The organism is Fructobacillus pseudoficulneus (assembly GCF_900108455.1).
GTDB lineage: Bacteria > Bacillota > Bacilli > Lactobacillales > Lactobacillaceae > Fructobacillus > Fructobacillus pseudoficulneus.
In genome coordinates this window covers 112,614-165,996 of the sequence record NZ_FNWS01000003.1, presented here as the reverse complement: position 1 = coordinate 165,996, position 53,383 = coordinate 112,614, and the positions used below count along the sequence as shown (strand labels likewise).

General features: G+C 42.1%; 53 protein-coding genes, 3 tRNA genes and 1 pseudogene (1 of these 57 running past the window's edge). 45 read left to right on the top strand and 12 right to left on the bottom strand.

Annotated elements, in window-relative coordinates:
• Window positions 1-275: IS30 family transposase (locus BLW39_RS04330; protein WP_143404252.1), on the top strand; the 275-nt coding region annotated here is incomplete at its 5' end.
• Between the two features lie 57 nt (window positions 276-332).
• Here BLW39_RS04330 and BLW39_RS04325 read toward each other — a convergent pair.
• Window positions 333-1,247 (bottom strand): helix-turn-helix domain-containing protein, encoded by a 915-nt coding sequence (locus tag BLW39_RS04325; protein ID WP_059378247.1) that lies wholly within the window; start codon window positions 1,245-1,247, stop codon window positions 333-335.
• 78 nt (window positions 1,248-1,325) lie between these two features.
• On the opposite strand from BLW39_RS04325, the gene BLW39_RS04320 reads away from it, so the two are divergent.
• The 8 genes from BLW39_RS04320 (at window position 1,326) to BLW39_RS04285 (ending at window position 8,326) form a co-directional block, all read left to right on the top strand.
• The gene (locus BLW39_RS04320; RefSeq protein WP_059378249.1) at window positions 1,326-2,531 is read left to right on the top strand and encodes an MFS transporter; all 1,206 of its coding nucleotides are present in this window, start codon (window positions 1,326-1,328) and stop codon (window positions 2,529-2,531) included.
• 101 nt (window positions 2,532-2,632) lie between these two features.
• Window positions 2,633-2,917, top strand: a complete 285-nt coding sequence (locus BLW39_RS04315; RefSeq protein ID WP_074717777.1) for an ArsR/SmtB family transcription factor — start codon at window positions 2,633-2,635, stop codon at window positions 2,915-2,917.
• 70 nt (window positions 2,918-2,987) lie between these two features.
• Window positions 2,988-4,448 (top strand): MFS transporter, encoded by a 1,461-nt coding sequence (locus BLW39_RS04310; RefSeq protein ID WP_059378251.1) that lies wholly within the window; start codon window positions 2,988-2,990, stop codon window positions 4,446-4,448.
• A gap of 332 nt (window positions 4,449-4,780) precedes the next feature.
• A complete protein-coding gene (locus tag BLW39_RS04305; protein ID WP_059378253.1) occupies window positions 4,781-5,524 on the top strand; it encodes a hypothetical protein in 744 nt (247 codons plus the stop codon).
• Between the two features lie 9 nt (window positions 5,525-5,533).
• The gene (locus BLW39_RS04300; RefSeq protein WP_059378255.1) at window positions 5,534-6,196 is read left to right on the top strand and encodes an ATP-binding cassette domain-containing protein; all 663 of its coding nucleotides are present in this window, start codon (window positions 5,534-5,536) and stop codon (window positions 6,194-6,196) included.
• Between the two features lie 79 nt (window positions 6,197-6,275).
• Window positions 6,276-6,578 carry a hypothetical protein gene (locus BLW39_RS04295; RefSeq protein WP_059378257.1) on the top strand — a complete coding sequence of 101 codons (303 nt, stop codon included), beginning with the start codon at window positions 6,276-6,278 and terminating at the stop codon, window positions 6,576-6,578.
• 44 nt (window positions 6,579-6,622) lie between these two features.
• Window positions 6,623-7,117: a GNAT family N-acetyltransferase gene (locus BLW39_RS04290; RefSeq protein ID WP_059378258.1), complete on the top strand. Its 495-nt coding sequence runs from the start codon at window positions 6,623-6,625 to the stop codon at window positions 7,115-7,117.
• Window positions 7,118-7,435: 318 nt separating this feature from the next.
• The gene (locus tag BLW39_RS04285; RefSeq protein ID WP_074717771.1) at window positions 7,436-8,326 is read left to right on the top strand and encodes a DMT family transporter; all 891 of its coding nucleotides are present in this window, start codon (window positions 7,436-7,438) and stop codon (window positions 8,324-8,326) included.
• 620 nt (window positions 8,327-8,946) lie between these two features.
• Here the strand turns inward: BLW39_RS04285 and BLW39_RS04280 are convergent.
• The 3 genes from BLW39_RS04280 to BLW39_RS04270 all read right to left on the bottom strand — a co-directional run bounded on the left by BLW39_RS04280 (window position 8,947) and on the right by BLW39_RS04270 (window position 10,486).
• On the bottom strand, window positions 8,947-9,438 hold the full coding sequence (locus tag BLW39_RS04280; protein WP_059378265.1) for a GNAT family N-acetyltransferase: 492 nt from the start codon (window positions 9,436-9,438) through the stop codon (window positions 8,947-8,949).
• 26 nt (window positions 9,439-9,464) lie between these two features.
• Window positions 9,465-10,004 carry a GNAT family N-acetyltransferase gene (locus BLW39_RS04275; RefSeq protein WP_059378267.1) on the bottom strand — a complete coding sequence of 180 codons (540 nt, stop codon included), beginning with the start codon at window positions 10,002-10,004 and terminating at the stop codon, window positions 9,465-9,467.
• 89 nt (window positions 10,005-10,093) lie between these two features.
• Window positions 10,094-10,486: a bleomycin resistance protein gene (locus BLW39_RS04270; RefSeq protein WP_059378269.1), complete on the bottom strand. Its 393-nt coding sequence runs from the start codon at window positions 10,484-10,486 to the stop codon at window positions 10,094-10,096.
• A gap of 474 nt (window positions 10,487-10,960) precedes the next feature.
• Between BLW39_RS04270 and BLW39_RS04265 the strand changes: the two are divergent.
• The 13 genes and pseudogenes from BLW39_RS04265 to BLW39_RS04205 form a co-directional block, all read left to right on the top strand.
• Window positions 10,961-11,644, top strand: a pseudogene (locus BLW39_RS04265) (DNA/RNA non-specific endonuclease); the annotation flags it as partial.
• A 305-nt stretch (window positions 11,645-11,949) separates the two neighbouring features.
• Window positions 11,950-12,390 (top strand): hypothetical protein, encoded by a 441-nt coding sequence (locus BLW39_RS04260; protein WP_242975638.1) that lies wholly within the window; start codon window positions 11,950-11,952, stop codon window positions 12,388-12,390.
• Between the two features lie 91 nt (window positions 12,391-12,481).
• Window positions 12,482-13,180 (top strand): hypothetical protein, encoded by a 699-nt coding sequence (locus tag BLW39_RS04255; RefSeq protein ID WP_059378277.1) that lies wholly within the window; start codon window positions 12,482-12,484, stop codon window positions 13,178-13,180.
• Between the two features lie 199 nt (window positions 13,181-13,379).
• The gene (locus BLW39_RS04250) at window positions 13,380-14,117 is read left to right on the top strand and encodes an amino acid ABC transporter ATP-binding protein (protein ID WP_059378279.1); all 738 of its coding nucleotides are present in this window, start codon (window positions 13,380-13,382) and stop codon (window positions 14,115-14,117) included.
• Window positions 14,118-14,141: 24 nt separating this feature from the next.
• Window positions 14,142-15,011, top strand: a complete 870-nt coding sequence (locus tag BLW39_RS04245) for a transporter substrate-binding domain-containing protein (RefSeq protein WP_059378280.1) — start codon at window positions 14,142-14,144, stop codon at window positions 15,009-15,011.
• The gene (locus BLW39_RS04240) at window positions 15,008-15,649 is read left to right on the top strand and encodes an amino acid ABC transporter permease (protein WP_059378282.1); all 642 of its coding nucleotides are present in this window, start codon (window positions 15,008-15,010) and stop codon (window positions 15,647-15,649) included. Before BLW39_RS04245 ends, BLW39_RS04240 begins: the two co-directional genes overlap by 4 nt.
• Window positions 15,650-15,661: 12 nt before the next feature.
• Window positions 15,662-16,315 (top strand): amino acid ABC transporter permease, encoded by a 654-nt coding sequence (locus BLW39_RS04235; RefSeq protein ID WP_059378284.1) that lies wholly within the window; start codon window positions 15,662-15,664, stop codon window positions 16,313-16,315.
• A 210-nt stretch (window positions 16,316-16,525) separates the two neighbouring features.
• A complete protein-coding gene (locus BLW39_RS04230) occupies window positions 16,526-17,263 on the top strand; it encodes an amino acid ABC transporter ATP-binding protein (RefSeq protein WP_059378286.1) in 738 nt (245 codons plus the stop codon).
• Between the two features lie 43 nt (window positions 17,264-17,306).
• The gene (locus tag BLW39_RS04225) at window positions 17,307-18,176 is read left to right on the top strand and encodes a transporter substrate-binding domain-containing protein (protein WP_059378288.1); all 870 of its coding nucleotides are present in this window, start codon (window positions 17,307-17,309) and stop codon (window positions 18,174-18,176) included.
• On the top strand, window positions 18,173-18,814 hold the full coding sequence (locus tag BLW39_RS04220; protein ID WP_059378290.1) for an amino acid ABC transporter permease: 642 nt from the start codon (window positions 18,173-18,175) through the stop codon (window positions 18,812-18,814). The genes BLW39_RS04225 and BLW39_RS04220 overlap by 4 nt, the downstream gene beginning before the upstream one ends.
• A 10-nt stretch (window positions 18,815-18,824) precedes the next feature.
• Complete coding sequence (locus BLW39_RS04215) at window positions 18,825-19,478, top strand: amino acid ABC transporter permease (RefSeq protein WP_059378292.1); 654 nt, start codon at window positions 18,825-18,827, stop codon at window positions 19,476-19,478.
• 26 nt (window positions 19,479-19,504) lie between these two features.
• A complete protein-coding gene (locus BLW39_RS04210; protein WP_059378294.1) occupies window positions 19,505-19,732 on the top strand; it encodes a hypothetical protein in 228 nt (75 codons plus the stop codon).
• Window positions 19,733-20,187: 455 nt separating this feature from the next.
• Window positions 20,188-22,239, top strand: coding sequence for a KUP/HAK/KT family potassium transporter (locus BLW39_RS04205; RefSeq protein WP_059378295.1), 2,052 nt, complete (start codon window positions 20,188-20,190; stop codon window positions 22,237-22,239).
• A 50-nt stretch (window positions 22,240-22,289) separates the two neighbouring features.
• Here BLW39_RS04205 and mmuM read toward each other — a convergent pair whose 3' ends face one another.
• The 4 genes from mmuM to BLW39_RS04185 all read right to left on the bottom strand — a co-directional run bounded on the left by mmuM (window position 22,290) and on the right by BLW39_RS04185 (window position 27,457).
• Entirely contained in the window at window positions 22,290-23,204 is a 915-nt protein-coding gene (gene mmuM, locus BLW39_RS04200) for a homocysteine S-methyltransferase (RefSeq protein WP_059378297.1), read from the bottom strand.
• Window positions 23,158-24,549: an amino acid permease gene (locus tag BLW39_RS04195; protein ID WP_074717768.1), complete on the bottom strand. Its 1,392-nt coding sequence runs from the start codon at window positions 24,547-24,549 to the stop codon at window positions 23,158-23,160. Before BLW39_RS04195 ends, mmuM begins: the two co-directional genes overlap by 47 nt.
• A 107-nt stretch (window positions 24,550-24,656) precedes the next feature.
• Window positions 24,657-26,297: a peptide ABC transporter substrate-binding protein gene (locus tag BLW39_RS04190; protein WP_059378301.1), complete on the bottom strand. Its 1,641-nt coding sequence runs from the start codon at window positions 26,295-26,297 to the stop codon at window positions 24,657-24,659.
• A gap of 29 nt (window positions 26,298-26,326) precedes the next feature.
• Window positions 26,327-27,457, bottom strand: coding sequence for a 5-methyltetrahydropteroyltriglutamate--homocysteine S-methyltransferase (locus BLW39_RS04185; RefSeq protein WP_059378303.1), 1,131 nt, complete (start codon window positions 27,455-27,457; stop codon window positions 26,327-26,329).
• 495 nt (window positions 27,458-27,952) lie between these two features.
• Between BLW39_RS04185 and BLW39_RS04180 the strand changes: the two genes are divergently transcribed.
• The 22 genes from BLW39_RS04180 to BLW39_RS04075 all read left to right on the top strand — a co-directional run bounded on the left by BLW39_RS04180 (window position 27,953) and on the right by BLW39_RS04075 (window position 49,301).
• A complete protein-coding gene (locus BLW39_RS04180; RefSeq protein WP_059378305.1) occupies window positions 27,953-28,498 on the top strand; it encodes an NADPH-dependent FMN reductase in 546 nt (181 codons plus the stop codon).
• A 6-nt stretch (window positions 28,499-28,504) separates the two neighbouring features.
• Window positions 28,505-28,834 carry a CHY zinc finger protein gene (locus BLW39_RS04175; protein ID WP_342021924.1) on the top strand — a complete coding sequence of 110 codons (330 nt, stop codon included), beginning with the start codon at window positions 28,505-28,507 and terminating at the stop codon, window positions 28,832-28,834.
• An 85-nt stretch (window positions 28,835-28,919) separates the two neighbouring features.
• A complete protein-coding gene (locus BLW39_RS04170; RefSeq protein WP_059378627.1) occupies window positions 28,920-29,846 on the top strand; it encodes an L-lactate dehydrogenase in 927 nt (308 codons plus the stop codon).
• A gap of 100 nt (window positions 29,847-29,946) precedes the next feature.
• A tRNA-Asn gene (locus tag BLW39_RS04165) sits at window positions 29,947-30,019 on the top strand.
• 239 nt (window positions 30,020-30,258) lie between these two features.
• Window positions 30,259-30,331, top strand: a tRNA-Asn gene (locus tag BLW39_RS04160).
• 272 nt (window positions 30,332-30,603) lie between these two features.
• Window positions 30,604-31,872, top strand: a complete 1,269-nt coding sequence (locus BLW39_RS04155; protein WP_059378307.1) for a NupC/NupG family nucleoside CNT transporter — start codon at window positions 30,604-30,606, stop codon at window positions 31,870-31,872.
• A 269-nt stretch (window positions 31,873-32,141) separates the two neighbouring features.
• Entirely contained in the window at window positions 32,142-32,597 is a 456-nt protein-coding gene (locus tag BLW39_RS04150) for a hypothetical protein (RefSeq protein ID WP_059378310.1), read from the top strand.
• A gap of 309 nt (window positions 32,598-32,906) precedes the next feature.
• Entirely contained in the window at window positions 32,907-35,588 is a 2,682-nt protein-coding gene (locus BLW39_RS04145; protein ID WP_059378312.1) for a valine--tRNA ligase, read from the top strand.
• 145 nt (window positions 35,589-35,733) lie between these two features.
• Complete coding sequence (locus BLW39_RS04140; protein WP_059378313.1) at window positions 35,734-36,708, top strand: beta-ketoacyl-ACP synthase III; 975 nt, start codon at window positions 35,734-35,736, stop codon at window positions 36,706-36,708.
• 153 nt (window positions 36,709-36,861) lie between these two features.
• Entirely contained in the window at window positions 36,862-37,575 is a 714-nt protein-coding gene (locus BLW39_RS04135; RefSeq protein ID WP_059378315.1) for a CAP domain-containing protein, read from the top strand.
• Between the two features lie 204 nt (window positions 37,576-37,779).
• Window positions 37,780-38,955: an LCP family glycopolymer transferase gene (locus BLW39_RS04130; RefSeq protein ID WP_059378317.1), complete on the top strand. Its 1,176-nt coding sequence runs from the start codon at window positions 37,780-37,782 to the stop codon at window positions 38,953-38,955.
• 110 nt (window positions 38,956-39,065) lie between these two features.
• Window positions 39,066-39,983: a Ppx/GppA phosphatase family protein gene (locus BLW39_RS04125; protein WP_059378319.1), complete on the top strand. Its 918-nt coding sequence runs from the start codon at window positions 39,066-39,068 to the stop codon at window positions 39,981-39,983.
• Between the two features lie 3 nt (window positions 39,984-39,986).
• Window positions 39,987-41,219 (top strand): hypothetical protein, encoded by a 1,233-nt coding sequence (locus tag BLW39_RS04120; RefSeq protein WP_059378321.1) that lies wholly within the window; start codon window positions 39,987-39,989, stop codon window positions 41,217-41,219.
• The gene (locus BLW39_RS04115; RefSeq protein ID WP_059378323.1) at window positions 41,203-42,174 is read left to right on the top strand and encodes a hypothetical protein; all 972 of its coding nucleotides are present in this window, start codon (window positions 41,203-41,205) and stop codon (window positions 42,172-42,174) included. Before BLW39_RS04120 ends, BLW39_RS04115 begins: the two co-directional genes overlap by 17 nt.
• A 45-nt stretch (window positions 42,175-42,219) precedes the next feature.
• Window positions 42,220-42,927 carry an NAD-dependent protein deacylase gene (locus BLW39_RS04110; protein WP_059378324.1) on the top strand — a complete coding sequence of 236 codons (708 nt, stop codon included), beginning with the start codon at window positions 42,220-42,222 and terminating at the stop codon, window positions 42,925-42,927.
• An 85-nt stretch (window positions 42,928-43,012) separates the two neighbouring features.
• Window positions 43,013-44,020, top strand: a complete 1,008-nt coding sequence (locus tag BLW39_RS04105) for a cation diffusion facilitator family transporter (RefSeq protein WP_082138836.1) — start codon at window positions 43,013-43,015, stop codon at window positions 44,018-44,020.
• A 349-nt stretch (window positions 44,021-44,369) separates the two neighbouring features.
• Window positions 44,370-45,758, top strand: coding sequence for an Nramp family divalent metal transporter (locus BLW39_RS04100; RefSeq protein ID WP_059378630.1), 1,389 nt, complete (start codon window positions 44,370-44,372; stop codon window positions 45,756-45,758).
• A 449-nt stretch (window positions 45,759-46,207) separates the two neighbouring features.
• Window positions 46,208-47,581: an Nramp family divalent metal transporter gene (locus BLW39_RS04095; protein WP_059378325.1), complete on the top strand. Its 1,374-nt coding sequence runs from the start codon at window positions 46,208-46,210 to the stop codon at window positions 47,579-47,581.
• Window positions 47,582-47,605: 24 nt separating this feature from the next.
• Entirely contained in the window at window positions 47,606-48,067 is a 462-nt protein-coding gene (locus BLW39_RS04090; protein WP_059378326.1) for a universal stress protein, read from the top strand.
• A 113-nt stretch (window positions 48,068-48,180) separates the two neighbouring features.
• Window positions 48,181-48,798, top strand: a complete 618-nt coding sequence (locus BLW39_RS04085) for a cadmium resistance transporter (RefSeq protein ID WP_059378327.1) — start codon at window positions 48,181-48,183, stop codon at window positions 48,796-48,798.
• Between the two features lie 7 nt (window positions 48,799-48,805).
• Window positions 48,806-49,141 (top strand): ArsR/SmtB family transcription factor, encoded by a 336-nt coding sequence (locus BLW39_RS04080; protein ID WP_059378328.1) that lies wholly within the window; start codon window positions 48,806-48,808, stop codon window positions 49,139-49,141.
• A 76-nt stretch (window positions 49,142-49,217) separates the two neighbouring features.
• Window positions 49,218-49,301, top strand: a tRNA-Leu gene (locus tag BLW39_RS04075).
• A gap of 89 nt (window positions 49,302-49,390) precedes the next feature.
• Here BLW39_RS04075 and BLW39_RS04070 read toward each other — a convergent pair.
• From BLW39_RS04070 to BLW39_RS04055, 4 genes are read right to left on the bottom strand one after another with little or no spacing between them, the layout of a single operon-like run.
• Complete coding sequence (locus tag BLW39_RS04070) at window positions 49,391-50,305, bottom strand: DNA/RNA non-specific endonuclease (RefSeq protein ID WP_059378329.1); 915 nt, start codon at window positions 50,303-50,305, stop codon at window positions 49,391-49,393.
• Window positions 50,305-51,039, bottom strand: a complete 735-nt coding sequence (locus tag BLW39_RS04065) for an amino acid ABC transporter ATP-binding protein (protein ID WP_059378331.1) — start codon at window positions 51,037-51,039, stop codon at window positions 50,305-50,307. The genes BLW39_RS04070 and BLW39_RS04065 overlap by 1 nt, the downstream gene beginning before the upstream one ends.
• Window positions 51,036-51,734, bottom strand: coding sequence for an amino acid ABC transporter permease (locus BLW39_RS04060; protein ID WP_059378332.1), 699 nt, complete (start codon window positions 51,732-51,734; stop codon window positions 51,036-51,038). Before BLW39_RS04060 ends, BLW39_RS04065 begins: the two co-directional genes overlap by 4 nt.
• A gap of 28 nt (window positions 51,735-51,762) precedes the next feature.
• Window positions 51,763-52,554: a transporter substrate-binding domain-containing protein gene (locus BLW39_RS04055; RefSeq protein ID WP_059378334.1), complete on the bottom strand. Its 792-nt coding sequence runs from the start codon at window positions 52,552-52,554 to the stop codon at window positions 51,763-51,765.
• Window positions 52,555-52,986: 432 nt separating this feature from the next.
• Here BLW39_RS04055 and metG point away from each other — a divergent pair, with 432 nt between their 5' ends.
• A protein-coding gene (metG, locus tag BLW39_RS04050) for a methionine--tRNA ligase (RefSeq protein ID WP_059378337.1) crosses the window boundary here: on the top strand, window positions 52,987-53,383 show its start. It continues 1,646 nt past the right edge of the window; the window shows 397 of its 2,043 coding nt (coding positions 1-397); its start codon is at window positions 52,987-52,989; the stop codon falls past the right edge of the window.

Below are 53,383 nucleotides of genomic sequence, written 5' to 3'. Positions count from 1 at the left end.
TTGATCACGGTCGAGAGTTTGCAAAATATGATGACATAGAAGAACAGCTAGGCATACCGATGTATTTTGCACACCCATATTCACCAGAAGAACGTGGTAGTAATGAAGTGCTAAATCGATATGTCCGTCGTTTTATCCCAAAAGAACGCAAAATTGAAACCATCAGTCAGAAAGAATTAGATCAAATTAATCATTGGATTAATGCCAGGCCAATGAAAACGCTCAACTGGCAATCACCACGAAAAGTCTTTCAGAAACATGCGGTGTTCGGATGATTCTTGCAATCTGCCATATTTATTTATTGAATCAAAAGAAATCGTGTACTACTTAAATCAATTAAATGTATTTAATTGATTTAAGTCTACATTTTTAAAGTTGAAAACACTCTCTAATTCATCTTTACTTAAAAATTTTGATAAATAATTTTTTTCATTCAGCGCAAATCGAGAATTATCATGTATTAAAAAAGTAATGACATTGGACTTTTTAATAAGCATTAATCCGCTTTCCTTATTGCCACCAACGTATAAAGTCAGTCCTTTTAAATTTAATAATCGTGCTCGATGGTAATAGTCTCTTTCCTGATTTTGAAAGTAAGAGGCTAGATTATCCAAGAGCTGTTGGGCAACAACCGCATTTTGCTGTTCAAGCATATGTAAGATCATATTATTATAAATATAAAATAGCATTGAGAAACTGTCATATCGAAAGAGGTCGTATAATATGGCCTTTTTTTGTAGTTCTAGGAACAGATTTAACATGAATTTTTCTTCGAGAAAAGGGATTGCATGCCCAAAGAGGTAAAGTTCAAAGAACGTCCAGTTGGTGATGCTTTGAAAATAATTTTGTAGAGTATTAATTTCATCTTCAGTAATAGTGGCTTTACCAAGCGTCGTCAACATCATTTTAATTTGGATTACTTGTAGCTTGGAAAATTTATCAGACTTATTTTGCCAACGCCGTAGGTGAGCATTTAAAGAATCAATATCGGATGATTGATAGGCTCTTTGTAGAGAAGGGAGAAAATCATTTAGATAGTTATTTGATTTTTGATAAGAGAATTCAAACTCTGAAAGTTGAACATTAATTCTATCCAGCAACTCTAGTAAGTGCATGAAGGAAATATCGGTTAATCCTCTTTCAAACTTAGACAAAAAAGTATATGAAACAATGCCACTGCTTGCTTCTTTTAAAGTAATATTTTTCCCTTTTCTAAAGGTCTTAAAAACTTCACCAATTTCAGCCATAATTTTACCTATATGCACATTTCATCTTTTTCTGATATGCGTATTCTATCATTAGGGCATACTTTTAGAAAGAGGTTGATGAATGTGCTTAGTTTTCAGAAAAAAGGTTTTCACCTATTATGGTTGAGCTTCTTAGTTTCTGCTTTAGGTGACTGGATGTATCGTCTTGCCTTACCAATCATTGTTTTGTCAAAAACTGGTTCTGCTTACCATGCTGCGACGGCTTTTGGGATATCGTTTATACCTTGGGTTGTATTCTCATTGATAGGGGGCACATTGGCTGATAACTTTTCCAAACGAAAGATATTAGTTGTTGGCAATATTTGTGCCTCAATATTTAGCATTTTTTTGTTATTTATTTTGAGTGTAAAAAACATTAATTTTACGTTGTTATACCTAGCCGTATTTTTGCTAGCTTCTGTTGATCCATTAATTCACCCAAGCTTTCAGAGTATTATTCCAGAAATTATAAAACGAGATGATTACGTGAAAGCGAATGCGCTGATTCAGACAATTGATAATACACTAACCATTTTGGGTCCGTTAGCTGGTGGAAGTGTTGTCATGTTAATGGGAGGAATCAATGCGCTTTGTTTTGATGTCTTTTCTTTTATCCTTTCAGCGGGCATTTTATATGCCTTACCTAAAAGCAGAAAACCACGCACGCGCAAAATCACGCTTACCTTCCTTAAAAATGACATTTTAGAAGGAGCCAAATATAGCTTTCATCAAAAGGTGATTTTTAGTGGGTCTTTGATGTTCTTCATAACCAATTTTGCTCTTAATATGTTTGAAGCAAACTATATTTTTTATATGACGAAGGCATTAGGATATCCACTGATAGATGCAACCATTGCCTTATCGATTGGTGGAATTGGCGCATTAATAGCTGGACCAGTCAGCTCATTAATTGTTGAGCGATTTCGAGCTGGGATGCTACTATCCATCAGCACAGTGTTAGCAGGGCTAAGTACACTTTTATTGTTGATTAATACCAATTACCTTTATATTGGTGTTATTTTAGTATTGGTTAGTTTCTTTGGCACAATCAATGTCATCACTTATTTCACGCTCCGGCAACGTACCGTTCCGAGTGAACAATTAGGTCGAGTTGTTGCTGTTACTAGAATGGTTTCTTATGCTTCCATTCCAATTGGATCTTGGTTTGGTGGCTTACTGTTAAATCAAGGTATTTCGATGGCTTGGGTCATTTTAATAGCAGGAGTAGTAAGAACGGGTGCTGGAATAGGGGCAGGTATGTCACCGCTGGCTCATGAAAGATAACATGTATCCTGCAACATTTAAAATTTAAAGAACTTGGAAAAATATAATTAAGAACAATAAAAAAATTAGTCGTGCAGTATTTTTAGATGTACAATTGTTTTATGACAATAGAAATAGAAGACCAAAATAGAGCAGAAATTTTTCAAACATTATCTGATCCAAATCGCTTAAAAATAATACGAATTTTATATCATAGCTCTCGAGAATTAACTTGCGGAGAAGTAGGGGAGAAGCTATCGATTAGTAAATCGACCGTTTCCTATCATTTTAAAGAATTAAGGTCAGTACAGTTAACGAAAACCAGAAGGGAGGCGCAAAGCAAGTATCTGTCTTTAAATATGGATACATTTAATAAGTATTTGCCTGGATTTTTAGATTCATTGTAATATGAATCTTTTTATTTTCATTCTTATTTCTATTGTTATCGAACCACAGTATAAATAAAAAGGAGAAAAAATGTTTCAATACGATTTTTTTAGGAAAAAAATAATTTTAGTAGCTATTTTAATTGCTACTTTTATGACATCAGTTGAAACTACCATCATTACAACTGCTTTACCATCGATCGTTACTAGCTTAAACGGTTTAGCGTTCGAAAGTTGGATTTTCGCTGTGTATTTGCTGACCGCATCTCTGAGTACGCCGATATATGGAAAACTAGCTGATAGAGTAGGAAGAAAGCCGGTTTTTGTTACTGGACTTGTTTTGTTTACCTTTAGTTCCTTCCTCTGCGGCTTGTCTCCCAATATATTCTTTTTAATCGCATTTCGATCTCTTCAAGGATTAGGTGCAGGAGCAATCATGCCAATTACCTTCACGATGATTGCTGATTTGTTTACATATGACGAAAGATCGAAAATTTTAGGTTTAAATAATACTGCATGGGGAATTTCAGCTTTAACAGGACCAATTATTGGGGGATATTTAGTTGAACAACTTAGTTGGCACTGGGTATTTTTTGTAAATATTCCGTTAGGTCTTTTATCTCTAGTAATTATTCTTTTTTATTATGATGAAAACGCTAAACAAATGGTGAAAACATCCCTAGATTGGAAGGGAATGTGGACCTTAAGTTGTCTATTAGTATCAGCTTTGCTTCTACTGCAGCTTGTTTCAAATCAAAATGCTAATATAATTGCGATTACTTTACTATTCCTTGTAGTAGTTTTCTCGGCAGGTCTATTTGTAAAAATTGAACCAAAAGCAAAAGATCCTATCATACCAATTCATTTTTTCAAAAATCAATTGTTTTTGATTCAAATTTTTACCGCTTTATTACTTAGTGCTGTTCAGATTGGTTTTCAAACGTATTTTCCTATGTGGCTACAAACTGTGTATCATGTAGCGCCTTCCGTTGCGGGTTTGGCAGTTACTCCTAGTCCAATTTTCTGGTTATTTTCCTCTTTCTCAGTAGGTTATTTAATTAAAAGATGGGCTCCTAAATGGATTGCAATTCCTTTAATCACCATTTTAATGATTAGTTATTTGCCTTTAACATTAATTAATAACCATGCACCAATAGCTATTTTTTATATTATTTCTGCTATTACTGGAACGGTACTTGGAATTGTCATAACGATGAATACACTTATCTCACAGCATGTTGTTGATGAAAAGGACGTGGGTTCAGCATCGTCAATGTTAACCCTAGGAAGAACCCTAGGACAAACATTTGCTACTGGACTTTTTGGTTTGATTTTTAATTTTACTATTTCTAAACATCAGTTTGAGTTTCCAAAAGCAAACATTGTTAAATTAATGAATCAGCTCATAAGTCAGAATCAGCCGGAAGAATCAAAAAAGTTAATTCAAATTTTTTTAACTTCAATGCATAATATTTTTATTTTCACCGCTTTCCTCTTTATATGCTTGTTGATATTAAATATCATGGATCGTCAAAACAAATTAATAAAATAAAGGATTAATCAACACGAGGAAGCCAAATATAGTTTTCATCAAAAGGTGATTTTTAGTGGATCTTTGATGTTCTTTATAATAAATTTTTCTCTCAATATATTTGAAGTAAACTATATTTTTTATATGACTAAGCCATTGGGATACCCACTGATAGATGCGACAATTGCTTTATCTTTTGGTGGCGTTGGCTCACCAAAAATAATTTGTTTATTCCAAATAGGTATAAAAAATGTTTTTTATAACGATTATAAGGTGTTTTACTGATAGAGACTATGTGATATTATGATGATAATAAAATTAAATAATTATCATAATGGTGCGGGAGAAATATTATGAAGAAAATAAGGGCATTAATTGCCTTTCAAATCAAAGTTGCTTTAGATAATAAAATCGACTTCCTTTATACATTCATTATGCCTCTGGCTTATTTATTAGTGAACTTTTTTTCCAGCACATCAAAGCATATTCATACAGCTAACCAGTTATCAATATTATTGCCGTTTGTAGGTTATATGGTCATTACTGGCGTTATAAATGGTTGGGTTATGAATACTTTGATGAGTCGTGAAAAAAATTTTTTAAAAACTTTTACATCTATTGTAGGTAATAAATTTTATATTTTCACGGCGAATTTTTTTGTTAATTTAGTTTCGAATGTGGTGCAAATTTCTTTGGTTGTTGTTATTTTCCAGATGATCACAAATTCATTCAATTTTTCGGTTCTTTTATTGTTGATCATTACAGCAATTCTTATGGATATTTTAGTTTCGCTTGCGTCAACAATTATCTTAGTTAGCCGTATGAAACTTTCAAGTATTCCGATGATTTTAACAACTTACATTATCGTTGGTTTAGTTCTATCAGGAATTCAAACCAATAACCTTTTATTTCGGGTTTTGTTAAACTCTGTAAGCATGTATACGTTAACGTCTGATTTAGGTGGATTATTGTACCACATCAGTGACGCTTCCTTATTTAATATTACATCTGTACTATTACCATCAATTCTAATTGTTTTGGTTGGTACTACCTTAATGAAAAAGGTACCAGTTTCTTCAATTCATACGGGAGCATAAGAGGTAATTATGAAAGTTGAAAAAAGCGATATTTTTGTAGGGGAAAGATTACTAGTAAAAGAGGCGTCTTTTAACATTGAACCAAAAATGTTAAACCTTTTAATTGGAAATAACGGTGTTGGTAAAACTGTTATTTTGGATAAAATATCTGACCTAGATAATAATCGTCCAAAAGAGTTTATAGATTTTCCAAATAAAAAAGATATTATTTATCAAACACAGGGTGCTGGATTCATTGATGAAGTAACTGTAGCAACAACTTTAAAATTGTTCGGCGAAATGGCTGGTGTTGATTTGGTACATGATAGTAGCTTGCCAGAAATGATTTCTAGAAATTTAAATGCTCGGTTTGGTAATTTATCTGGTGGTGAGAAGCGTTTTATTATTATTTGGTCGTCACTACAAATTCCACGAAAGTTGTATCTATTTGATGAACCTTTTGCGAATTTAGATCCTTATCATGTTGAACAATTAATGACATTGTTTTATGACGAACTAGAAAAAGGCAAAACAATTTTGTTAACAACACATCAATTTGAAGGGCTAGTTCCCGAAAAAACTCATATCACACACATTGCTAATCAAGCTATTGATTTTGATGGAACAATGAATGACTTTATGACACATCATGGCGCAAATCTACAAAGCGTGTTAAAAGAAATTGCTTCTTGATTAGCGTCAATACGAGTATTCAGAAATGAAATAGGCTATCTTCAACATTTGTCATTACTAATTAAAAAAGGAAAATACAATGGAGCTAGCTATACGGATATTACTTGCCATCTATGCTTTGCTGATGATATTAGCAACTTGGCAAGATAAAACAACTACGTTAAAACAATTGAACTACTTAACAAATGTAGCAGCTGGCTTATTACTTATTAGCACTTTCTTGACTTGGTTGCAATTTGTCATTGTATCTATTTTTTCATTAGTTGCTTTCCAAGTTTTAGCCATCATTCGAGGACTGCAATTAAAGAATTTTCATTGGCAGCATCATTTGATTCGTTTGATTGTAACAGTGATTTTTATCGTTCTTTTATTTTATATTTAAAATGGTTAGGATAATTTAATCGATTAAACGTAGAGGGGATAAGTATGAAAAGTAGAGAATTGGCATTAACCGATGAAGTGGTTTACAAGAATTATAAAAATTCTTGGAAGGAAAAGATGGTGCCGACATCTTCATTTACTAATCAAACTTTTCCCGACTTTGTTCAAAAGCTAAAAGATGACAAGGTAAATAAGGATGGTAAGTTCGTTCCGGCAGAAACCCTTTTTTTATTTGTTAATGATGTAATCGTTGGTAGTGTTCAAATTAGATACGATTTAACTGAAAATCTAATGATTGAAGGCGGTCATATTGGTTACGGAGTTAGTCCGGATTTTAGAGGACTAGGGTATGGTAATCAATTACTCGAACTAGGTCTTGAAAAATTAAGGCAAAAGGGTATTCACCAAGCTGTATTGACTTGTAATAGTTCTAATGAAAATTCCAAAAAAATCATTTTAAAAAAACATGGTATTTTAGATGCTAGATACAGCATTGAAGACAAGATAAAAGAACGTTATCTAATCAATATAACTAGTTAAGGCGCTAATGTGAATTTGCGAAAGTAAAAAAATCAGTCTCTGATTATTCAGGATTTAAAGAGAATTGTTAATAAACAACAGAAAAAGCTTATGAGATTATATCGTAAGCTTTTTTATTTTTATTATTGAAATTGCCGTTACTAGAATGGTTTCTTATGTTTCCATTCCAATTAGATTTTGGTTTGGCGGTTTACTGTTAAATCAAGGTATTTCGATGCCTCGACTCATGAAAAATAATTTGTTTTCCTTAAAAAATGCTTTTTTGTTAAGATGAATATATTCGAATACTTTTGAGAAGTTAAATTATTGGGGTATAAAATGATTAAAACTGAGAAGTCGGTCAAGACAGCAACTGTTAATAAAGGAATTTGGCTTAATTTAAGTTCTGTTGTAGTTATGTCATTAACTCCTGTCTTGAATAAGTTTTCTATGTCTACTTTGACTCCTTTACAAGCTAGTTTTTTAAATGCTCTTTTCTCAGCCATTATTACCTACTCCGTTATCAAGTTAAAAAGACAGGCAATTCCAAATTTATTTAAAAATAAATTGGTCATACTTTTAGGGATAACAAATGCAATTAGCATTTTACTTCAATATGTTAGTGTCTCTTTATTGGATCCTGTAAGTGTTGGGTTATTTGGCCGATTTTATATTATATTTGCCCTATTATTGTCTATTATCATAATGCACGAAAAGGTTTCTAAAGCGGACTTAATGCCTATAATTTTTACGCTTATTGGTACTATTCTAATTACTAATTTTCATGGCTCTCTTAATAGTTATTTTGGCATAATATCAGCAATTTCTTATACATTTTTCTTTGCTTTAACAAATATGTTGGCCAAGAAGAATATTGAAAACGTTGAAACCAATATTTTGCTGTTTTACAATCAGTCCATTTCTTCATTAATACTGGGAATATCATTATTAGCCTCGAACCAGATAATATTCAACTTTAAGTCAGGAGTTATATCGATATTTGGTTCTGCCTTTATGAGTGGGTTTCTTGGTCTATATTTATTCTATGAAGGGTTAAAATACATTTCTTTCAGAAATGCGAATTTGATACGGGCTCTGAATTCAGTCTTTGTTTTTCTTTTTTCAATCCCTTTTTTTAAGGTTCCAATGACACTTAATTTTATTTTAGGTGGAGCATTCATTATTATTTCAATCATATGGCTAGGCTTAACTTCAAGAAAAGATGCGTAATCAAATTTATTAGACGAAATTGACAGTAAAATGAAGTTCGTAATTCTTTTTTACAAAGGAAAAGGCAGGCTTCAGTTTTTGGAATCTGCCTTTTTGGTTGTTTATTTTGAGTCTCATATCTAGTCTAGTAAGGGAACGATTAAGTTGTTATTATTAGGAATAAGCATATTAAAAAATTTCATGGATTATGCAAAGTAAAAGCCCACAACCCGATAAGTATCAGGATTGTGGGCGCTTTGTGAGATTAAGTTTTGTGAATTTAGCTAAAAGGAATTGGTACCGCTCTTAGAAAGCTGTTAGAGTGCCATTCTCTGATTGTGAAAAATTCATTTCTGAGAATCTTTCTGAGAGCGTTGGGCTTTGGCATTAATGCTGGCTAATATTGCTGTAAAAATCCAAACAAGAACGCTTAAAAGTTCATATTTATTATGAGTATGAATGCTAATAAATATATTTGCGACCGTTACTAATACAATGACCGTCAAAACCAAAGTATGATGCTTACGAAATGTATCTAACAAATGTTTTCCCCTTTCTTGGATTTATTCTTAATTATATCAAAAAGGCCACTATCTGTATAAACAGTAGTGGGCCTTTTTATTATGAAATTATAATAGCAATTAAAGCCGTTTAGTCATGTTATACCAGGTTTCACCAGCATGCTGAGAATCGGAAATGCCATCAACTTGATAACCGTTTCTTTGATAAAAAGGAACCAGGTTTTCTAAACAAGTTAGAGTGATTAACTGACGACCTTGTTGCTTAGCAACTACAGCTAACTCTTGCAATAGTTGCCCTGCAATGCCCATTTTCTGTTTGTTTGGTGACACTACTAAACTAAGCACTGTTTGATAGGGTGCCTCAGCTAAATTTGGAACCGAAGTTTCAAATAGCTCGTCTGAAATAAACCGGTCCTTTGATGCTGGGCCAACAATATAACCTGCGGGTTCATTTTGTTCATCATAAGCCACAATAAAGGTATCCGGGATAACTTTTATTCTTTCTAACATACTTTCTCTAGTGGCGGCTTCAGCCTCAGAAAAACCTGAATTTTCAATATTCATAATTTTATCTAAATCTTTTTCATTGGGTTTACCAAATGTAATGGCCATATTAAATCTCCTTGACTTTCATTTTTTTATTGCCGACTAGCGAACCAGTCTTCTTGGAAAATAGCATAGTGATCAGAGTCGACCCATTTGCCATCATAAAAAACTTCGTTTTTTGACGTTCCTTCTTTGATGAAGCCGACCTTGGTATAGGCTTTTACTGCAGCTGTATTGAAGGGAAAAACCGATAGCTTGATTTTATGCATGTTTAGGTTGTTAAAACCATAATCCAATATCAAAGATAGTGTTTCTTGGCCGTAGCCCTTCGAGCGGTCTTCTTCTTTTGGAAAGCCGATGCCGAGCTCACAGGAGTGGTTGCGCACACTAATGTTTGTTAAGCTAACAAAGCCAATGAGGCTATCATCGACGACTTTGCGGACAGTAAACTCAACATTTTCGTTGTCATTGGCTGAATTGCGAAAAATCTTTTCCCAATTTTCTGCTGAAAATGGGTGAATGACATCATCTGATAGCAAATTAATAAAGGCATCATCCCATTGCCAGTCGGCAAAGTCTTTACCGTCGCCTTCATGGTAATGAGATAGTTTGACATTTTTTCCAATAAACATAATTTCCTCTTTTCTTTTTGTTTGCTGAACCGGCAAATTCTGTTGGACGGTTCGACATGCATTGCAGTAGCGGCCATCAGTCGTTGGTTTTAATCTGTAAATCGCAACAAATAGCCGTTTGGGTCTTGAATGAGAAATTCTTTTTGCACGATTAAACCGTCAGCACCTTCGTATCGACTGATGGTGATCTCGCGAAACAACGGGACTTCTTTGCTAACGATTTCCTGATAGAAGGAATCAATGGCTGAAATTTCAAATGACAAATTGATCCCGCGGCCTAGAGGATAGGTTAGTTCAGCGGTGTTCCAGCCACTATCGTGAATTTCTTCTAACATCACCTGGTTACCATCTTTACTTAAAAAGACGAAATGCTCCTCTAATCGCTCATATTCCACTTTGAATTTGAGAACGTCCAGATAAAATTGCTTCGATTGTTCAAGATTGAAAACAGGTAGTTCCGGGATTGTTTTGTTGAATTTCATCATTTTTCTCTTTTCGTTGATTATAGCATTTGTGGGAATAAGGCTGATCAATCTTCTCGAACCTGTCAGCTGTGTGATACAAATTTGTTGGTGTTATTTATATAGAAGAAAGTTGCAAACTGCCTCTGTAAATGAGAATAAAATACTGTAAAATAGAAAAAGTATTGGAAGTGTGAGAGAAAGCCAAACATAGGCTGTTTGGTTTGTGGGGGAGAAGAGATGAATGATTTTTTTGTACTGCTATTCTTAGCAGCACTCATTTGGCTAGTGATTGACTGGCGACGTAGTCACAAGGCCGGATTAAAGTTACAAAAGCGCGGTAAATGGTTACTGGTAGCAGTGATTGCTTTGTTGGTATTGGTTGGGATGACTGCCCCAGCTGATAGTGATAGTAAGCAGCAACCAAAGAAGGAAACGCCAAAGGCGAAAACTTCTGCTAAGAGCAGCAGTCAAAAGAAGGCTGAGACTTCTTCAAGTTCTAGTCAGAAAAAGCAAGATGACGGTAGTTCACCAAAGGCAAATCAAGGACAGACTAATCCGGCAATTCTAGCCTTTACTGGTCAACGCCAAATGGTGATGGGTGACCTCGATAGTCTGGGTCGGGCTACTTATTCGCATATTCAATTGCAAGATAAGGATGAACCCAAGGTTAAACGGGCACCACAGCTAAAGTACAATCCGGTGGGTTGGCATAACTATAAATTCTACTATGGGGATGGTAGCCAACAAGCTTGGTTGATGAACCGGGGTCATTTGGTTGGTTATCAATTTAGTGGGCTAAACGATGAGCCACGTAATTTGGTGCCGGAAACCGCTTGGTTCAATGCCGGTAACTACAAAGGCATGAACGACAACAACGCCGATTCGATGCTGTATTATGAAAACCGGTTGGATTCATGGCTGGCCAACCATCCAAATTATTGGTTGGATTACATGGTCACACCAATTTACCAAGGGAGTGAACTGATCCCACGTCAGGTGCAATTGGCTTATGTTGGCCTTGATAGTAATGGGCAGCAGATTGCCATTAAGCTTGGTTCTAGCAAGGAATTCGTTGATGGCAATGGCATTACGAAGGTGATTTTAGATAATTCATCACCAAATGCAAACATTGATTACGCGACCGGGCGTGCAACAAATACCGTATCAAAGCGATAATAATTGTCTAAAAACAGCGCAAAAGGCTGTTTTTTCTTTTCATAAATTAACGAATAATAACCATAAAAATCGAAAAATTTAGACAAGGGATAATTTTTTTGTTATTGTTAAAGTAGAGTGTACGTTGACATTGAATGCCGGTACCACACAGTCACTTTTGCCGTTAGACAAAATGTTGCTGCTTTTTTAGCAGCGACATTTCCTAGAGAGGAAAATCATTGAAAGCTCTTGCCAATTTTTTACATAAACTTTTACATCATCCCAAAACACTTACTTGGGTCTTTCCGATTGTGATGGTCGGTATCATGTCAACATACAATACGGTGATTCGCTTCGGTTTCTCAGAAAAGCGACTGGAACGGACCTGGCTTATGTATCCAATTATGGTGATTGTCATTTATTGCTTGCGCACATTTGTGACACTGCCGCTGACAATGCGTCTCCATAAACACTACCCGGCCTTTATTCGCAGCCGGTTCTCCGAAGACTATACGGTGCCATTTACGGTCATCATGTTAAACGTGACGGTGATGATGCTTTGGCTGACCGAGATGTACCACCGTTTGTATCCGGAATTTTTGCCCGGGTATTTGATGAATTGGGTGAAAACATTCTTTGTGGCGGTACCAACTTTTTTCTTTGTTGTTCGGCCAATTATTTTGAGCCTTTTCGATCACTTACGAACGAGGTACCCACTACCTAAACTGGTCAATTTAACATTAACTGATAAGGAAAAAGCGTCATAGGCTTTTCCATCTACCTGCCAACTTCATTTGAAGTTGGTTTTTTCTTCTAATATAATAGGGAAGAGAATCAGAGAGAAAAGGTTAGAGCAGTATGTCAAAGAAAAAATTATCGATCATTGCCATTGTGGTTGTGGCCGTCCTGGGTGTTGGTGCCATTTCCGTTTCGGCGATGTCGACCAGTCACCATGCCAAAACTAGCAAAAAAGTCAGCACTAAAAAAGCAAGTGTACGCTCAAGCAGCTCAGTTTCAGCTAGCCAAAGTAGTACCGCTCAGTCATCGACGAGCGCTGCCTCGACTTCTTCGGCTAAGCCGGCAGGTGTGACAGCGACGGCGCCTGCATCGGGCACACAGTTGGTATCAGCGAACCCGTTTGTCTATGGTCAGCCGGGGATGTGTCTGGGTTACGTGGATTCTGCCTTTGCGGTCACTAGTCATGGTGGGACTTTGAGCGCTTCTGCCACGGCAGCGGCTGGTAGGGCCGAAGCCGCTGGCGGAATGCACCATGATACTAACTTCCCCCAAGGGAAGATGGTCCCCGTCTTTTGGAATTTAACCAGTAAGGATGACGGGGTTAACTACGGCCATGTCGCTATCTGGGATGGTAACGGTGGCTTTTATTGGGAAGGCAACCACAGCAGTACGCCAAATCACCTAAGTTGGGATCAGATTAACGATACTATGAACGGCAAAACAGAAATTAACGGTGAAAAGGTCACGGACAGTTTCACTGGCGCTTCTTATATTGGCTGGTCTGATAACCTTGAAGGGGTTCAAATCTTAGCAAAATAAGCAAAATCGGAATAATTTTCTGATTTTGCTTTTTTATTCGGTTTTTAAACTTTAATATTAGAAAAAGTTTATAAAAATTAATAATTTTGTCATGAAAGCTAACAAAGTTGGTCAGTAATGCCGACACGTACTCGTAATATGGAAGTAAGCTTGGTCTTTTGTCGGCCAACTAGAAAACAAATGGCAAGGAGAAATTACGATGTCAATGATCGAATTCAAGAATGTACAGAAGTACTATGGCGACTTTCACGCCCTTCACGACGTCAATCTAAAGATTGACCAGGGTGAAACCGTTGTCTTAATTGGCCCTTCAGGGTCAGGAAAGTCAACCTTGATTCGAACCGTAAATGGTTTGGAGGAAATCGAAGACGGACAATTGATCGTGGATGGTTATGATCTTCATGACCCAAAGACCGACATGAATAAAATTCGCAAAAATGTCGGCATGGTTTTTCAACACTTTAATTTGTATAACAACAAAACCGCAATTGAAAATATTATGTTGGCACCTCGCTTGGTTCTTAAGCGTGATGAAGCAGAAAACAAGCGAATTGCAATGGAATTGTTGGAACGAGTTGGTTTGGCTGATAAGGCCAACAGCATGCCGTCGGCTTTATCTGGTGGGCAAAAGCAGCGAATTGCGATTGCTCGTTCACTCGCAATGAAGCCTAAGGCATTGCTCTTTGATGAACCAACGTCAGCCCTGGACCCAGAAATGATTGGGGATGTCTTGGATGTTATGCGTGACATTGCCAAGGACTCGTCAATGACTCTCTTGGTTGTGACGCACGAAATGGGCTTTGCCAAGGCCGTGGCTGACCGAGTAATCTTTATGGCCGATGGGCGAATCCTTGAAGACAACTCAACTGAAAGCTTCTTTGAAAACCCAACTGAACCACGGGCAAAGAAGTTCTTGAGTCAAGTGGAGCACCACTAATCAAAGTAGAAAGGGGATTGCTCCATGGAAAAAGCAAAAAAGCGTCGCTTTGGCATTATTGCGACAATCATTTTAATCCTGGCGATTGTTTTTGGAATTGTTTGGGCGCAAAACACCGTTTCCCATAACCAAAAGCATCAGGATACCCTGGCTCGGGTAAAGAAGAGCGGCAAGATTGTTTGGGGAGTGAAGGCCGATACGAAACTCTTTGGTTTGATGGACACGAAGACGGGTTCATCAGAAGGATTTGATGTCGATTTGGCCAAGGCTGTCACCAAGCAAATGAGCAAGCAGCTCGATGAAAAGTTGACGCCATCATTTGTGACGGTTACAACTGCTTCTAAGGTTCAATTATTGAAGAACACCAACATTGATGGGGTATTTGGTGTAATGACCATTACGCCAGAACGGGCAAAGATTGTTGACTTTAGTCAGCCATACTTCCCAGCCGGCCAGTCATTGTTGGTTAAGAAGGATTCTGGTATTAATTCTATTCAGGATTTGAACGATCCAAGCAAGACGGTGTTGGTGGTTGTTGGAACAACGGCCGCACAAAACATTAAGAAGTTTGCGCCGAAGGCAAAGACGATTGCTTTGCAAGATTACGCTTCAGCAATGCAGGCGATGAAGTCAGGACAAGGACAAGCTATTTCAACTGATAACGCCATCCTTTATGGTTTGGCAAGTGAAAACCCAGACTACCATGTTGTTGGTGGAACTTTGACTTACGGTCCTTATGGGGCTGCCTTTGACCACGACCAAAAGCCAATGGTTAAGCAGGTTGACCAAGCCTTGGATACTTTGAAGGCGAACGGCACTTATAACCAGTTGATTAAGAAGTGGTTTGGTCAGGTGCCTGGACTGGATTTGAATGAACTGGAGGTACACAAATGACGTTGCTTGATCACTACTTTTCAGTCTTTCTCCAAGGTTTTGGCCACACACTTTTGGCAAGTTTGTACGCGCTCGTGGGGTCTTTGATTTTGGGGACGTTTTTTGCCATTATGCAGGTAACCACGTCGAAAGTGGCGCGGGCAATTGGTAATATTTATGTTCAAGTGTTCCGAAACATTCCATTGTTGATTATCACGTTATTCTTCTACCTGGCCGTGGCTAAGGTAATCAAGATGACTGGTTTCACGGCTGGAACGATTGCATTGACGCTTTATACCTCGGCATTCATCGCTGAATCCGTTCGAGCGGGAATTTTATCAATCGAAGCAGGCCAGATGGAGGGTGCGCGCGCCAATGGCTTGAATTTTTGGCAGGCAATGCGAGTGATTGTCTTGCCCCAGGCCTTCCGGGTGGCGATTCCATCTTTGGGAAATCAATTTATTAATTTGGTGAAGAACTCATCAATTTTAGCCTTTGTTGGTGGTTTGGATTTGATGTACCAGGGGAACTTGGTAGCAGCCAACTCCTTTGATACCTTCACGACTTATATTATTGTCGGGGCCTTTTACCTGATTATCACACTGCCATTGAGTTACTACATTCAGTACCTCGAAGGCCAACTCAAGAAAAAAGCATAAGGAGGCCGAAAAATGTCAGAATTTTTTGATGCCTTTACAGGGGCAAACCTTGGCTATCTGATGGATGGCCTTGGGATTACTGTCGGTGTTTCGGTCATTTCGGTGGTCTTGAGCTTAATCATTGGTTCGATTATTGGGATTATTTTGTTTGAAAAACTCCCTTATTTCTCGAGCTTGGTTGGGACGCTCAATAACATTGTCCGAAACTTGCCATTGTTGTTGATTATCTTCTTTACGTACTTCGCCTTGCCACAGTTTGGTGTTCATTTGCCAATCTTTTGGGCAACGGTTGTGGCCATGACCGGTTTCCAGTCAGCGATGTTGGCTGAAATCGTTCGTGGTGGGTTGGAAGCGGTTGATAGGGGTCAGTTTGAAGGGGCCCGCGCTAACGGACTTTCCAACATGCAAACGATGATTCACATTGTTTTGCCGCAAGCCTACAAAAAGATGATTCCACCAATCATTTCTCAGTTGATTTCACTGGTGAAGGATACGAGTTTGGCATCTGGAATTGTCTTGGCCGAATTGACTTACCGTGGGCAAATCGTTTATGCACAAAACTCGAACTATATCGTTCCGGTTTTGTTATTCATGACGATTGTTTACTTCTTGTTGAACTATGGCCTTTCATTGATTGCCAAATGGTTCGATCGTCGCTTAGCATAAGCGGCTCGAAAAAGATCAGCGTTGCTGGTCTTTTTTATTTTGTTCACGATTCGCATGATTATTTGAAAAAATCAGATTCAATAATCGGAACTAATTGTGATTATCGCGATAATGGTCGCAGTTGTTGCGATTTTAATGGTAGAATGGAAATAACGCGTAAACAGTCTTTCCTGTTTTAGGAAGGGCGCTTTTTTGCAAGGAGACAAAGCAATGTCAATGATTGAATTCAAAGATGTACAGAAGTATTATGGGGACTTTCATGCCCTATACGATATCAATTTGAAGATTGATGCCGGTGAAACGGTGGTTTTGATTGGACCTTCTGGTTCTGGTAAATCAACATTGATTCGAACCATTAACGGCTTGGAAGAAATTGAAGAGGGTCAACTAGAAGTTGATGGCTTTGATTTGCATGATCCCAAAACCGATATGAACAAAATTCGTAAAAATGTCGGGATGGTTTTCCAGCACTTTAATTTGTACAACAACAAGACGGTGATTGAAAACATTATGTTGGCACCCCGTCTGGTTTTGAAGCGGGATGAAGCGGAAAACAAAAAGATTGCGATGGAACTGTTGGAGCAGGTTGGCTTGGTCGATAAGGCCAACGCCATGCCATCTTCTTTGTCTGGCGGACAAAAGCAACGAATCGCGATTGCGCGGTCATTGGCAATGAAGCCTAAGGCCTTGCTTTTTGATGAGCCAACCTCGGCCCTTGATCCGGAAATGATTGGGGATGTTTTGGATGTCATGCGTGATATCGCCAAAAACTCATCAATGACGATGCTAGTCGTTACCCACGAAATGAGCTTTGCGAAGGCTGTGGCCGACCGAGTAATTTTCATGGCCGATGGTCGCATTTTGGAAGATAGTTCAACAGAAGCTTTCTTTGATAATCCAAAGGAGCCTCGGGCGAAGAAGTTCCTTAGCCAAGTTGAACACCATTAAGTAAAAAGGAGGAAGCCTGTTTTTTCATGCGGGCTTAAACGAGATGGAAAAAATCAGAAAACGTCGTTTTGGCATCATTGCCTCCTTGATTCTAGTACTAGTTTTGGTGCTAGGAGTCTTGTGGGCGAGCCAGACGGTGAAAAACAACCAGACTCATCAAGATACATTAGCTCGAGTTGAGAAAAAGGGACAAATTACTTGGGGAGTCAAGGCTGATACCAAGTTGTTCGGTTTGATGAACACGAAGACGGGTCAGCCAGCCGGATTTGAAATTGATTTGGCCAAGGCCATGACGGCACAAATTGCCAAGCAAACTGGGAAGAAATTGACTGCCAACTTTGTTCCGGTAACGTCTGCTTCCCGAATTCAATTGTTGAAGAACACCAACATTGATGGCTTAATTTCAACGATGACGATTACGCCAGAGCGGGCTAAAATTGTTGATTTTACTAACGTTTACTTTAATGCTGGTCAGTCGCTTTTGGTACAAAAAGATTCAAACATTCAGTCGATTAAGGACATGAATGATCCTAAGTACACCGTTTTGGTAGTTGTTGGAACGACGGCTGCCCAAGAAACGAAGAAGTATGCACCCAAGGCGAAAGTGATTGCTTTGCAGGACTATGCTTCCGCCATGCAGGCACTTAAGTCAGGCCAGGGTCAGGCTTTGTCAACGGATAATGCCATTTTGTATGGTTTGGCAACTGAAAACCCTGATTATCACTTAGTTGGTGGCGTCTTCACCAAGGCACCATATGGAATGGCCTTTGACCACAATCAAAAGCCAATGACTAAGCAGGCTAACCAGGCCTTAGCAACTTTGCAGGCAGATGGCACTTATAACCGCTTGATTGAAAAGTGGTTTAAGAATGTACCAGGCCTCGATTGGCATGATTTGGAGGTGGGCAAATGACCTTATTGAATCATTATTTTTCAGTCTTTCTACAGGGATTCGGCTACACGCTCTTGGCTAGTCTGATTGCCTTGGTTGGTTCATTGATTTTGGGTACGCTCTTTGCGATTATGCAAGTGACCACGTCGAAAGTGGCGCGGACAATTGGTAATATTTATGTTCAGGTATTCCGAAACATTCCTTTGCTGATTATCACGTTATTCTTCTACCTAGCAGTGGCTAAGGTAATCAAAATGACTGGTTTCACTGCTGGAACGATTGCATTGATGCTTTATACATCGGCTTTCATTGCTGAATCCGTTCGTGCCGGAATTCTGTCAATTGATCCTGGACAAATGGAAGGAGCTCGGGCCAATGGTTTGACCTTTTGGCAGGCAATGCGGGTGATTGTGTTGCCACAAGCCTTCCGGGTGGCGATTCCTTCTTTGGGAAACCAATTTATTAATTTGGTGAAGAACTCATCAATTTTGGCCTTTGTTGGTGGCTTGGATTTGATGTATCAGGGAAACTTGGTGGCGGCCAGTTCGTTTGACACCTTTACGACTTATATCATCATTGCCATCTTCTACCTCGTGATTACGCTGCCGTTGAGTTACTACGTTCAGTACCTCGAAACGCAGTTGAAGAAGAAAGCATAGGAGGCCGAACATGTCAGAATTTTTTAATGCTTTTACGGGGGCTAACCTAAATTACCTATTGGGTGGTTTAGGCATTACGGTTGGCGTTTCGACCATTTCGGTGGTTTTGAGTTTACTTTTTGGCTCGATTGTTGGGATTATTCAGTTTGAAAAGATACCATACTTTTCAAGCTTAGTTGGTACCTTAAATAACATCGTCCGCAACCTGCCGCTCTTGCTGATTATCTTCTTTACTTACTTTGCCTTGCCTCAGCTTGGCTTCCGTTTGCCAATTTTTTGGTCGACGGTCGCTGCCATGACCTTCTTTGAGTCAGCCATGTTGGCAGAAATTGTCCGTGGTGGGCTCGAAGCTGTTGATCGCGGCCAATTTGAAGGAGCACGGGCAAATGGTTTGTCGAATATGCAAACGATGATGCACATCGTTTTGCCGCAAGCCTACAAAAAGATGATTCCACCAATTATTTCGCAGTTGATTTCATTGGTAAAGGATACTAGTTTGGCTTCTGGAATCGTTTTGGCCGAAATGACTTACCGTGGCCAAATTGTTTATGCACAAAACACCAACTATATTGTGCCGGTTTTGTTAGTTTTGACAGTCGTTTACTTCCTATTGAACTATGGACTATCATTGCTGGCAAAATGGTTTGACAAAAGGTTGGCATAAACGGTCAAGGTCGTTATAATAGGGACATGCAAAAGACAGGTAAACAACATAAATTTCTTTTATTCACTCTCTACGCTGTGACTGCCCTGGTGTTGGCCTTTATTATTGACCACCGGGTGACATCACCAGCCGCTTTTGCGAGCGACGTGCGTTTCGATGTTCATAAGAACTTGGAAGGCGATAAGCGTGGGTTGGATAACATGATTGATGAAGTTTGGGCTCAGGCGGCGCGTGACAATTTTGATAACGATTAAATACAAAGCTCGACCTGGTAATCAATCATTACCAAGCCGAGCTTTTTGTCCTTTTGGTGCTTAGTTAGTGATGGCATCGTTGTGGTCATTTTGGGTTAAAATAATGGACTATCATTAGCAGTGGTCGGGACAGCGCTGTAATAATTTTAATTTGTTCCATTCCCACTTTGCTTGACCCAAAACCTGACTATAAACGCTCTTTTCAGCTTTTAAAATGTTGAAATTAGGACGAGTTGAAATCAAAGTAAAAGTAGCGCAAAATAAAAACAATCGAAAGATAAAAATTGCCTTGTATATTCGGCCAAAGGGAGGTACACTCTCCTTTGATTGATGGAAAGAAAAAAGCACACAAGGTAATCTGTTTTTTTAAAATTTACAAACATTTACTGTAGTGTTTCATCAAAATTTTTGCCAGAATCGACGACTAAGTTGATCGACTTTGTAGGAGAGAAGAAATGGCTGATACAGCGACAAAATCAAAGTTGAAGTATGGTGGCTTCTTGATTGCCTTGGGGATTGTCTATGGTGATATTGGAACATCACCACTTTATACAATGAATGCAATCATTGCCGGCAACGCCCATACTAACAATATGGAGAACTTGGTGATTGGGTCAATTTCACTGGTCTTTTGGACCCTGATGTTGATTACGACAATCAAGTACGTTTTAATTGCCCTTCAAGCGGATAACCACGGTGAAGGTGGTATCTTCTCACTGTATAGTAAGGTGCGCAACCGCAACATGAAGTGGCTGATCATCCCGGCAATGGTCGGGGGAGCAGCCCTATTGGCGGATGGTGCTTTGACGCCAGCCGTGACCGTGACATCAGCGGTAGAAGGACTTGAGGGCCAACAATTTGGCTCACTGCTTTTCCCAAGCGGCATTGACTTTGTCGTGCCGGTGGTTTTGACCATCCTGTTGGTGGTCTTTACCTTGCAACGTAAGGGAACGACGAAAATTGGTCGCATGTTTGGACCGATGATGTTGATTTGGTTCTCCTTTATTGGCTTCTTTGGCCTGTTGCAGGTTTTCCAATATCCTGAAATTTTAAAGGCCTTTTCACCGGTTTACGCTGTGCAAACTTTGTTTAGCTCAGATAACCGGTTGGGAATCTTTATTTTAGGAAACATCTTCCTGGCAACGACTGGGGCTGAAGCCTTGTATTCCGACATGGGTCATGTCGGCAAGCGCAATATTTACTTGAGCTGGCCATTTGTCTACACCACTTTGATTTTGAACTACATGGGCCAAGGGGCCTGGGCAATTATGCACCATTCTAGTGGGGCCAATTTGAACCTGTTCTTTGACATTTTGCCAAATCAATGGCGGTTAATTGGTGTTATTTTAAGTACCTTGGCAGCTGTGATTGCCTCACAGGCCTTAATTACAGGGGCGTTTACCCTGGTTTCTGAGGCGATTTCGTTGAAGATCATGCCACGCTTGCGAATCACTTATCCAAATGATTTCCGCGGGCAAATGTATATCTCACTCGTCAACTGGATGCTCTTCGTGGCTGGTGTGGCTGTGGTTGTCTTTTTCAAGACATCACATAACATGGAATCAGCCTACGGTCTTGCCATTACGGTAACGATGCTGATGACGACTATTTTGCTCTTTGAGTTTATTCGCTTTAAGACCAGAACAACTTTGGCAGTACTGTTTGCCATTCCATTTGGTTTATTGGAGATACTATTCCTGATTGCTAGTTTGGGAAAGTTTATCCACGGTGGGTATGTCACGGTCATTTTGATGCTATTGATTTTGTCCGTGATGGTCTTTTGGTTCTATGGTAACAAGCGACGGGAAGCATTGTCTTATAACAATGATTACTTGTCATTGAAGGACTACCGCCGTCAATTGATGCAGTTATCAAATGATCCGGAAGAGCCACTGATGGCCAAGAATTTGGTGTACATCGTCAATGTTCATGATGACTATCAAATTAAGAAGTCAGTGATTTATTCACTGCTTGGTGCTCGGCCAAAGCGGGCAAAGGTTTACTGGTTTGTCACCATCAGGGAATCGATTAACCCATATGAAAAGAGTTATTCGGTGGACTTGATGGGTAGCCAAAACATGGTTCGAGTGGTCTTGAACCTTGGCTTTAAGGTTGATCCTCAGGTGGAATACTATATTCACCAAATTGCTAAGACCTTGGTCAAGCAGGGTGTCTTAGAGCCACAAAAGATTCGCTATGGTTTGGATAAGAACCGTAGCATCGGTGACTTTAAGTACATCATTACGAACAATTACTATACAGATTTGAAGACTGTGTCGACTATCTCATCTTGGGACCGGTTCTTGATTGGTGGCCGAATTTGGCTACAATCACACTCTGTTCACCTTCGTTACTTCTATCGCTTACGCTTAAGCGATACGGTGGAAGAGGTTGTGCCACTCTTTATTGAGCACAAGACGGTTTCAAAGTTGCGTCAGCTGGAAGTAAAAAACCAGATGCCGCGTTGGCACCATATGGAAACAACCGAAGCTGATACGAATCAATAATCAAAAAGCCCCGCACGAGATTGTGCGGGGCTTTTAGTATGTGAAGCTCATTATTCAAATAGGGCGGTGCGAACCTTTTTTAATTCGGCGGGAATCATTTCACAGCAGCCACTAATCCATGAAGCGCCGTGGTCACGCCAACTGGTGGCTTTTTCAGAGAAAATCGTTTCATTGGGTTCACCCCAAGTTTTGGTGATGGGGTCATAGTCAGCGCCGGCATTGGGAGCAACGGCGAGGGCCTTGTCTGTTTTGGCAGTTGGTCGAAGATAATCGAGGGCGTCTTCTGTTAGTTCTGGTTTGAAACAGTTAAAGCCGTAGGCGACCACATTTGGCTGGGCCTCCAAAACTTTTTGGACTTCGCGCAAATCCGTACCGTCACTAATGTGCTGACTATCCTTGAGTGAGCAGGTAAAGAGAACATCGATGTCCGGATAGTCGTTGAGCAAATCACAGAGCACCTTGATTTCCGTGAAGTTTGGCACGGTCTGGATGGCCAATAAATCGCTGCCGGCTTCGACTAACCAGTCCAAGCGGTCGCGGTGAAAGTCCCGCAGTTCGTCAGCATTGACATCATAGTCGCCGGTATACTCGGCCCCATTTGCTAAAAATGCGCCATAGGGGCCAATGTTGCCAGCGACCCATTTGGCCTGGTCACCCTGGCTATCAAAGCTCGCCTTTTGTGCTAAGGAAACGGCTTTTTTAATATAATGTTCCGCTTGGTCCTTGGTATAACCCTGTTTGATAAAGCCGGCGGTTGATGCTTGATAACTGTCGGTGGTCGTGACGTTGGATCCAGCGTCAAAGAAATCGCGGTGCACCTGATAGACCTTATCCGGGTCGGTAATCAAGGCCTTGGCTGTCCAAAGTGGGTTATTGGTATCAAAGCTCTGGTTATTGAGGCCGAGACTCATTGAGCTATCAAATAAAATCGTTTTTTGTTGGCTGCGCCAATTGTGAAAATTCATGTTGTGTTTGTCCTTTATAATTTGGCTTAAAAATAATGTAGAAAAGATACAATAGCAGCGAGAAAGGTACGCCAATAATTAAAGCAATCCGTTGGTTTGGATCAAAGCCGATGCCGACAATCGATGCCAGGCAAATCAGAATCACTAAGATTGGCGTTAGCGGGTAGAGCGGCGTCCGATACTTTAATTCTGAGAGCTGGTGGCTCTTCAGGAATTGTTGGCGGAAGTTGAGCTGCGCCCAGGCAATGATAATCCAAACGGCCACAACCGCGAAAGCGGAGAGGGCGTTAAGGGCAAGGTAAACGGTTTGAGCCGCATAAATACTTGATAAGAGGGAAAGGGCACCGCCAGCCATTGTGAGCAAAAGGCCGTAGACGGGCAGACCGTGGCGGCTAAGCTTACCGAGCTTTGGTGAAATTTCACCCTTATCGGCGAGAGACCAAATCATCCGTGAAGCGGCATAAACCCCAGCGTTTGAAGCCGAGAAGAGTGTGATAATCAAAACGGCATTCATGATGTCGGCTGCCCAGGGGATGCCGGCTTGGTTGAGGATAGCCACAAAGGGACTGGTGGCCAAAGCCTTATCAGAAGGTGACAGCAGGGTCCCCATTACCAAGATAGCGCCGATGAATAGGACAATTAAAATGAAGAGGGTCCGACGAGTGGCACTTGGAATGGTCTTTTCAGGGTTTTTGGCTTCACCAGCCGCCACACCAATCATTTCGGCGCCGGAATAGGCGAAGTTTGCCGTGAGCACGGTGGCGAAAATCGGCCCGAAACCATGCGGAAACCAACCGCGACTGGTTAATTCGCCAAAGCCGGCCGAAAGGGTGGTGGCGTGTACTGGTACCAAACGGAAAATCAAAAGAAAGCCAATCACGACAAAGACCAGCAGGGCAATCGTCTTTATCCAGGATGTTAACGATTCACTCTTGTTAAACCAGGAAAGTTGGCCGAGGTTTAAGACAAAGATAATGGCACCAAATAAGAGGCACCACAGCCAGATTGGTTGGTGGGGGAACCAGCGTTGCATGAGCAAGCCGATGGTTAAAAGGTTTGAACCTAGAGCGATGGTCCAAGTCAGCCAGTATAACCAAGCGACGACAAAACCGACGCCGGGATTAATGAATTTGTTGGCATAATCATGAAAAGAACCCGTAGTCGGTGAGAAAACGGACAGTTCACTCAAACACTGCATGACTAGGCAGACTAGGACGGCCCCAATCAGGTAGGCAATGATGGTGCCGGTTGCGCCGGCACTTTGAATGAAGTAGCCGGGACTCATGAAAATACCAGTCCCAATCACGCCGCCAAGTGAGAGGGCGATGAGCTGGTTGGTATTCATGGATTGTTTTTTAATTGAACTTGCGATAATTTTGCTCCTTTACAGAGAGAAATCGGGACAGTAACTGCCCCGATTTGCCTGTGGATTAATTGCTAATAATGCTCACCTTATTCACGGTAAGCGTGAGTCAAATCCAATTGCAAACCAGTTGGATTGACGACGACATTCTTAACCGAAGGACGGTTTAGGATAATTCGCTTCCATGAATAGAGTGGGTTCAAGTTGGCTTGGTCCTTCAAAGCCAATTCGGCTTGCTTGAAATCATTGTCTCGAGCGGAAGCGTTGTTGGCATCTTGGTTTTCAGCCTTGTTAACGGCATCCGTGAAGGCCTGGTTTTTGAACTTACCGTTGTTAGTACCAGTAGTTGGATCCTTAAACATGTTGTAGTAGCTGACGCCATCTTGGTAATCACCAGTCCAGTTGGTCAAGGTGATATCAAAGTTACCGTTTGAAGCATCCTGCATCCGCTGCTTGATCGGCACAATCTTCTCGTTCACCGTAATATCAGAACCAAAGGTTGATTCCCAGGACTGCTTCAAGAAGTCGACGGTATTCTTTGAAACGACAGCGTCTGCATCGGTTTCAATCGTCACGGTCATCTTGCCCTTATTAACTTCTTGCAAGCCTTTCTTGAATAACTTCTTAGCCTGATCAGTATCATATTGATAATGGGGGTTGATGTAGGTCGATAGGTCTTCCCCGTTGGCAGCCTTCACCAAGTTCTTCGGAACTAAGCCGGTCGCGGCATAACGGGTGTTACCGGATGCCTGTGAGGCTAGGGTCTTACGGTTGGTAGCCAAGTTCAAGGCCTGACGAATCTTTTCGTTTTGTAAATAAGGGTTAGAAGCTTGGTTGTATTCGAGGTAGGAAGCAACGGCCAGTGGTGTTGTCGTTGCAGCCTTATTGTTCTTGTTTGCTTCATAGATTTCCGGAGTACCGTAAATCTTCGCTCGGTCTAGCTTGCCCTGCTTATAAAGTTGGACACCAGTTTCAGCATTTTTGATGACCTGCCAGTTAACCTGCTTGGTTTTGACATTTTTGGCATCCCAGTAGTTTGGATTTTTAACAATCTTGAAGGACTCGTTGGTTCCGGTCCAGCCGACTAACTTATATGGCCCAGAATAAATTTGTTCTTTAGCTGAGGTACCATACTTCGAACCTTCAGATTGTACAAATGATTCCTTTTGTGGCATCAATTGTGCAAAGCTTAATAAGTACTTGAATTGTTGCATTGGCTTTTCGAGCTTAAAGGTAAGCGTGTTGCCCTTAGCCGAAACCCCTAATGACGAAACGGGTTTCTTACCGGCCATGATATCATCGGCGTTCTTGACGCCGGAGGTTAGGTAGGCGTATTCTGATCCGGTCTTTGGATCGGCGAGTCGCTGCCAACTGTAGACGAAATCTTTAGCAGTCAGTGCTGATCCGTCGGACCACTTGAGGCCAGAGCGGAGTTGAACGGTGTAAGTCAATCCGTCAGAAGAGACGCTATACGACTTGGCCAAATCTGGTACAGGATCGCCCTTGGCGTTCAGACGTAAGAGATTGGACTCGGTGTTTCCAATGATTGTTGTTGAATATTGGTCGACACTCTTGGAAATGTCTAATGTCTGAACGTCACCGTCCAATGAATAATTTAAAACAGAATCTTTTTTTGGTGCGCTGGAAGAGGAGTGCCCCGTAACAGCGAAACCAGCTCCGATAGCGAGGACAAGGACGGCCGCCGTTGTCCACTTTTGCCATTTTTGCATGTTTTTCCCCACGTTTTTCTATGTTTTGTTTACCAAATCTGCTTGGCTGTATCGACGACTAACTTAATTTTGGCCCACTGTTCATCTTCTGTTAGGTGATTACCTTCTTCAGTAGAAGCAAAACCACATTGGGTACTCAAAGCTAAGTTGTCTAAATCAACATATTGACTGGCTTCCTTCACCCGGTCAATCAAAACGGCTGGGTCTTCCAAGTCGGGCTTTTTAGAAGTTGCTAATCCCAAGACAACTTGTTTGCCGGCAGGAACCTTGGCCAATGGTGAGAAGTCACCTGACCGGTTGTCATCAAATTCCAAGTAGAAGGATTCGACATTTTCCTTGCCAAACAAGGTGTCGGCCACTGGTTCGTAACCGCCGGTAGCGGCCCAAGTTGAGGCGTAGTTACCACGGCAAACGTGGGTACTAATCCGTAAGTCTTCTGGCAAATCTTGGATGGCCAAATTGTTTAGTTCCAGGTATTCAGCCTGCAACTGCTCGATGCCCTTTTGATCAATATTTTGTGCTGACCAAAAATCGGAATCGGAAAGCATACCCCAGGTACAGTCGTCTAATTTAATGTCGCGGCAACCAGCATCATAGAGGGCCAAGAAAAGGTCGTGATAGGCCTGAGTTAAGTCCTTCACCAAATCAGCGCGGTCAGGATAAACTTGGTTAAGAGATTCGAGGTTATCTTCACCACGGACAAATTCGGCATAGGCCTGAGCGGGGGATGGCACACTTTGACGAGGCACAACGTCTAAGTCCTTAGTAATGCTTTGCAAGTACTCAAAGGCTTTCAAATCAGGATGGTCTTTAGTAAAGCGAATCTTGCCAACGACTTTGGCAGATTCTTTTCGAGTTTCTAAGTTGTGGAAGAAGTAACCGTGCTCACCAAAAATCTTTTTGACCCCTTCAAAGCCCCAGAAGGTATCGAGGTGCCACAAGTGGCGACGGAATTCGCCGTCAGAAACATAGTGCAAGCCGGCTTCAACTTCCTTGTCAACTAACTTTTTGATTTCTTCGTCTTGAATTTTTGTCAGCTGCTCTTGGCTGATTTTGCCAGCTTCAAATTCGGCTTGGGCCTCTTTTAGTCGAGCTGGCCGTAAAAATGAACCAACAATATCAAAATGGATGGGTGTGTGTGTTGCTGTTGCTGCTGTCATGATAATTTCTCCTCTTTCTAAACACTAAAAAACGCCCCTAGGTCAGACTTGATGTCTGAACCTAGAGGCGCTGTCAACGCGGTACCACTCTAATTTCACTGATCTTGTGACCAGCCTTAGTCGATACACCAGTGGGGGCTATATCGCAACAAGGTAACGGATGTTGGCCGTAGTTGGCTAATTCTTTTGAACTCACCAAGCTAAAAACTACTCCTGGACCATTTTCCTTAATAGCCAATACACTGCTTCTCATCCATCACAGTTTTCTGTAGTATCGCTTGTTAAGTACTCATCCAATCGCCGTAGCTATTTCTTGCTTCTGAGTATAGCATTAAAAAATAATGAGTCAACACTTAATTTTAGATTTCTTCTAAATTTTCTTGAAAAAGACTATAATGAACACCAGTTACAGAAAGCCGCGAGAGCTCTTCTGCTGGCTATTTGGTGGATCTCGTATGGATTTTTAATCCGCAGCTTGATTTGACGGAGAAAATGATGAATAAAATTGCAGTCGTTGTTGGTAGTAATCGAAAAAATAGTGTGAGTCGCCGCATTGCTCACTGGTTAGCGCCAAAGCTAACGAATTTGTCACAGTTGGCAGAGGTGGTTGACTTGGCGGAGGAGAACTTGCCCTGGCTTGATGAACCTAAGTTACCAGCACAGGGTGATTATCAAATGCCAAGTACAATTGCCTGGTCGGACAAAATTCAGTCTTATGATGCGGTTGTTTTTGTCGCACCACAATACAACTGGGGTTATCCGGCAGTCTTGAAAAACGCCATGGACACGCTTTACTCGGAGTGGCAAGATTTGCCAGTTGCCACGGTCTTCTTTGGTGGTCATGGCGGCTTTCAGGAAGATCTGGCCTTTTCGTTGATACTGCAGGGATTGAAGGTACGACGCCTACCAACTAACCTGTCATTGAATATTAGTGTTGGTCAAATTACAGCCGAAATGACAGACGATCAAGTCGATGTGGTTTTGTCTGAATTTGACAAAGAAGTGAGCCAGTTGAGTCAGACATTGTCTGATTTGGTGTAATTAGCGATGAAAAGATTATTTGGTGTTGCGAAGGTGCCGATGTATGGGCTACAACTTGGTGAACAAGGGACCTGTGAGCACTATCACTCTGAGTTCGACATTGCCGGTCTGAAGTGCCGGGAGTGTCAGCGCTTTTATGCTTGCTATCAGTGCCATGATGACTTAGAGAAACATCAATTTGTGCCAACCGCCAAGCAAAGCCGGGAGCCAGCGGTCTTGTGTGGGCATTGTGGTAATTTACTGACTTTTGCTCGCTACAAAGAGGGCCATTGCCCATCCTGTGGGTCAGCTTTTAACCCCAAATGTGCTTTACACGAGAGCGTCTATTTTTCTTGATTTTATATTAAAGAAATCTCATAAAACTGTTGACGGAATAGTTCTAATCAAATATGATGAGCATACTAGAAGAAACGGGGAAATGCTGATGCGAAAAATTGGAATTATTGGATTAGGACACGTAGGCTCAACGGTTGCTCATGGTTTGATCGCGGAAGGCGTGGCCGACGAATATGTCTTCATCGACAAGAATGAAGGGAAAGTGCAAGCTGAGGCCTTGGACTTTGAAGATGCCAAAACGAATTTGGCTAACAGCTATCAGATTACCGTGAACGATTATGCGGCTTTGGGCGATGCTGACGTCGTGATTTCAGCGTTGGGAAATATTGAATTGCAACATAACAACCCAACGCACGATCGTTTTGTGGAATTGTCTTACAATGTTGAACAGGTTCGACAGGTTGCTGCTGACTTGAAACAAACGGATTTTTCTGGCGTTTTGGTCGTGATTACTAACCCTTGTGATGCGATTGCCGCCCTATATCAGGCTGAAACTGGTTATCCCAAGGAAAAAGTAATTGGAACGGGGACCTTGTTGGATACGGCTCGAATGCACCGGGCAGTTGGAAAGGCCTTTGATGTTAATCCGAAATCGGTAGCTGGTTATAACTTGGGGGAGCACGGTAATTCTCAGTTTACGGCCTGGTCAACGGTTTCTTTGCAGGGACAGCCGATTACAAAGTTAGCTGAAGAAAAGGGCCTTGATTTGGCGGCGATTGAGCAGGACTCAATTGTTGGTGGCTATACCGTCTTTGAAGGCAAGGGCTATACATCCTATGGAATTGCGAGTGCTGCCATACGTTTAGCCAAGGCAGTCATTCAAGACGCCAAAGTTGAAATGCCTGTTTCACATAAGCGGCCAGAATATGGTTCATACCTTTCTTATCCTGCAGTTGTCGGTCGTGAAGGAATTGTGGCCTATTCGCAGCTAGACTTGACAGCGGAAGAGCTTTCTAAGTTACAAAACTCAGCAGACTCCATTCAAAGCAAGTTTGAAGAAGTCGTCCGTTAAAATTTTTAAGGTGAATTTGATTAATTTAAAATGAACTTTTTTTAATAAAAGTGTTGACATGTTACCGTACAGGTATTACTATAGTTGTACGGTAATTAATTGCTCCGTAGTTCAGTTGGTAGAACGCCGCACTGTTAATGCGAGGGTCGCTGGTTCGAGTCCAGCTGGGGCAGTAGAAATTAAATTAGGTGATGGTCTGATGGCATGCTAGTCATTGGGCCATTTTTGTTTGAACTGTAGCTTGTGGAATTTTCTAAACTGATCAAATTTGCTGGCTAAAGTGACTCGCGGTAGCGGCTAGTTAGCCATGAGTATTTCTTGGTTGATTTTGATTAATAAATGATTAACTTTTTTTAATTAAATCGTTGACAAGCTTTTATCTATAGGTTATTATAAATGCATGGTAATTAATTGCTCCGTAGTTCAGTTGGTAGAACGCCGCACTGTTAATGCGAGGGTCGCTGGTTCGAGTCCAGCTGGGGCAGTCGAAAATAAATTAGAAAGAAGTCCTGATAGCATTCCTGTTATCAGGATTTTTTATTCACAGCGAATGCTTTCTCCCTAATTGCTGTTGAAACAAGCATGGCATAATACAATTATTTCTAACGTAGTCTAAAAGACGAATGTATCTAAAAATTCGTTTACAATGTTCGGATTAAATGGAAATTAAATCGCTTATTGCCAGTGCTTACAGCTGATTTGAGTGCTATAATTGAAATGTTTGAATTGTAAAGATTTTATAGGGAGTAATGACATCATGTATTTGATCATTAACATCATCGGGCTTTTGGTATTTATTGCCTTGGCCGTCTTGTTTTCTAAAAACCGTTCTGCCATTAACTGGCGTTCAGTTTCCATCATGGTTGTAACCAACCTTGTCTTGGCATGGCTTTTGACTGGTTTCCCAGTTGGTCGTGCGATTGTTAAGGGCGCTGCGAGCGGCTTTAACGAATTGATCTCTGCTGCAGGTGCCGGAATCGACTTTGCTTTGAAGCCAACTGGTATGGCTTTGCCAACGCCATTCGTCGTTTCTGCCTTGTTGCCAATCTTGTTGGTTGTTCCTCTCTTTGATATTTTGACTTATATCGGAGTTTTGCCATTCATTATCAAGTGGATTGGTCGCGGGCTTTCAGCACTGTCTGGTCAACCTAAGTTTGAATCATTTTTCTCAGTAGAAATGATGTTCTTGGGTAACACAGAAGCTTTGGCTGTTTCTGGCTTGCAATTGAACCAAATGAAGGCTTCACGTAACTTGACCTTGGCCATGATGTCAATGTCTTGTGTGACGGCATCAATTTTGGGATCATACATGCAAATGATGCCTGCACAGTACATCTTAACTGCTGTGCCAATTAACGTTTTGAACGCCTTGATTGTGACATCAATCTTGAACCCAGTTGACGTAACTGCTGAAGAAGACACGATTGCCACAATTGGTGCTGCTGCTCCAGCCGCTGAAAATGCTGAATCAGGTTCACAAGAATTGGCTGAAGAAGAAATCGCTAAGGCTGAAAAGCCAGCCCGCGAACCATTCTTCTCATTCTTGGGTGATTCAATTCTTGGTGCTGGTAAGTTGATTTTGATCATCGCAGCCAACGTTATTGCCTTTGTGGCCTTGGCCGCTTTGGTTGACAAAATCTTGGGTTGGGTAAACCCATGGTTGTCTTTGGAACATATCCTTGGAATCGTGATGTTCCCATTTGCTTGGTTGATGGGATTCAGCACAACCCACGCCTTCGATTTGGCTCAATTCATGGGAACGAAGTTGGTTACCAACGAATTCGTTGTCATGGGTAAGGTGACTGGTGACATCGCTCACTTTGCACCACACTACAAGGCTGTTTTGACGGTCTTCTTGACTTCATTTGCTAACCTTTCAACTATCGGTATGATTATCGGTGCCTTCAAGGGCTTGGTTAACAAGGAAAAGAATGAAGTGATTGCCAAGAACGTTGTTTACTTGTTGTTGTCTGGAATTTTGGTTTCATTGTTCTCAGCTGCAATGGTTGGACTGTTCGTTTGGTAAGAAACAATCAAAGCGACTCCGTTGGGGGTCGCTTTTTTGTTTGCCTTGAAAATTGGCTTTTAACGTGAATCCTGCTAAAATAGAGAAGATGACTAATCGATAAGATTAGTGTTTGTTAGTGACTGAGTGCGTGATGGCAATGGGTTGCTAAGCAATAGTTATGATAGTCAAGATGATTATTATTTATATTTAATACTCATTTGTTTACATGTATCTAATGGTCATTCATTTAAACGATTGAATTAGTTCGACATAGGAAGGATTTTATTATGTTGTCACGATCACAGCGCCGTAAGACTGGCGGTAAAAAAGTTACTTTTTATAAAAAATGGTGGTTTTGGTTGATTATTGTTTTGTTGATTGGTGGAATTGCCTTTTATATGATTGGTTCTGCCTCTTCAAAGAAGTCAGATGATTCACCAACACCAGATATTTCTTATTCATCATCAAAGAAGCACACCTATGATTATGGGGATTCTTCAAGTTCTGACGATGATGATGCGGATTCAAGTTCTGCTAATGCTACCGCAGCTGCTAATTCAAAGGCTGCTGCGAACGCTGCCGCTCAGGCATCATCTAAGGCTGCGGCAGATGCTGCTTCTCGCTCAGCTGCTGATTCTTCTTCACGGCTAGCAATGTCACAGTCATTGTGGAATAAGCAAAATCAAGCAAGCTCATCATCTTCATCTTCATCATCTAGCTCAGCCACGGGAACTTCTAATTAAGCAGTGGTAGAGCGCCCGATGCATTTAAATCAGGGTTCGTTTTTAAATTTGCTTGACTATTTGATAGAAGCTTTGTAGACTTAAGAAAGCCAATGAGGAGTACGCAAGCGTAACTTTTGAGAGACCTGGTGTTAGCTGAGAACCAGGAGTACTAATGCGGAAGGTTGCTTTGGCCTTAAAAATTTTGATAAATGAGTGGCTATCACAGATTGCGATAGCAATTTAGGTGGTACCACGTGTAAGCGTCCTAATCGAAAGATTAGGGCGCTTTTATTTTGTATCAGTAGCCATTTAAAAAGGAGAATTGCCATGCGTGAAGTTGAAATGTCGACCAAGTATGACCCAACCGCCGTTGAAGCCGGCCGTTACCAGGAATGGTTAGATAATGATTTGTTTTCACCTGAAGCCAACAAGGCTATCCAAGGACAAGAACCAGAACCTTATTCAGTGGTGATTCCACCACCAAACGTTACCGGAAAGCTCCACTTGGGCCACGCCTGGGATACAACTTTGCAAGACATGTTGATTCGCCAAAAGCGGATGCAAGGTTTTGATACGTTATGGTTGCCAGGAATGGACCATGCCGGAATTGCTACCCAAGCTAAGGTGGAACAACGCCTTCGTGAACAGGGTGTTTCACGTTATGACTTGGGCCGTGAAAAGTTCATCGAACAGGTTTGGGACTGGAAGAACGAATATGCTTCAACCATCAAACAACAGTGGGGCAAGATGGGCTTGGCATTGGACTACAGTCGCGAACGCTTTACCTTGGATGAAGGGCTAAACCAAGCGGTTAACAAGGTCTTTATTGATTTGTACAATAAGGGCTTGATTTACCGTGGTGAATACATTATTAACTGGGACCCACAGGCACGGACTGCTTTGTCCGATATCGAAGTTATCTACCAAGATGACGAAGGAGCCTTCTACCATGTTAAGTACCCATTTACTGATGGAACGACTTTAAATGGTAAGGATTACATTGAAATTGCTACCACCCGTCCCGAAACGATGTTTGGGGATGTGGCGGTTGCTGTCCATCCATCCGATGAACGTTACAAGGACTTAATTGGTAAGACAGTTAAGGTCCCACTTGTAAACCGTGAAATTCCAATCATCGCGGATGAATACGTTGAAAAGGACTTTGGAACTGGGATGGTGAAGATTACACCGGCCCACGATCCAAATGATTTCCAAGTTGGAAACCGTCATGATTTGGAACGCATCAATACGATGACGGAAGACGCACATTTGAACGAAAATGCTGGTAAGTATGTCGGCCTTGATCGTTTCGAAGGGCGCAAGGCAATGGTGGCTGACTTGCAAGAGCAAGGCTTTATGTTGGAAGTCGAACCACTGGTTCACTCGGTTGGACACTCAGAACGAACTGGTGTTCAAATCGAATCACGTCTTTCAACGCAATGGTTCGTTAAGATGGAGCCACTGGCTAAACAAATTTTGGCCATGCAAGAAAACGCTGACGAAAAGGTTAACTTTGTCCCTGGTCGTTTTGAAGATACCTTTACTCGTTGGATGGAAAACATCCGTGATTGGGTGATTTCTCGCCAACTTTGGTGGGGACACCAAATTCCAGCCTGGTATAAGAACAAGGGAACGGACCAGGAAGAAATCTACGTTGGAACTGAAGCTCCCGGCGCTGACTGGGAACGCGACCCTGACGTTTTGGATACATGGTTCTCATCTGCCTTGTGGCCATTTTCAACAATGGGTTGGCCAAATGATTTGGAAGGCGACTTTGCCAAGTACTACCCAACCAATACTTTGGTAACGGGTTACGATATTATCTTCTTCTGGGTTGCCCGGATGATGTTCCAAGGAAAGGAATTCACCGGTGAACGACCATTCAAGAACGTCTTGATTCATGGCTTGATTCGAGACGGAGAAGGGCGCAAGATGTCTAAGTCATTGGGGAACGGTGTTGACCCAATGGATGTCATCGAAAAGTATGGTGCCGATGCCTTGCGCTGGTTCTTGGCTACCGGTTCTACTCCGGGTCAAGATGTCCGCTTTACTTATGAAAAGATGGACGCGGCCTGGAATTTTATTAACAAAATTTGGAATGTTGCCCGTTATGTCATCATGAACCTTGATGATGACACGAAGGCGGAAGTGCCCGCTAAGGACCAACAGACGTTGGCCGACCAATGGATTTTGGACCGTTTGAACCAAACCGTACAAGAGGTGACAGAAAACTTCGAAAAGTTCGAATTTGGTGAAGCTGGTCGTGATTTGTACAACTTTATCTGGTCTGATCTGGCTGATTGGTACGTTGAAATGACCAAGGAATCATTGAATGGTGATGGCGATAAGACAGCCGTTCAACAAACGTTGGCCTATGTTTTGGATCAAACGTTGCGCTTGCTTCAACCAATTATGCCGTTTGTTTCGGAAGCTATCTGGCAAGAAATGCCACAGCAAAAGGGCAAGGACGAACACCTCGGTATTCAAGCCTACCCTGTCTTCCGGGATGACTTGGTTAACCAAGAAGCGGCTACTGCCTTTAAGTCATTGCAAGACTTGATTGTCGCTGTTCGAAACATTCGTGCCGAAGCCAAGGCACCAATGTCAAAGCCAATTAATGTGATTATTAAGGTAACGGACCCTGCCTTGCAGGCAATCTTTGATGACAATGCCGATTATATCGATCGTTTTGTTAAGCCGGAATCATTGACAATTGGAACGGAAGTCACGGTGCCACAACTTTCAATGTCACAAGTAATTACTGGTGCTGAAGTTTACGTACCATTAGCTGGCTTGATTGATATTGAAGCTGAAGTAGCTCGTTTGCAGGGTGAAGCCGATAAGTTCCAAAAGGAAGTTGCTCGTGCCAACGGTAAGTTGTCAAACGAAAAGTTTGTTAACTCAGCTCCTGAAAAGGTTGTTCAAGCGGAACGCGAAAAGTTAGCCGACTGGGAAGAAAAGTTGGCGTCAACAAAAAAGCGAATTGCCGATTTGCAAACGCAGAGCTAATTTATTTAATTGAATCGTAATAAAAAACCTCACCTTTGGTGGGGCTTTTATGTTAGGTTAATATGAGCCGTGTAAAGTTGTTAAACAATTTAACGGAAACACGCGCATTCTTGCAATCAATCTTTGTTTTGATATAGGTAGAAATATGTTTGGAAGTAAAATTTTAGCTAGTGGACACTATGTGCCTGCGGATATCGTGACAAACGATGATTTGGCGGAAGTTATTGATACATCTGACGAATGGATCGTCAGTCATACTGGAATTAAGCAACGAAGGGTCTCTCTTCAAGGGGAAAACACCTCTGACTTGGCAACGAAAGCTGCACAACAAGCGCTGAACCGAGCAGGGGTTAAGGCCGAAGACCTTGACTTCATTATTGTCACGACATTTACGCCGGATGGTTTAGCACCATCAACGGCTGCCCTGGTACAACGAAACCTTGGAGCCAAGAAAGCCTTTGGTTTTGATTTATCAACTGCATGTGCTGGCTTTGTTTTTGGGCTGACAACGGCCGATAACTTTATGAAGGCTGGCCAGTACCGCTATGGCTTAGTTGTGGCTGCGGAAGTAAATTCGAAAATGATGGACTTTCGTGACCGAACTAGTACTGTCTTCTTTGGGGATGGTGCCGGTGCCGTCGTGTTGGAACGAGTGGATGAAAGCCAAGGACAAATTGGCAACGCCGGTCTGCATACACAAGGGGATGCTGAAGTGGTCCATTCCGGTCGGGTAGCCCCATTGACTGAGCTGCGTTCGGATTATTATCCACAAGTCGATGCTTTCTTCCAAGAAGGACGTCAAGTCTATGAAGAAGTGACGACCCTCATTCCAAAGCATATTGAAGAATTCCTGGCTGAGAATGACTTGCAGCCTGATCAGATTGATTACTTTATCTTGCATCAAGCTAATTTACGGATTATCGAAAAGGTAGCAGAGATTTTGCAACAACCAATGAGCAAGTTCGTGACGAACGTTGAAGAGTATGGAAATTCATCATCGGCCGGAATTGCCATGGCTTTTGATCAAATTAACCAAAAAGTTGATCTAACTGGTCAAAAAGTTTTCTTAACAGGCTTTGGAGCGGGCTTTACTTACGGTTCAATTCTGTTAAATCTCTGAATTTGTAATACAAAAGAGTTAAATGTAATACTCAAGTAACAATAAGGAAAAACGCTGGCAATACGGGTTTATTACACTGGATATATAGATTAAGCGTATGTTAAGCACTTGCTAAATCGAAAATATAAGCAGAAAAAAATGGAGATGTCTCTCATGAAGAATAATGTTACTAAAACAATTTTGGCAACTGTTGCTGGAGCAGCTGCCTTTGCTGGTGCAGGCGTAGCCGCGTCTGCCAACGATATCACTGTTAAAGCCGGTGATACTTTGTCACAAATCGCTCAAGCTAACAACACTACTGTTGATGACTTGGCATCAAAGAACAACATTGCTGACGTTAACTTGATTTACGTTGGCGATGTTATCAAGACTGATGGTACTGCAACTGCAGCCGCAACGACTACTGCAGCCGCAACGACTACTGCAGCCGCAACGACTACTACTCAGACTTCATCAGCTGACCAAACTGCACAAGCTAACACTGCTGCAACAACTTCATCAGTTGATTACAGCTCATACTCAGCTGGTGCTAGCGGATCAGTTCAAACTATCATCAACGCTATGAACGCAAAGCGTGCAGCTGCTGGTTTGGCACCTGTACAATACGATGCAGCTTTGTCAGCACGTGCACAATCTCGTGCAGAAAATGCTGTTGCTAACGGTGGTTTGCCAACTGGTCACATGCAACAAGTTGCTGGACCTGAAGTTGTTGCTATCGACTGGGCACCAAGCCAAGTTGTTAACGCATGGTACAACGAAACTGGTATGATTGCTGCACCTGCACACCGTAACTGGTTGATGAATGCTAGCTTCACTAAGGTAGGATTCGGTATCGTTGACGGTACTATCGTTGGTCTTGCAGGCTAATCCTAGCAGATTAATTTTAATTTAAACTTGAACACCTACACTATGTTGTAGGTGTTTTTTTGTTTAAAATGACGTAAATATGCGATAAAACGACTCGAACAGTCTGAATATCTATGGATTTTATGCCAAGTGTGGTAAGATAGGGAAACATGAAGGCGTAATTTATACGCACAAATGGCAGAAAACGGAGTGTCGATAGTTCTTATGGCAGATCAAAATAATAATCAATTTTCACGGCGAGAACGATTTGACGAAGTACGTCAAACGAAAAAGAAGAAAAACCGTGTGAAACGTTGGATTTTGTACATCTTGATGGTGGTCGTCTTGGCCGTCATTGGCTGGGGTGGTTACCTTTATGCACAATATAAGGGGTCAATTGACTCTTTGCAGCAGTCAGCCAAAATCTCAAAGACCCGTAATGTCTCAAACTTGATTGCAGCTGGTAAGCCATTCTCAATTTTGGTCTTGGGATCTGACGTTGGTGAATTGGATCGTGACCGAACTGGTTTGAGTGACTCAATGATGGTCGTCACAGTTAATCCAAAAGAAAACAAGGTCACGATGGTTTCCATTCCTCGTGATATCATGACGGCCATTCCTGGTGATGAAGATACCTTCCCACAGAAGTTAAACGCTGCCTATAGTTTGGACGGTGTTGGAGCTTCCATGAAGGCCGTTCAAAACTACTTGAATGTTCCAATCGATAGTTATGCGGTTGTGAACATGGCTGGCCTTGAGACCTTGGTTAAGAAGGTTGGTGGTGTTTCAGTCAAGTCGCCACTATCATTCCAGTACAGTCAAGAAACTGCCCATGATTATGGTCCTGATTTGTACCGCTTCCACAAGGGTTCAACGTCATATGAAAAGTCAACCGATAATGGTGTTACTTGGTCAGCAAGTAAGACCGTGATGGATGGTGACGCAGCCTTGGCCTTTAGCCGGATGCGTTACGATGATCCTCAAGGTGATTACGGTCGTCAAGAACGGCAGCGTTTGGTTCTAGAAGCAATGCTGAAGAAGGCTGTAAATATCTCAACCTTGGTTGACCCAAGTTTCATCAAGGCAATTTCCAAGAATGCTAAGACCGACTTGTCCTTTAATGACATTGTAAAGATTGCTCAGAAGTATCGTGGTACGGTGAAAAACCAAGTATCGGATCATTTGCAGGGACAAGGGGTTACTTATTACGGTGGCTCTCTCCCAGTTTCCTATCAGATGGTTCCAACCACTGAAAAGCAGCGCGTTACTAATCTCTTGAGGTCTCAACTTGATTTGAAACCAAAGGAAACAGGTTCACAGTTTGGTGGGGATGTACCTACTAGTGGATTTAGAACTGCGGCATCAATGTTGGCTCAAATTAACGAGAAGTTTGTACAATAAATGATTAAACAAAAGCCTGCTAGACTCTTTAGCAGGCTTTTTTCTTTGCTAAAATTCGTGTTATACTGATAACAATTAGGAAACATGAGGCCGCTATGCAAGAGAAAAAAATGGCAATTATTGATCTGGGTAGTAACTCGGCCCGGTTAGTAATTGAAGAATTGCGATCAAACCGAACATACGATGAGATTTATCGAGTCAAAGAAGATACTCGACTTTCACAAGGAATGGGGCAGGAATTAGTCTTGCAGAAAGAACCCATGGAGCGGACCATTGCGGTCTTGAAACGTTATCAAGAAAAGATTACCGAGTTTGCTGTTGATCAAACGGTGGCCATCACCACTGCCGCTGTCCGTTCAGCCAAAAACCAAAGTGCATTTTTACAACGAGTTCGTGAAGAAACGGGAATTAACTTCCGTGTCTTAACTGGGCAGGAAGAAGCGCACTATGATTTTTTGGGTGTTCGAGCTGCCTTGCCCGACGTACGTAACGGCGTGATTTTAGATACCGGTGGGGCCTCGGTGGAATTAATTCCATTTAAAAATGGTCAGGCCCAAGCCGAGGTTTCCTTACCATTTGGTGCAGTGAACTTATCGGAAAAGTATCACTTGGCTGACCACATTCAGCAAGACCAAATTGCAACAGCCAGTGCGACCATTCAGCAATCTTACTTGGACCTTGATTTTATCCAAGACTTTCAGCAACAACCCGTAATCTTGCTTGGTGGTGCTAACCGTTCCTTGGCAAAGATGGTTGAGCGCAAACATTTAGGCTATCGGCTTAGTAACTTGCATGGGCTGATGATGCCGGTAGTGCAGGTCCGCCAAATTTTTGACCACATCGCCCAGATGGACCGGGCCAGTCGGGAACATTTGGCCGGGTTGGAGAAAAGCCGGGCAGATATCATTATTTCCGGCTTGCTACCTGTGTTGAATTTGACGAAGGTCTTGCAGGCACCACAAGTGATCTTTTCTGAATCGGGTGTTCGTGAAGGCTTGATTGAAAGTTTTTTTGAAGAAAACGAATAAAGTATGGCAAAAAAATTCTATGAATTAAATCCCAAAGAACGGCTTGATCAATTGGCGCTTCCAACCGAATTGACCAACCGTTTTTTGGCGCAACAAGATACAAAGCGGCAAAATTTGATTGAAAATTATTTGACTGACTTTGCCCTGCCAGAGGGGATTATTAAAAACTTGGTTTTGGACGAACAACTTTATCAAGTGCCATTAGTAGTGGAAGAGCCGTCGGTGGTTGCTGCGGCCAATAACGGCGCCCGGATGTTTGCCTTAGGTGGTGGCTTTCGCAGTGTTGGGACTGGTCGGGCACTTTTGACTGGGCAAATTCTGTTTGATCAGGTCGATGTAGCTGACGTCCAAGCCTTTGTTAACGATCACCGCCAAGAAATTGAGGCGGCGGCTCAGGCGGCGAAGCCATCACTTTATCAACGTGGTGGCGGCTTACAGGACTTGGTGCTACGAGAATTACCAGGACGCCGGGCCAGTCTGGATTTGGTGGTGGACACCGATCAGGCCATGGGAGCCAATGCAGTGAACACAATCTTAGAGGCTGTTAAAGCACTCTTTATGCCATACCAAGAGCAAATTTTGGGGGCAATTTTGAGTAATGCAGGGGATCACAGCCTTGTCTCTGTTTCTGGTCGGGTGCCAGTCATGGCGGTTGGCGGTTGGGCAATGGCGAAGCGGATTGTTGCCTTGTCTGAATTTGCCAAAGTTGACCCCAAGCGGGCCGTGACCGAGAATAAGGGGGTCTTTAACGGCCTCTCAGCCGCCGTTTTAGCCTTAGGCAACGACTGGCGGGCGGTCGAAGCCGCTGGGCACGCCTATGCTAGTCGCGACGGGCAGTACCGGTCGTTGACTCAGTGGCGTCTAGAAGATGACCAGGAATTTTTGGTTGGGGAGCTGACGCTGCCACTGAACATTGGTACGGTCGGCGGCGCATTAGCAAGTCTGCAAACGGCCCAAGACAATTTTGCGATTTTAGGTCAGCCAGATGCCGATCGGACCAAAAAGATACTATTGGCAGTCGGTCTGTCGTCAAATTTGGCGGCGCTAAAAGCCGTTGCTGGTGCTGGCATTCAAGCGGGGCATATGAAGATGCAGGCTCGAACTCTGGCGGTTCAAGTTGGCGCTAAAGCAGAGGAAGTGGCGGCCTTAGCTGCGGTTTTGGCACAAACAACCATTAATGAAACAACAGCCAAACGATTATTAGGAGAAATGCGGCAAAATGGATCAAAAGATTAAGGTATTATTGGAACAAGCCAACCAGGTTTACCCGGGAACAGTGATGACCCGGGTTGGTCAAGACCATGATGGACAGTTGCGGGTTGACCGTGTCCAACAGTCGGCTTTGGCAGATCGATTATTAATTGAAGTGCCAGACCAAACGGAGGCGGACTTTGTTCTGGGAAATGAACTATTGAAGTTGATTTTGTCTTTGAACGGGATTGTCCCCCAAATTTATTTTGCGCTGACTTTTAATGACGAAAAGTTAGACCAGCAATTAATTGCTATTGCTAGCCGCTTGCATAAAGTTGTCTTGCACGCGATTACCTATGACCAACTGGCTAAGCAAGGCTTCTTGACGGCGGAGACCGCTCAGGCCTACTTTGCTGGAGTGCAAGATGAATTAACGGTTGAAAATGCGAAGGTTGACGGCGAGCACCTCTGGCGCCTGTTGACTTTGCTGGATGCTCAGGTATTTTTGGCCACGATGGTTAAAAATGACTTAGGTGAGACGGCGCAAAAATGGTCTGATCAGTTAGCCCAAGATTACCCGCAGGCAAATGCGGTGGCAGTCAAATTGGTTGAGCCGATCATGGTAGCGGATTTGAAGGATTCACGGCAAATTCGCCAGCAAATTGTTCGACTATTTACCGCTGTTGACGAAAGCCTAGCAGCAGTTGAGTTGCCAACGGTTAATGCCAATCAATATGTGACATTGACACCCGTCTTGTCACAGCGTCAGTTGGATGGACCGGTTACCAATGTTTATGAAATCTTCCATTCCGAAATGACTGATTTTCAAACGAAGGAAAAGGCCTATGTTGGCATTGGTAAGCAAGACCAGCAAAATACCTTTGTCGTGACGCCGCCGGAAAATGAAGCGGACCGACCAAAGTTCTTTACGGAACTTTACCAAACATCGGTCAAGGACTTGCTCACACAGTTGAAGCTACCCTATATTTTGCGCCAGTAAGAAAGCTTCAATTTGCGCTAACCAGTAGCAAATAGGAGGGTTTTTATGCTTGTGACAAAAGAAATTCAAGAGAAGTTTAACCAGGCCAAAAACATCATCTTTATGACCGGGGCAGGGGTGTCGACCTTGTCTGGCATTCCAGACTATCGGTCTAAAAATGGTGTTTATCAAGGGCTTGATTTGTCACCGGAGTACCTGCTGTCTGACCAAGCATTTGAAGAAATTCCAGAAATTCAATATCAGTTTATGCAGGAAAACCTCTATTTTCCAGCGGCTCAGCCAAATATCATCCATAAAAAAATGGCTGGTTTGACGAAACAGGGGCGGGCGAAAATCATTACCCAGAATATCGATGATTTGGACGTGAAAGCAGGTGCGGACAATAATCGACTGATTCGTTTTCATGGGACCTTGTACCGACTTTATGCACCGGTTGATGGCAAAGAAGTTAGCCTAGAAACCTATCAACAGTCGCTTTACCGGCCAGGAGATCACGCTAAAATTCGCCCTGCGATTACTTTTTATGGTGAACAGCCTTACCAAGTTGGCGAAGCGATTGATTGGGTTAGTCAGGCTGATTTGATTGTGGTGGTGGGAACGTCCTTTAAGGTTTACCCATTTGCCGGCTTGCTCGCTTACGCGAGTCCGGCGGTACAATTACTGGCAGTGAATTTAACAGCCATCCCAGTACCGAGCCGAGTGCAGCAAATAGTCGGTGATGCTGGTCAATTTTTTGAAGAATTACAAATATAGTCCGTCAGGGCTTTTTTTTGTGGACTAAAATAGGGCTTCCATTTTATATGAAAAAAGATTAATATGTTTTTTAGGAGGAAGATATATGACGAATCATCAAGGAGCAAATCAGCAGCATGCTGATCATCAAGCACCAAGACTAACGAGTCAAAATGAGGACCATCAACATGTCCACCAGCATCCACAGCCATTGTCGCAAAAACCGTATTTGATTGGGATCTCTCTCAATTTGATTTTCGTTATCAGCGAATTGGTTTTTGCCAAATTAGCACACTCAACGGCTTTGTTTGCTGATGCCTTCCACAATTTGTCTGACGTGTTGGCACTAGTGATTGCTTGGCTAGCTGTCTTAGTTTTTGCCATTAAGGCCACGCGTAAAAAGACGTATGGTTGGCACAATGTATCAATTCTAGCATCAATTTTTAACATGGTTTTGTTACTCTTCGCCGTAGTAACCATCTTCTACGAAGGGGTGCGGGACTTATTTGAACCAGGTCAAATCCATGCTAATGGAACGCTGATTACCATCGTTGCTGCGGTTGGAATCGTGGTTAATTTGTCGACAGCGCTTTTGTTCAAAGTGACTGGGACACCTGATGAACACGGCCACCAGCATGGTCAAGATTTGAACGCCAAGACGGCCTACTTACACCTGCTGTCTGACGCTGGTGTTTCAATTGGCGTGATCCTGGCTGGTTGGTTGATTGACTTAACCGGTTGGCAGGTAATCGACCCAATCGTTTCGTTGTTGATTGGTTTCATTATTTTGGTCACGGCTTGGCCGGTGATGCATGAAACGATTAATTTGGCAATTAATGCCGTGCCGGAAACGGTCGATGAAGTAGCCATTCGCGACTTCTTGTTGGATCAAGCAGGAGTAAAGGATTTACATGACTTGCATATCTGGCCATTATCAACCACGGAAACGGCGCTGACCGTTCATTTATCGGTGGATGGGGCAGTCTTTGACCAGCAAAACGGCCAAATTTTCTTGGACCAAATTGAAAACGATTTAAAAGAAAAGTATGCTGTTCAGCACGTGACTATTCAGCTGGAATTTGCAACGAATCACGAAAACTGTAATGCAATTTAATTGATTTTTATCGAAGATTCGACTAATTGTCGGGTCTTTTTTGTTGGTTAAATTTGCCAAAATAATTAAAAAACCTTGACTCCTCATTTAACCAGTGTATGATTAACAAGGACTCAGGAAGAGAATTCGAGTTAACTAGCTTTCATAAGACTTCAGTCACAAAGCGACTGGCGGACGTTATGAAAATTATTTAGCGCTGAACGAAACTGACCTTGATTGGCTGTTTTAGTACGTTTGGATCAACCTAGTTTTGACTAACTAACCAAGCTTTTTTGTGCATATAAGTAAATAGATTTAACTCGGATAATTTCCCTGAGAAATATAATTTTCAAAGGAGAACATTATCATGATGGTAAAAACCGCTGATAATCAGCCACATGGCGCATTGCTCACGCAAGGCGGCACTAAGAGTTTAGAACAGGTTAATGGCACGATTGCTGTACCAACAACCGGTTCATTCTGGCGCCGCCTATTCGCATTTTCAGGGCCGGGAGCGTTAATTGCTGTCGGCTATATGGGCCCTGGCAATTGGGTTACATCTGTTCAAGGTGGGGCTTCGTACCACTATCTCTTGTTGTCGGTTGTTTTAATCTCTGCCTTGATTGGCATGTTATTACAATTTATGGCCGGTAAACTCGGCCTAGTGACTCAGGAAGATTTGGCACAAGCAACTGCTAAAAGAACCAATCGACCGATTCGGTATTTTCTTTGGTTCATCACGGAGTTGGCGTTAATTGCAACGGACATTGCCGAAGTAGTCGGCGGTGCCATTGCTTTGAGCTTACTCTTTGGATGGCCGTTAATTCTGACGGTGACTATGACAGCATTTGATGTCATCTTATTGCTAGGGCTGATGAAGTTCAATTTTCGCAAAATCGAAGCGCTCGTGATGACCCTGATTTTAACAATTTTATTTGTTTGTATTTATTTGGTGATTCTTTCCAAGCCTAGTTTAGCGGGAGTGGCGCAGGGTTTAGTGCCGCAACAGCAAGCCGTGGCAACCACCGCTGGCCATGGACTGGTCAGCCCGTTAATGTTGACTGCCGGCATTATCGGTGCAACAGTCACCCCACACAATCTCTACTTGCATTCATCAATTGTCCAAACGCGGCAAATTGATTGCAGTGACAAAGAAGCGGTGGGGGATGCCATTAAGTGGATGGCTTGGGATTCCAATTTGCAGTTATTTTTAGCATTCATCGTGAATGCCTTGTTGTTAATCGTTGGTGCTGCCTTATTTTATGGTCATGCCAACGAATTAGCCTCGTTTAAGGAAATGTATTTGGCGTTGCAAAACCGGCAAATTGCCGGTGCGATTGCATCACCGATATTGTCGACGTTGTTTGCCTTTGCCTTGCTGGCCTCTGGGCAAAATTCAACGATTACTGGCACGCTGGCCGGCGAAATCATCATGGAAGGATTCTTGCACTTCAAGATTCCAATGTGGGTTCGGCGGCTGGTGACTAGAGGGATTGCGCTGGTACCAGTGATTTTAATTACGATTTTTTATGCCGGTAATGAACACCAGCTAGATGCGTTGATTACCGGAACACAGGTTTTTCTGTCAGTCGTTTTACCATTTTCGATGGCGCCGTTGATTTATTTTACTTCGTCCAAAAAAGTGATGGGATCATTTGTGAATCATCACTGGCTGACGATTTTGGCTTGGCTGTGCTTTGCAGTGCTGTCGGCCATCAATTTGTGGCTAGTTGGTCAACAAATGACGCTCTGGTTTTGAGCAAAAAAGAGAAAATTTTCCGACTTATTTTAGAATCGTTCTCTATTTTTTGGTCATAACTACTCATTAAAACAAAGAAAAATTAAGTGAATTTTAAATCACGTATTTTCTTTAAAGACTGATGTTGAGGCGTTTTTGTTGAAAATTTAGGTACAAGTCATTTACGTTACAAAAATATCACTTGACCTTAGAATTGTCTCGTGTAATATTTAGTATAGACTTAGGAAGAAGTCATTGAGTTAAGTAGCTTTCATAAGCTTTCAACAACCAAGTTGAATGAAATCCTTTATGAAAATTATTTAGCCCTAAAAATTATTGGAATCGAACGTTTTGTTCGATTTTTATCTGTGTCGTGGTAAAGGGATTAGTCTGTCTTTTTACCGTGCAGTAGTTTTTAGGCAGCAATTCAATTGCTTGTTCCCTAAGGAGAATTCCGAAGGAGAAATATTATGGATAATCCCGTAAAGAAGCACCATTCTCTTATCGAACACTCAGGCGATAAGAGTTTGGAAGAGGTTAACGGTAGTATTGAAGTGCCAAAGGGCGTTTCATTCTGGCGTCGTTTGTTTGCATTTTCTGGACCAGGGGCCTTGGTTGCCGTTGGTTACATGGATCCAGGTAACTGGGTTACATCTGTACAAGGTGGAGCTGCTTACCACTATCTTTTGCTATCAGTTATCTTGATTTCATCACTGATTGCGATGCTTTTGCAATACATGGCCGGTAAGTTGGGTATTGTAAAGCAAGAAGATTTGGCTCAAGCCACTGCTAACCGGACCAACAAATTTGGTCGTTACACATTGTGGATTTTGACCGAATTGGCTCTGATTGCCACTGATATCGCCGAAGTTGTCGGTGGTGCCATCGCCTTGAACTTGTTGTTCGGCTGGCCACTATTGATTACTGTCTTCCTGACAGCCTTCGATGTTATCTTGCTGCTTGGATTGATGAAGTTTGGTTTCCGTAAGATTGAAGCCATTGTGATGACGTTGATCATCACCATCTTGTTGGTTTTCTTGTATTTGACGATTTTGTCAAAGCCTGACTGGGCAGCAATGTTTGGTGGTTATGTACCAAAGATGGGCGCTTTGTCAACTTCTGACCCACAGCACTTGGGTCAAAGCCCATTAGTTTTGACTGCTGGTATCATTGGTGCCACAGTTATGCCTCACAACCTTTACTTGCACTCATCAATTGCACAAACTCGTAAGGTTGATCGTGAAAATCACGAAGAAGTTCGTGAAGCTGTTAAGTTGATGACGTGGGATTCAAACATCCAATTGACATTGGCTTTCGTTGTGAACACTTTGCTTTTGGTCGTTGGTGCCGCTTTGTTCTTCGGTCACGCCCAAGAATTGGACTCATTTAAGGCAATGTACAACGCCTTGAGTGACTCAAAGATTGCCGGTGCGATTGCATCACCAATCTTGTCAACTTTGTTTGCCGTTGCTCTTTTGGCTTCTGGTCAAAACTCAACAATCACTGGTACTTTGACTGGTGAAATCATCATGGAAGGTTTCTTGCACTTCAAGATTCCAATGTGGTTGCGTCGAGTAATTACTCGTGGAATCGCCATCATTCCTGTTTTGGTTATCACGATTATCTACGGTGGAAACGAACACCAATTGGATAACTTGATTACAAGTACTCAAGTCTTCTTGTCAGTTGCTTTGCCATTCTCAATGGCACCATTAATTTACTTCACGTCATCAAAGAAAATCATGGGTGAATTTGCCAACAGCAAGTGGATTACTTGGACTGGTTGGATCTGTTTCATTGGATTGACATTGATTAACCTATACCTAATCTTCTTCGGAGGTTAATAGGTTTGCTTGAGGAGGCAAATAATGGCTGAATTAAAATTAGATGTAGCACCAAAGCAATTTAAGACCATCTTGGTTGGTGTTGATGAATCCGAACAAGGCTACCATGCTTTGTCAAATGCGATTCACCAAGCCCGTGAAGATGATGCACAGTTGATTATTGCCACCATCTTGGAGATGGGTGACTTGTCAACGATTTCTGCCTTGCACTTGGACTTTATCAAGGAAAAACGTCAAGAAATGGAAAACAACTTGGCTAAGTACCGCGAATACGCCTTACAACAAGGTTTGAAGGATGTTAAAGTGGTCTTTGATGATGGAATCAAGGCTGGTGAAATCCTAAACGATGAAATCGCTCCACAAGTTGGCGCTGACCTAATCGTTGTTGGCGCACACTCACATGAAGGTTTCTGGGATTCAATCGGATCACAAGCAGCCTACATTGCTCGTAACGCCAAGACTTCAGTATTGATTGTTAAGGATTAATTGTTAAAAAACAGTAGTGTTTCACTGCTGTTTTTTTAACCCCTATACATGAATAAATATTCATGTTAAACTAGCAATAACACATGAACATTTATTCATATAAGGAGCAACAAATGCTAGCAACTTTATTAACGGGGTTATTTTCATACCTGGGAACTACTTCGGATTATTTTGTTATTTTAATTTTATTATTTGCGACTTTTCGCCAGGGGAATCAGGTGCGCCCAATTGTCATTGGGGCTTATTTGGGAAATGTACTCCTAGTATTGATTTCGTTGTTGATTGGGGGCCTGCTAAAACAAGTGCCGGCAGAATGGGCCTTAGGCTTCTTAGGCTTGGTGCCGATTGTCCTTGGTTTGAGAAACTACCTTGCTGGCGAAGGGGAAGACGAAGGGGCAGCCTTTGTGGAAAGGGTGAAGGGACGACAAGATGGTCGAGTTATTTGGACCGTTGTTTTGATGACTCTGGCTGGTTGTGGGGCCGATAATCTGGCCTTATACATTCCTTACTTCTCACTGGCGGATTGGACGGTCTTACCGTGGGTCTTCCTATTGTTTGCGGGGATTTTAACGGGGGCTTTGATTTTGGCTTACCGGGTCGCTCGAATTAAACGAATTCAGGCGGTTTTTGAACGATTTGGTGATTTAATTCAATTAATCGTTTATGTTGTCTTAGGAATTTACATTTTATTTGAAGCAGGAACCGTGACAGAAATACTTTCCTTGCTATAATAGAATTATGAAAAAAGATGTCCAACATGAATTAAGTATTATTTTCAAGCTGCTAGGGTCGGAACGACGGTTGTCGATCCTGGCTTTGTTGCGCGATCGTCCTTGTTCAGTCTCTGAAATCGTTGATGAATTGAAGATGGAACAGTCTGCTGTCTCACACCAGCTGCAAATGCTGCGCGTGGCCCAGGTGGTGACGGTCAATAAAGTCGGTCGCTCAGTCTATTATCAACTGAACGATTCCCACATTTTAACGCTGCTTAATAATGCTGAAAACCACGTTAGCCACGTTTTGAAACATCAAACTCACGCTGAGGCGGAAGCCGAAAAAAAGAGTGAAAAATAATGATTATTTTTGTTGTTTTTCATTGACTTATCTGAGGGTTACTGATAAACTAATATAGTTGTGAAAAACAGCAAATGCCCTTGTGGCGGAATTGGCAGACGCGCTGGACTCAAAATCCAGTGGTGGCAACACCGTGTGGGTTCGACTCCCACCGAGGGCACTCATGAGAGACAAAAGGAAGATTGCTTATCTTCCTTTTTTCATTACCAAAAAACGACCGGCTAAGCTTTAGTCGGTCGTTTTTTTGTTTTAGGCAATTGTTGCTGCGCCTGTTTGATAATTGATTTGAATACCGGGTTGGACGTTAAAGACCCAGTAATTGAAGTTAAGGGCCTGACCATTATTCTCAACGGATTTGGCCATGTAGTGAACGCCGCGAGGAACGCGTTCATTACCACTATATATGGGAGTCACCTGGCCGCGGATAGTCAGATTTGGATGCAGCTTTAAAGCATAACGGATATCATCTTCTGGGACTAACTGACCGGGATAGGCGTTTTCAACCCGGGTTCCAGTGGTCATGTTTTCGGTCACCATGGTGGCCATGCCAAAGAACTGGTAACCGACAATATGCGATTTGTTCCAGAGTGCTTGTTTGGTACCGCCAAGGCTGACTTTGGGATTTTGGTGGTAGCCACCAGTCCAAGTGCTGCCGTTAAAGTGATCGTTGATATACCAACCAGAAGGACGGACGGAATCAGGAATTCGGGCAGGACGCTTGGTGACGGCGTCCATGCTGGTCTTGCTGGCAATAAAGTTAGCCTGCTGTGAACGACCAAATGCATCAAGCGGTGAGAGGGATAAACCATCAACTGGATGGAGTTTATCCCCAGCTTTGGCAGGAAACTTCTCGTTTAGTTCTTGTGCGCTAAAAGTTGCCTGATTTTGATTGATGTGAACGATGTCACCGTCTAGTGTACCGTTCCATTGAATTTTTAAGAGGTCAGCGTTGGTGGCGGCGGTGGTACTGGGCCTGGTGACATCTTTTTTCTGATTTAAAATTTCCTGTTGTTGGTTCTGAAATTTATTAGAATTTTTGCCAAGTTGATGTCCGTTTTCGGGCCAAAGCGAAAAAACCGCCACAACCAAAACGAGGGTTGTGACGGCCGAACCAAAATGCTTTGGTCGGTGAGACCGCTGCTTATAAGAACGTTTTTTTGTCATTAAAAAGTCATTGCTCCTAAGAATTGTTGGATTCTTGGATCGGTTGAGTTAAAGAAATCTTCTGTTTTGCCATCGTAACCAACGGCGCCGTTATCAATGAAGACAATTTTGTCGGCAACCTGTCGGGCAAAGGCCATGTTGTGGGTCACAACAATCATCGAAGTTTCCTTTTGAGCCAAGTCGCGCAAAACGCGTAAGACTTGTGCTTCTAACTCGGGATCAAGCGCTGAGGTTGGTTCATCCAAGAGCAGGTACTGCGGCTCCATTGCCAAGGCCCGTAAGATGGCCACTCGCTGCTGTTGCCCACCGGAAAGCTGATAGGGATAACGGTCAGCCAGCTCTTCCATGCCAAATTGGGCCAGCAGTTCCTCAGCCTTTTTTAAGGCTTGGTCTTTACTGATTTTACGGACTTTGATTGGTCCTTCGGTCAAATTATGCAAGACCGTCAAATGGGTAAAGAGGGCTTTTTCCTGAAAAACCATGCCAAAGTGTTTACGAACTTCGAGAACTTGACTTTTGGACAGGTTTTGACCGAGGTCTAGGCTCAAATCATCAATGATTAATTGGCCAGAAGTTGGTCGCTCGAGTAAGTTTAGTGACTGCAAGAGCGTTGACTTACCTGATCCAGAAGGACCGACAATCGCAGTTGTTTCTTCAGCCGGGAAGGTGACGTTGATTTCCTTTAGGGCATCCTTATCGGGGTACTTTTTGCTTAAATTTTCTACTTTGATCATTGGGCAAACCTCGATGTGTACTTTTCTAGGTAGTGTTGTCCGATTGACAATAGTGACGTGAAGACGGCATAAACCATGGCCACTAAGATATACATGGAAAGAACTTTATAGTTGGTTGCGGCAATTTGTTGGGAGAGATAAAACATCTCGACAATCGTAATGACCGAAGCCAATGAAGTATCCTTCAATAAGGAAATTAATGAATTCGAGAGGGGCGGAATTGAAATTCGCGCCGCCTGTGGCAAAACAACGTAAAGGTAAACCTGAGTCGTTGTCATACCAAGGGACTCCGCCGCCTGCTTTTGTGCTGTCGAAACAGAAGAAATTGCAGCTCGAATCGATTCAGAGGCGTAGGCCCCGGTGTTCAGTGAAAAGACCGTAATCGCTGAAATCCAGGCTGACTGAAAGAGGGCGATGTGCGCATTTGGTAAGCCATAAAATACAATGAAGAGCTGCACCAACATTGGTGTTGAGCGGAAAAACCAGACATAAGTGGCAGCGATGCCCTTGAGAATTTTCAAAGCGGCGTCGGCCCATTCGTTTTGTGGGGCCTTGGCCACGCGAATCAAGGCGGTTGTAATCGCAAAAATCAGACCAAAGAAAAATGAGATGGCTGTTAGCGGCAACGTGTATTGAAAGGCAGCGACCAGAAGTCTGGGCAGGTACTTCACTGCCAAGTCGATAAAATCTGTCATGAAGAATTACTTCTTTCTAAAATTGTTGTTAGTCGTGAGACAAGTCAACGCCAAAGTACTTCTTTGACAACTTTGACAAAGTGCCGTCTTTCTTTAGTTCAGAGATGGCCTTGTTCATATCCTTTTGCAAAGCGGCGTTCTTCTTGTTCATCAAAACACCAGTTGGCACTGACTTGATATCGGTTGAGATATCAACTGAGGTTACGTCGGCATTTGGATTGGCCTTCTTCCAGGCGGCAAAGGCCCCTTGATCGTTCAAAGAACCATCGGCGCGGTTAGTCGTAATTAAGTTCATCGCTTCAACAATTCCAGCAACGGCCTTGATGTTGGCACCCTTTTGTTGGGCAACTTGGCCATAGTTTGAAGTCAAAGATTGGGCCATTGTCTTGCCCTTGATGTCGGCAAGGGAGTTCAAATCGCTTTCGTCAGTCCGCTTAATCAAAACTGACTTTGAGTACAAGTAAGGTTCAGACATCCGATAGTTCTTTTCGCGGTCGGGTCGAATACCAATGTTATTGATCACGGCATCGTAGCGGTCTGAACCAAGTCCGGCAATCAATGAGTCCCACTTCGTTTGGACAAAGGTGACCTTTAAGTTCAACTTCTTTCCGATGGCCTTGGCCATATCAACTTCATAGCCGACCAACTTACCAGAATCATCATGGTAAGAAAATGGGGCATAGGTTCCTTCCAAACCAACGGTTAAGGTACCCTGCTTAATGGTTTCATCTTTTTTTGGCTGATTTAATTGGGCAAAGCCAAAGATGGCACCAATTACGACAATAATGCCGGCGAGCAAAATCAAAACTTTTTTGTTCATCAAACTTCTCCTAAACATCCTAACAACAAAAGAAAACCGCCCTTAGATGACACTAAGGGCGGTTTTCAAGACAACAATAGAAAATTCCACCCTAAAAAAACGGTAATTGACACATTACCGTGGTCATCATTAGGTTGTTAGTTACGTTTTTAGCTAACATGTGGTTTTCTCCGATTTCTTTTTTTCAGTGTAACGGGTCGAAAAAATTTTGTCAACTAAAATCAGTCGAAGATAAGGAAAAATATTAAAATTGGTTTAGTGCAACAATTAGAGAAAGATGCCGAATATTTGGCATTTCTTACTGTTTTTAAATAAATGGTTTACTGGAATCTTGAATGAACAGAATTCTCCCTTTAGCTGCTGGTCGGATGGGGGCTGCTTTGCTATAATGTAAGCAAGGTAGAGGCCACCATTAGGCCAGAAAGGACTCATATGTCAGAGCAGAATACATTTTATATCACAACGCCGATTTACTATCCATCAGGGAAGTTGCAATTAGGGAACACCTACACAACGGTCTTGGCCGATGCAACCGCCCGTTATCACCGTCTTTTAGGAGAAGACGTCTTTTTCTTGACTGGAACTGATGAACACGGTGAAAAGATACAAAAGAAGGCTGAAGCGGCCGGGATGACCGAAATCGCCTACTTAGATAATATGATTAAAGACATCAAGGACTTGTGGTCTTTGATGGGCATTTCTTATGATAAGTTCATCCGAACAACAGACGAAAGTCACGAAAAGATTGTTCAAAAGATTTTCCAACAATTGCTGGATCAGGGTGACATTTATAAGGGCCAATATGAAGGTTGGTACTCAGTTTCTGATG

What these genes read in the sequence shown, in the direction of transcription:
- BLW39_RS04225 (WP_059378288.1), top strand. Translation starts at nt 17,307, where the DNA reads ATGGAAAAAATCAGAAAACGTCGTTTTGGCATCATTGCCTCCTTGATT.
- BLW39_RS04055 (WP_059378334.1), bottom strand. Translation starts at nt 52,554, where the DNA reads ATGAACAAAAAAGTTTTGATTTTGCTCGCCGGCATTATTGTCGTAATT.
- BLW39_RS04280 (WP_059378265.1), bottom strand. Translation starts at nt 9,438, where the DNA reads ATGGCCATTACATTTGGTAAACCCAATGAAAAAGATTTAGATAAAATT.
- BLW39_RS04120 (WP_059378321.1), top strand. Translation starts at nt 39,987, where the DNA reads ATGGCAAAAAAATTCTATGAATTAAATCCCAAAGAACGGCTTGATCAA.
- BLW39_RS04285 (WP_074717771.1), top strand. Translation starts at nt 7,436, where the DNA reads ATGATTAAAACTGAGAAGTCGGTCAAGACAGCAACTGTTAATAAAGGA.
- BLW39_RS04250 (WP_059378279.1), top strand. Translation starts at nt 13,380, where the DNA reads ATGTCAATGATCGAATTCAAGAATGTACAGAAGTACTATGGCGACTTT.
- BLW39_RS04105 (WP_082138836.1), top strand. Translation starts at nt 43,013, where the DNA reads ATGACGAATCATCAAGGAGCAAATCAGCAGCATGCTGATCATCAAGCA.
- BLW39_RS04310 (WP_059378251.1), top strand. Translation starts at nt 2,988, where the DNA reads ATGTTTCAATACGATTTTTTTAGGAAAAAAATAATTTTAGTAGCTATT.
- BLW39_RS04235 (WP_059378284.1), top strand. Translation starts at nt 15,662, where the DNA reads ATGTCAGAATTTTTTGATGCCTTTACAGGGGCAAACCTTGGCTATCTG.
- BLW39_RS04305 (WP_059378253.1), top strand. Translation starts at nt 4,781, where the DNA reads ATGAAGAAAATAAGGGCATTAATTGCCTTTCAAATCAAAGTTGCTTTA.
- BLW39_RS04145 (WP_059378312.1), top strand. Translation starts at nt 32,907, where the DNA reads ATGCGTGAAGTTGAAATGTCGACCAAGTATGACCCAACCGCCGTTGAA.
- BLW39_RS04125 (WP_059378319.1), top strand. Translation starts at nt 39,066, where the DNA reads ATGGCAATTATTGATCTGGGTAGTAACTCGGCCCGGTTAGTAATTGAA.
- BLW39_RS04155 (WP_059378307.1), top strand. Translation starts at nt 30,604, where the DNA reads ATGTATTTGATCATTAACATCATCGGGCTTTTGGTATTTATTGCCTTG.
- BLW39_RS04080 (WP_059378328.1), top strand. Translation starts at nt 48,806, where the DNA reads ATGAAAAAAGATGTCCAACATGAATTAAGTATTATTTTCAAGCTGCTA.
- BLW39_RS04140 (WP_059378313.1), top strand. Translation starts at nt 35,734, where the DNA reads ATGTTTGGAAGTAAAATTTTAGCTAGTGGACACTATGTGCCTGCGGAT.
- BLW39_RS04060 (WP_059378332.1), bottom strand. Translation starts at nt 51,734, where the DNA reads ATGACAGATTTTATCGACTTGGCAGTGAAGTACCTGCCCAGACTTCTG.
- BLW39_RS04215 (WP_059378292.1), top strand. Translation starts at nt 18,825, where the DNA reads ATGTCAGAATTTTTTAATGCTTTTACGGGGGCTAACCTAAATTACCTA.
- BLW39_RS04295 (WP_059378257.1), top strand. Translation starts at nt 6,276, where the DNA reads ATGGAGCTAGCTATACGGATATTACTTGCCATCTATGCTTTGCTGATG.
- BLW39_RS04190 (WP_059378301.1), bottom strand. Translation starts at nt 26,297, where the DNA reads ATGCAAAAATGGCAAAAGTGGACAACGGCGGCCGTCCTTGTCCTCGCT.
- BLW39_RS04115 (WP_059378323.1), top strand. Translation starts at nt 41,203, where the DNA reads ATGGATCAAAAGATTAAGGTATTATTGGAACAAGCCAACCAGGTTTAC.
- BLW39_RS04130 (WP_059378317.1), top strand. Translation starts at nt 37,780, where the DNA reads ATGGCAGATCAAAATAATAATCAATTTTCACGGCGAGAACGATTTGAC.
- BLW39_RS04090 (WP_059378326.1), top strand. Translation starts at nt 47,606, where the DNA reads ATGGCTGAATTAAAATTAGATGTAGCACCAAAGCAATTTAAGACCATC.
- BLW39_RS04065 (WP_059378331.1), bottom strand. Translation starts at nt 51,039, where the DNA reads ATGATCAAAGTAGAAAATTTAAGCAAAAAGTACCCCGATAAGGATGCC.
- BLW39_RS04255 (WP_059378277.1), top strand. Translation starts at nt 12,482, where the DNA reads ATGTCAAAGAAAAAATTATCGATCATTGCCATTGTGGTTGTGGCCGTC.
- BLW39_RS04270 (WP_059378269.1), bottom strand. Translation starts at nt 10,486, where the DNA reads ATGAAATTCAACAAAACAATCCCGGAACTACCTGTTTTCAATCTTGAA.
- BLW39_RS04240 (WP_059378282.1), top strand. Translation starts at nt 15,008, where the DNA reads ATGACGTTGCTTGATCACTACTTTTCAGTCTTTCTCCAAGGTTTTGGC.
- mmuM (WP_059378297.1), bottom strand. Translation starts at nt 23,204, where the DNA reads ATGAATTTTCACAATTGGCGCAGCCAACAAAAAACGATTTTATTTGAT.
- BLW39_RS04070 (WP_059378329.1), bottom strand. Translation starts at nt 50,305, where the DNA reads ATGACAAAAAAACGTTCTTATAAGCAGCGGTCTCACCGACCAAAGCAT.
- BLW39_RS04260 (WP_242975638.1), top strand. Translation starts at nt 11,950, where the DNA reads ATGTCAACATACAATACGGTGATTCGCTTCGGTTTCTCAGAAAAGCGA.
- BLW39_RS04220 (WP_059378290.1), top strand. Translation starts at nt 18,173, where the DNA reads ATGACCTTATTGAATCATTATTTTTCAGTCTTTCTACAGGGATTCGGC.
- BLW39_RS04185 (WP_059378303.1), bottom strand. Translation starts at nt 27,457, where the DNA reads ATGACAGCAGCAACAGCAACACACACACCCATCCATTTTGATATTGTT.
- BLW39_RS04300 (WP_059378255.1), top strand. Translation starts at nt 5,534, where the DNA reads ATGAAAGTTGAAAAAAGCGATATTTTTGTAGGGGAAAGATTACTAGTA.
- BLW39_RS04245 (WP_059378280.1), top strand. Translation starts at nt 14,142, where the DNA reads ATGGAAAAAGCAAAAAAGCGTCGCTTTGGCATTATTGCGACAATCATT.
- BLW39_RS04150 (WP_059378310.1), top strand. Translation starts at nt 32,142, where the DNA reads ATGTTGTCACGATCACAGCGCCGTAAGACTGGCGGTAAAAAAGTTACT.
- BLW39_RS04210 (WP_059378294.1), top strand. Translation starts at nt 19,505, where the DNA reads ATGCAAAAGACAGGTAAACAACATAAATTTCTTTTATTCACTCTCTAC.
- BLW39_RS04275 (WP_059378267.1), bottom strand. Translation starts at nt 10,004, where the DNA reads ATGTTTATTGGAAAAAATGTCAAACTATCTCATTACCATGAAGGCGAC.
- BLW39_RS04320 (WP_059378249.1), top strand. Translation starts at nt 1,326, where the DNA reads ATGAATGTGCTTAGTTTTCAGAAAAAAGGTTTTCACCTATTATGGTTG.
- BLW39_RS04230 (WP_059378286.1), top strand. Translation starts at nt 16,526, where the DNA reads ATGTCAATGATTGAATTCAAAGATGTACAGAAGTATTATGGGGACTTT.
- BLW39_RS04095 (WP_059378325.1), top strand. Translation starts at nt 46,208, where the DNA reads ATGGATAATCCCGTAAAGAAGCACCATTCTCTTATCGAACACTCAGGC.
- BLW39_RS04085 (WP_059378327.1), top strand. Translation starts at nt 48,181, where the DNA reads ATGCTAGCAACTTTATTAACGGGGTTATTTTCATACCTGGGAACTACT.
- BLW39_RS04180 (WP_059378305.1), top strand. Translation starts at nt 27,953, where the DNA reads ATGAATAAAATTGCAGTCGTTGTTGGTAGTAATCGAAAAAATAGTGTG.
- BLW39_RS04175 (WP_342021924.1), top strand. Translation starts at nt 28,505, where the DNA reads ATGAAAAGATTATTTGGTGTTGCGAAGGTGCCGATGTATGGGCTACAA.
- BLW39_RS04325 (WP_059378247.1), bottom strand. Translation starts at nt 1,247, where the DNA reads ATGGCTGAAATTGGTGAAGTTTTTAAGACCTTTAGAAAAGGGAAAAAT.
- BLW39_RS04205 (WP_059378295.1), top strand. Translation starts at nt 20,188, where the DNA reads ATGGCTGATACAGCGACAAAATCAAAGTTGAAGTATGGTGGCTTCTTG.
- BLW39_RS04135 (WP_059378315.1), top strand. Translation starts at nt 36,862, where the DNA reads ATGAAGAATAATGTTACTAAAACAATTTTGGCAACTGTTGCTGGAGCA.
- BLW39_RS04290 (WP_059378258.1), top strand. Translation starts at nt 6,623, where the DNA reads ATGAAAAGTAGAGAATTGGCATTAACCGATGAAGTGGTTTACAAGAAT.
- BLW39_RS04315 (WP_074717777.1), top strand. Translation starts at nt 2,633, where the DNA reads ATGACAATAGAAATAGAAGACCAAAATAGAGCAGAAATTTTTCAAACA.
- BLW39_RS04110 (WP_059378324.1), top strand. Translation starts at nt 42,220, where the DNA reads ATGCTTGTGACAAAAGAAATTCAAGAGAAGTTTAACCAGGCCAAAAAC.
- BLW39_RS04100 (WP_059378630.1), top strand. Translation starts at nt 44,370, where the DNA reads ATGGTAAAAACCGCTGATAATCAGCCACATGGCGCATTGCTCACGCAA.
- BLW39_RS04195 (WP_074717768.1), bottom strand. Translation starts at nt 24,549, where the DNA reads ATGAATACCAACCAGCTCATCGCCCTCTCACTTGGCGGCGTGATTGGG.